Annotated in this window: 49 protein-coding genes and 2 tRNA genes; 23 read left to right on the top strand and 28 right to left on the bottom strand. The window is 66.7% G+C overall.

Features of this window, described 5'->3' with window-relative positions:
- Positions 1–67: 67 nt before the first annotated feature.
- On the top strand, positions 68–1273 hold the full coding sequence (locus CRP55_RS32950) for a GAF domain-containing sensor histidine kinase (RefSeq protein WP_097325295.1): 1206 nt from the start codon (positions 68–70) through the stop codon (positions 1271–1273).
- Here the strand turns inward: CRP55_RS32950 and CRP55_RS32945 are convergent.
- The 5 genes from CRP55_RS32945 to CRP55_RS32920 all read right to left on the bottom strand — a co-directional run bounded on the left by CRP55_RS32945 (position 1259) and on the right by CRP55_RS32920 (position 7001).
- On the bottom strand, positions 1259–1906 hold the full coding sequence (locus tag CRP55_RS32945; RefSeq protein ID WP_097325293.1) for a GNAT family N-acetyltransferase: 648 nt from the start codon (positions 1904–1906) through the stop codon (positions 1259–1261). The two genes, CRP55_RS32950 and CRP55_RS32945, sit on opposite strands and share 15 nt — an antisense overlap.
- 26 nt (positions 1907–1932) lie before the next feature.
- The gene (locus CRP55_RS55085) at positions 1933–2853 is read right to left on the bottom strand and encodes a C40 family peptidase (protein WP_245923533.1); all 921 of its coding nucleotides are present in this window, start codon (positions 2851–2853) and stop codon (positions 1933–1935) included.
- 546 nt (positions 2854–3399) lie between these two features.
- A complete protein-coding gene (locus CRP55_RS32930) occupies positions 3400–4014 on the bottom strand; it encodes a DUF4352 domain-containing protein (protein ID WP_179855431.1) in 615 nt (204 codons plus the stop codon).
- A gap of 145 nt (positions 4015–4159) precedes the next feature.
- Entirely contained in the window at positions 4160–5122 is a 963-nt protein-coding gene (locus CRP55_RS32925; RefSeq protein ID WP_097325288.1) for an NAD(P)H-quinone oxidoreductase, read from the bottom strand.
- A 34-nt stretch (positions 5123–5156) separates the two neighbouring features.
- A complete protein-coding gene (locus tag CRP55_RS32920; RefSeq protein WP_097325285.1) occupies positions 5157–7001 on the bottom strand; it encodes a ricin-type beta-trefoil lectin domain protein in 1845 nt (614 codons plus the stop codon).
- 218 nt (positions 7002–7219) lie between these two features.
- Here CRP55_RS32920 and CRP55_RS32915 point away from each other — a divergent pair.
- The 7 genes from CRP55_RS32915 (at position 7220) to CRP55_RS32885 (ending at position 12229) form a co-directional block, all read left to right on the top strand.
- A tRNA-Ser gene (locus tag CRP55_RS32915) sits at positions 7220–7304 on the top strand.
- Between the two features lie 319 nt (positions 7305–7623).
- The gene (locus tag CRP55_RS32910; RefSeq protein WP_097325283.1) at positions 7624–7914 is read left to right on the top strand and encodes a hypothetical protein; all 291 of its coding nucleotides are present in this window, start codon (positions 7624–7626) and stop codon (positions 7912–7914) included.
- 40 nt (positions 7915–7954) lie between these two features.
- Entirely contained in the window at positions 7955–8293 is a 339-nt protein-coding gene (locus CRP55_RS32905; RefSeq protein ID WP_097325282.1) for a type VII secretion target, read from the top strand.
- A gap of 2 nt (positions 8294–8295) precedes the next feature.
- On the top strand, positions 8296–9036 hold the full coding sequence (locus tag CRP55_RS32900; protein WP_097325281.1) for a hypothetical protein: 741 nt from the start codon (positions 8296–8298) through the stop codon (positions 9034–9036).
- Positions 9033–9302 carry a hypothetical protein gene (locus CRP55_RS32895; RefSeq protein ID WP_097325279.1) on the top strand — a complete coding sequence of 90 codons (270 nt, stop codon included), beginning with the start codon at positions 9033–9035 and terminating at the stop codon, positions 9300–9302. The genes CRP55_RS32900 and CRP55_RS32895 overlap by 4 nt, the downstream gene beginning before the upstream one ends.
- A gap of 268 nt (positions 9303–9570) precedes the next feature.
- Entirely contained in the window at positions 9571–11451 is a 1881-nt protein-coding gene (locus CRP55_RS32890) for a glycosyltransferase family 4 protein (RefSeq protein ID WP_097325277.1), read from the top strand.
- Positions 11452–11473: 22 nt separating this feature from the next.
- A complete protein-coding gene (locus CRP55_RS32885) occupies positions 11474–12229 on the top strand; it encodes a hypothetical protein (RefSeq protein ID WP_097325276.1) in 756 nt (251 codons plus the stop codon).
- Between the two features lie 323 nt (positions 12230–12552).
- On the opposite strand, the gene CRP55_RS32880 is transcribed toward CRP55_RS32885, so the two are convergent.
- The 3 genes from CRP55_RS32880 to CRP55_RS32870 all read right to left on the bottom strand — a co-directional run bounded on the left by CRP55_RS32880 (position 12553) and on the right by CRP55_RS32870 (position 16244).
- Positions 12553–13941, bottom strand: coding sequence for a tyrosine-type recombinase/integrase (locus CRP55_RS32880; RefSeq protein WP_097325274.1), 1389 nt, complete (start codon positions 13939–13941; stop codon positions 12553–12555).
- Positions 13938–14126 carry a helix-turn-helix transcriptional regulator gene (locus CRP55_RS32875; RefSeq protein WP_218854757.1) on the bottom strand — a complete coding sequence of 63 codons (189 nt, stop codon included), beginning with the start codon at positions 14124–14126 and terminating at the stop codon, positions 13938–13940. The genes CRP55_RS32880 and CRP55_RS32875 overlap by 4 nt, the downstream gene beginning before the upstream one ends.
- A 168-nt stretch (positions 14127–14294) precedes the next feature.
- Positions 14295–16244, bottom strand: a complete 1950-nt coding sequence (locus CRP55_RS32870; RefSeq protein ID WP_097325271.1) for a YfjI family protein — start codon at positions 16242–16244, stop codon at positions 14295–14297.
- Between the two features lie 36 nt (positions 16245–16280).
- On the opposite strand from CRP55_RS32870, the gene CRP55_RS56095 reads away from it, so the two are divergent.
- On the top strand, positions 16281–16598 hold the full coding sequence (locus CRP55_RS56095; protein ID WP_179855430.1) for a hypothetical protein: 318 nt from the start codon (positions 16281–16283) through the stop codon (positions 16596–16598).
- A 23-nt stretch (positions 16599–16621) separates the two neighbouring features.
- On the opposite strand, the gene CRP55_RS32860 is transcribed toward CRP55_RS56095, so the two are convergent.
- From CRP55_RS32860 to CRP55_RS32845, 4 genes are all read right to left on the bottom strand, one after another.
- Positions 16622–16894, bottom strand: coding sequence for a hypothetical protein (locus tag CRP55_RS32860; protein WP_097325267.1), 273 nt, complete (start codon positions 16892–16894; stop codon positions 16622–16624).
- A gap of 135 nt (positions 16895–17029) precedes the next feature.
- The gene (locus CRP55_RS32855; protein WP_097325265.1) at positions 17030–19174 is read right to left on the bottom strand and encodes a cell division protein FtsK; all 2145 of its coding nucleotides are present in this window, start codon (positions 19172–19174) and stop codon (positions 17030–17032) included.
- A gap of 96 nt (positions 19175–19270) precedes the next feature.
- Complete coding sequence (locus CRP55_RS32850; RefSeq protein ID WP_097325263.1) at positions 19271–19978, bottom strand: DUF2637 domain-containing protein; 708 nt, start codon at positions 19976–19978, stop codon at positions 19271–19273.
- Positions 19978–20223, bottom strand: coding sequence for a DUF6284 family protein (locus CRP55_RS32845; protein ID WP_097325261.1), 246 nt, complete (start codon positions 20221–20223; stop codon positions 19978–19980). The genes CRP55_RS32850 and CRP55_RS32845 overlap by 1 nt, the downstream gene beginning before the upstream one ends.
- A gap of 421 nt (positions 20224–20644) precedes the next feature.
- Here CRP55_RS32845 and CRP55_RS32840 point away from each other — a divergent pair, with 421 nt between their 5' ends.
- Together CRP55_RS32840 and CRP55_RS32835 are read left to right on the top strand one after the other, a co-directional pair.
- Positions 20645–21511 (top strand): winged helix-turn-helix domain-containing protein, encoded by an 867-nt coding sequence (locus CRP55_RS32840; RefSeq protein ID WP_097325259.1) that lies wholly within the window; start codon positions 20645–20647, stop codon positions 21509–21511.
- Entirely contained in the window at positions 21508–22203 is a 696-nt protein-coding gene (locus tag CRP55_RS32835) for an HAD family hydrolase (RefSeq protein WP_097325258.1), read from the top strand. The genes CRP55_RS32840 and CRP55_RS32835 overlap by 4 nt, the downstream gene beginning before the upstream one ends.
- 11 nt (positions 22204–22214) lie before the next feature.
- Here CRP55_RS32835 and CRP55_RS32830 read toward each other — a convergent pair whose 3' ends face one another.
- The 5 genes from CRP55_RS32830 to CRP55_RS52360 form a co-directional block, all read right to left on the bottom strand.
- Positions 22215–22481: a FadR/GntR family transcriptional regulator gene (locus CRP55_RS32830; protein WP_097325256.1), complete on the bottom strand. Its 267-nt coding sequence runs from the start codon at positions 22479–22481 to the stop codon at positions 22215–22217.
- Between the two features lie 248 nt (positions 22482–22729).
- Entirely contained in the window at positions 22730–22930 is a 201-nt protein-coding gene (locus tag CRP55_RS32825) for a hypothetical protein (RefSeq protein ID WP_097325254.1), read from the bottom strand.
- Positions 22927–24168 carry an IS256 family transposase gene (locus CRP55_RS32820; RefSeq protein WP_097325252.1) on the bottom strand — a complete coding sequence of 414 codons (1242 nt, stop codon included), beginning with the start codon at positions 24166–24168 and terminating at the stop codon, positions 22927–22929. Before CRP55_RS32820 ends, CRP55_RS32825 begins: the two co-directional genes overlap by 4 nt.
- 139 nt (positions 24169–24307) lie before the next feature.
- A complete protein-coding gene (locus tag CRP55_RS32815) occupies positions 24308–24781 on the bottom strand; it encodes a hypothetical protein (RefSeq protein WP_097325250.1) in 474 nt (157 codons plus the stop codon).
- A gap of 230 nt (positions 24782–25011) precedes the next feature.
- On the bottom strand, positions 25012–26994 hold the full coding sequence (locus tag CRP55_RS52360; RefSeq protein ID WP_143235072.1) for a P-loop ATPase, Sll1717 family: 1983 nt from the start codon (positions 26992–26994) through the stop codon (positions 25012–25014).
- A gap of 589 nt (positions 26995–27583) precedes the next feature.
- Here CRP55_RS52360 and CRP55_RS32810 point away from each other — a divergent pair.
- On the top strand, positions 27584–28576 hold the full coding sequence (locus CRP55_RS32810; protein WP_179855429.1) for an HNH endonuclease: 993 nt from the start codon (positions 27584–27586) through the stop codon (positions 28574–28576).
- 73 nt (positions 28577–28649) lie between these two features.
- Positions 28650–28730 (top strand) — tRNA-Ser (locus CRP55_RS53375).
- 50 nt (positions 28731–28780) lie between these two features.
- Here CRP55_RS53375 and CRP55_RS32805 read toward each other — a convergent pair.
- Together CRP55_RS32805 and CRP55_RS32800 are read right to left on the bottom strand one after the other, a co-directional pair.
- Positions 28781–30007 carry an integrase core domain-containing protein gene (locus CRP55_RS32805; RefSeq protein ID WP_097325248.1) on the bottom strand — a complete coding sequence of 409 codons (1227 nt, stop codon included), beginning with the start codon at positions 30005–30007 and terminating at the stop codon, positions 28781–28783.
- 255 nt (positions 30008–30262) lie between these two features.
- Positions 30263–30493: a winged helix-turn-helix domain-containing protein gene (locus CRP55_RS32800; protein ID WP_097325246.1), complete on the bottom strand. Its 231-nt coding sequence runs from the start codon at positions 30491–30493 to the stop codon at positions 30263–30265.
- Positions 30494–30810: 317 nt separating this feature from the next.
- Here CRP55_RS32800 and CRP55_RS32795 point away from each other — a divergent pair, with 317 nt between their 5' ends.
- The gene (locus tag CRP55_RS32795; protein WP_097325244.1) at positions 30811–33516 is read left to right on the top strand and encodes an ATP-binding protein; all 2706 of its coding nucleotides are present in this window, start codon (positions 30811–30813) and stop codon (positions 33514–33516) included.
- Here CRP55_RS32795 and CRP55_RS32790 read toward each other — a convergent pair.
- On the bottom strand, positions 33502–34980 hold the full coding sequence (locus CRP55_RS32790) for a cryptochrome/photolyase family protein (RefSeq protein ID WP_097325242.1): 1479 nt from the start codon (positions 34978–34980) through the stop codon (positions 33502–33504). The two genes, CRP55_RS32795 and CRP55_RS32790, sit on opposite strands and share 15 nt — an antisense overlap.
- Positions 34981–35071: 91 nt before the next feature.
- Here CRP55_RS32790 and CRP55_RS32785 point away from each other — a divergent pair, with 91 nt between their 5' ends.
- The 4 genes from CRP55_RS32785 (at position 35072) to CRP55_RS32770 (ending at position 38998) form a co-directional block, all read left to right on the top strand.
- Positions 35072–36550, top strand: coding sequence for a SulP family inorganic anion transporter (locus CRP55_RS32785; protein WP_097325240.1), 1479 nt, complete (start codon positions 35072–35074; stop codon positions 36548–36550).
- Positions 36550–36942 (top strand): MerR family transcriptional regulator, encoded by a 393-nt coding sequence (locus tag CRP55_RS32780; protein WP_097325239.1) that lies wholly within the window; start codon positions 36550–36552, stop codon positions 36940–36942. The genes CRP55_RS32785 and CRP55_RS32780 overlap by 1 nt, the downstream gene beginning before the upstream one ends.
- A gap of 2 nt (positions 36943–36944) precedes the next feature.
- Positions 36945–38114, top strand: coding sequence for a L,D-transpeptidase (locus CRP55_RS32775; protein ID WP_097325237.1), 1170 nt, complete (start codon positions 36945–36947; stop codon positions 38112–38114).
- 239 nt (positions 38115–38353) lie between these two features.
- The gene (locus CRP55_RS32770) at positions 38354–38998 is read left to right on the top strand and encodes a hypothetical protein (RefSeq protein WP_143235068.1); all 645 of its coding nucleotides are present in this window, start codon (positions 38354–38356) and stop codon (positions 38996–38998) included.
- Between the two features lie 833 nt (positions 38999–39831).
- On the opposite strand, the gene CRP55_RS32765 is transcribed toward CRP55_RS32770, so the two are convergent.
- On the bottom strand, positions 39832–40767 hold the full coding sequence (locus tag CRP55_RS32765; protein WP_143235067.1) for a hypothetical protein: 936 nt from the start codon (positions 40765–40767) through the stop codon (positions 39832–39834).
- 247 nt (positions 40768–41014) lie between these two features.
- A complete protein-coding gene (locus tag CRP55_RS32760; RefSeq protein ID WP_143235065.1) occupies positions 41015–41293 on the bottom strand; it encodes a hypothetical protein in 279 nt (92 codons plus the stop codon).
- A 140-nt stretch (positions 41294–41433) separates the two neighbouring features.
- On the opposite strand from CRP55_RS32760, the gene CRP55_RS32755 reads away from it, so the two are divergent.
- The 3 genes from CRP55_RS32755 to CRP55_RS32745 are packed head-to-tail and all read left to right on the top strand — an operon-like array spanning position 41434 to position 46234.
- Complete coding sequence (locus CRP55_RS32755) at positions 41434–41847, top strand: hypothetical protein (protein WP_097325231.1); 414 nt, start codon at positions 41434–41436, stop codon at positions 41845–41847.
- Between the two features lie 57 nt (positions 41848–41904).
- Positions 41905–45342: an NACHT domain-containing protein gene (locus CRP55_RS32750; protein ID WP_179855428.1), complete on the top strand. Its 3438-nt coding sequence runs from the start codon at positions 41905–41907 to the stop codon at positions 45340–45342.
- Positions 45317–46234: an alpha/beta fold hydrolase gene (locus tag CRP55_RS32745; RefSeq protein WP_097325228.1), complete on the top strand. Its 918-nt coding sequence runs from the start codon at positions 45317–45319 to the stop codon at positions 46232–46234. The genes CRP55_RS32750 and CRP55_RS32745 overlap by 26 nt, the downstream gene beginning before the upstream one ends.
- On the opposite strand, the gene fxsT is transcribed toward CRP55_RS32745, so the two are convergent.
- The 6 genes from fxsT to CRP55_RS32720 all read right to left on the bottom strand — a co-directional run bounded on the left by fxsT (position 46212) and on the right by CRP55_RS32720 (position 55749).
- Positions 46212–50153 (bottom strand): FxSxx-COOH system tetratricopeptide repeat protein, encoded by a 3942-nt coding sequence (fxsT, locus tag CRP55_RS32740; protein ID WP_097325226.1) that lies wholly within the window; start codon positions 50151–50153, stop codon positions 46212–46214. The two genes, CRP55_RS32745 and fxsT, sit on opposite strands and share 23 nt — an antisense overlap.
- Positions 50154–50157: 4 nt before the next feature.
- Positions 50158–51318 carry a TIR-like protein FxsC gene (locus tag CRP55_RS32735; RefSeq protein WP_097325225.1) on the bottom strand — a complete coding sequence of 387 codons (1161 nt, stop codon included), beginning with the start codon at positions 51316–51318 and terminating at the stop codon, positions 50158–50160.
- Between the two features lie 88 nt (positions 51319–51406).
- Entirely contained in the window at positions 51407–52201 is a 795-nt protein-coding gene (locus CRP55_RS32730) for an AAC(3) family N-acetyltransferase (RefSeq protein WP_245923532.1), read from the bottom strand.
- Positions 52198–54489, bottom strand: a complete 2292-nt coding sequence (locus tag CRP55_RS32725) for an FxsB family cyclophane-forming radical SAM/SPASM peptide maturase (protein WP_097325223.1) — start codon at positions 54487–54489, stop codon at positions 52198–52200. The genes CRP55_RS32730 and CRP55_RS32725 overlap by 4 nt, the downstream gene beginning before the upstream one ends.
- A gap of 4 nt (positions 54490–54493) precedes the next feature.
- Positions 54494–54667, bottom strand: coding sequence for a hypothetical protein (locus tag CRP55_RS53370; protein WP_179855427.1), 174 nt, complete (start codon positions 54665–54667; stop codon positions 54494–54496).
- A 356-nt stretch (positions 54668–55023) separates the two neighbouring features.
- Complete coding sequence (locus CRP55_RS32720) at positions 55024–55749, bottom strand: MarR family transcriptional regulator (RefSeq protein ID WP_097325221.1); 726 nt, start codon at positions 55747–55749, stop codon at positions 55024–55026.
- A gap of 205 nt (positions 55750–55954) precedes the next feature.
- On the opposite strand from CRP55_RS32720, the gene CRP55_RS32715 reads away from it, so the two are divergent.
- Together CRP55_RS32715 and CRP55_RS32710 are read left to right on the top strand one after the other, a co-directional pair.
- Positions 55955–56617, top strand: coding sequence for a DUF4097 family beta strand repeat-containing protein (locus CRP55_RS32715; protein ID WP_097325220.1), 663 nt, complete (start codon positions 55955–55957; stop codon positions 56615–56617).
- Positions 56618–56764: 147 nt separating this feature from the next.
- Positions 56765–57096: ATP-binding cassette domain-containing protein (locus CRP55_RS32710; protein ID WP_143235062.1), on the top strand; the 332-nt coding region annotated here is incomplete at its 3' end.

Below are 57096 nucleotides of genomic sequence, written 5' to 3'. Positions count from 1 at the left end.
TCGCTCGAGCAGATGCCGACTGCTTTATCCGGCCTTATCCGGGCATCCCAGGTGAGACGATCAGGCCATGAGAGCGCCGCTGCCCGCCAACGAACCGGCCCGGCTGGCTGCGCTGCACGACGCACAGGTGCTCGACACGCCTCCCGAGGAGGACTTCGACGACATCGCCCTGCTCGCGTCGGAGATCTGCGGGACACCGATGGGACTGGTCAGCCTGGTCGACCGGGACCGGCAGTGGTTCAAGGCCAAGGTCGGCCTCGACCTGGACGAGACCGACCGGGACCTGTCGTTCTGCTCACACACCATCCACGGGCACGACCTGCTCGAGGTGCCCGACGCCACCGTCGATCCGCGGTTCGCCGACAACCCGGTGGTGCTCCAGGAGGCCGGCGGGGTGCGGTTCTACGCGGGGGCGCCGGTGGTGCTCGACGGCACGTACTCGGTCGGCACGGTCTGCGTCGTCGACCACGTGCCCCGCACGCTCACCTCGTCGCAGCGGCGCGCCCTGCGCAGCCTGGCCAAGCACGCCGCGGTCCAGCTCGAGCTGCGCCGCTACGCCCGGCACGCCGGCGAGATCGCCGACCGGACGCGCCAGCTCGACCGGATGAAGGACTCATTCCTGGCCACGGTCAGCCACGAGCTGCGGACACCTCTGTCCACCATTCGCGGCTATCTGGAGATGCTGCTCGAGGACGATTTCGACCCCGACACGTCCCGCCGCTTCCTGTCGGTCATGTCGCGCAACTCCGACCGGCTGCTGCGGCTCATCGACGAGCTGCTGCTGGTCGCGCGGCTCACCGACGAGCGGATGCAGCTCGACCTGGCCGAGATCGACCTGGCCGACCTGGCGCACCAGGCGGTGGCGGCGTGCCGGCCCCTCGCCGATCACCGCGAGGTCAAGCTGCGCGACCGGACCGAGGGGGCGGTGCCGGCACGGGGCGACGCCAAGCGGATCGCCCAGGCGCTCAACCACCTCATGGTCAACGCCATCAAGTTCACCGACCCCGGTGGCGAGATCACCATCGACTCCACCGCCGACGACGAGCCCGAGCTGATCATCACCGACAACGGGGTGGGCATCGCGGCCGACGAGCTGCCGCACGTCTTCGACCGCTTCTACCGCTGCCAGGCGGCCGAGGTGATGGCGGCCCAGGGCCCGGGCCTCGGCCTGGCCATCGTCAAGTCGATCATCGACGCCCATCACGGCAGCGTGCACCTGGAGAGCGAACCGGGCGTCGGCACCACGGTCCGGCTGACGCTACCCCGGTCCTAGGAACATCTCCCGGCAAAGATCAAGACCTTCCATGTGTACGGGGATGGATCGCGCCGCCTCCCACGAAGCCCGGTCGAGGCGCAGCCGCCGGCCGGTCGTGACCCGGTCGCGGATGGCGTGCCGGGCGATGCCGTCGTCGGCGTAACCCAGCTTGCGCGAGACCGCGTACGACGCGTGGTTGTCGGCGAAGGCCTCGGAGGTCGCGAACTCGGCGCCGAGCCCGGCGAAGGCCAGCTCGAGCACGGCGGCCCGCATCTCGGTGCCGTAGCCCCGGCCGTGATGAGCGCGGCCCAGCCACGACCCGGTGCCGACCTCGCGGAGCACGGCGAAGTCGTCGGCGCCGATGCCCTGCGTGCCGACGACCCGGCCGTCGGCGATCGCCACCAGGCCGAGCTCCCACCTGCCCGGGCTCCAGTCGGCCCGCAGCCGCCAGTTCCACTGAAGGACGCTGCGGGCGACCTCGGCCGGTGGCGCGTCGGTCCAGGCGGCGGCGAAAGGCTGTACCGCCGGGTCGTGCACACCATCGGCGGCGAGCCGGGCCAGCTCGCCGAGATGGTCCTCGCCGGGAAAACGTAATTCCAGCCGGGGAGTGCGCAGAACCAGCCGATACAGCGGCCAAAGGTCGCTCAGCATGGGCTGATTCTGCGAGCCCTCCGTCCCTATTTCAAGCGCTCGACGTGCAGGCCCGAATAGAGCTTGCGGTAGACGACTCCGGTACGGGAGTTGCCCGCGTCGATCATCATGCCCCGGCCCATGTAGATGCCCACATGCCCCGGGCCGACGACCAGGTCGCCGGGCCGGGCCTCGCCGGTCGAGATGCTGCGGGCCCGGGCCGCCTGCGCGCCGGACGAGTGCGGCAGGTGGATGCCGGCCAGGGCGTACGCCCGCTTGGTGAAGCCCGAGCAGTCGAAGCCGAACGGGCCGGTGCCGCCGTGAACGTAGCGCTTGCCCACCTGGGAGCGGGCGAAGGCGATGACGGCCGTCATGCCGCCGCCGAGGGGGACGACGCGCGGGGCCCTCCGGGCTGTCGTGTGGCGGGTGATCACCGCCCGGGTGACCGCCCGCATGCGTACGGCCCGCTTGTGAGCCCGTTCCCGGGCCTTCGCGCGGGCCATTCGCTCGGCCCGCTCGGCCCGCGCGGCGGCCTTGACGGCGGCTTTGCGAGCGGCCAGGACCCGGAGGGCGGCCTTGCGGACGGCCGCTTGGCGCATGGCCACTTCCCGCATGGCCACTTCCCGGGCGGCGACCGGCAGCGCCTTCGCCATGCCGGCCAGAGCCTGCGGAACCATCTGCAGCGGCGCGGGGCCTCCCGCGCTCAGCAGTTGCCGGCCTCCGCGCGGCATTCCCGGCCCTTCCCCTACGCCCAGCAGTCTGGGGCCTTCGCCCAGCATTCCCAGGTCTTCACGCAGCAACTGCGGGCCTTCGCGGAGCGGGTGGGTGCCCTCGCGGAGCACTTCACGGGCCTCGGCGGCGGCTTCGGCGGCCGGGCCGCGCAGGGCCTCCCGTTCGTCGGCCACGGTCAGGGCGACCGCGGTCCGGACTGCCTCGTGGCGGACCTCCTCGTAAGCTTCGGGGCTCATCTCCGGCAGGGGGGTGCCGCCGGCGAGCGTGTGGAGAGCGAGCGGGGCCGCGGCGAGCCGGCGTTCCCCGGCTGTGCGGCGCTCGTGGGTCCTTGAGGCACGTTCGGAGGCGGCTACGCGCGCGGCTTCCGTCTCCGCGAATGCGGCGGCGGTCTGGTCGGAACCAGCGTGCTCGGCGGGCGGTGCGGCCTCGGCAACGTGCTCAGCAGGGTCTAGGGCCGGTGAGATGACGGCCAGCGCTAACGCGCCGGCGGTCAAGGCCCGGCTCGGGGACGGACGATGCAGTGTTGCCTCCGAAATCGGCCCGGGGCACTCGCGCGAATCCCTGTCGACGTGGCATTACCGCATGCCGCGCCGGACACCGTGCGTTAGACGCACGGCAATGGGAACCCGGACATCTCGCTAATTCCGTCGATCATGCCAACACACATCAGGAATGTTTCGCGGCTGATTTCACACAATCACCCTCGCCCAATCGGGGAAAGAAAGGACTTTTGAGGTGTCGATCGACTGAATTAGATTTCCGAAATATGCCCGTGATCTGCTTCAACTGACCGGGACGCGAGCCCCGGTGCTGTCCATGGCGGTGTGCAGCACCAGCTCGGACAACTGCACGCCGGCCGGAACGTCGAAGGGCAGGACGCCCTTCACCGTGGCGCCGGGCGCGATCTCCTCGAGGAGCGTGGGCTGGGGCTCGTTCAAGAAGACCAGCGCCTGATCGGCCACGGGGTGCTCGGCGCCCTGGGAGTCGATCGCCCGCTGGGCGCCCGGATCGAGCAGTTCGGCCTCGGCTCCCGAGTTGTGCACGGCCACGTCGACCAGGCAGAACTGGCCGGCGGCGCGCTGCGGAAGCTCCTGCGGGCCGACCGAGGGCACCCCGCAGCGGCTACCGGTGACGGTGAGCTGGAAATGGCCTTCGAAGGCGCGCGGCGGCTCCGGCGCGGGCGCCGGCTCGTCACGGGTCGCGGCAAATGCCGCCGTTCCGAGCGCGATCACGGCGACCGCGGCCCCCACGAGCCACGGCCATCGGCGTCTTCCGCCCGGCCCAGCTCCAGCCGGCGGATGATCCGCCGCCACCGGCATCGTTCCGGCCGGCTTGCTTGTGGCCGGCTCTGTTCCCGCCGGGGCCAATCGGGCGGGGCGCAGCGGCGTGTCGGTCATGAGACCTCCCGGGTCGAGTGCGGCCCTCATGCTGTGCCGCCCACGGCCCGTGACGACGTCACCACGCCGCAAATCCGGACCAACCTGTCATAAAGACGCCGGATCAGTCACTCGAAGGTGGTAATTTCGCCCCTGAGACGTTTGATCATGGAAGCAGCAGGATCTTGCCCAGGTGGTCGCTCGACTCCATCAGGCTGTGCGCCTCGGCCGCCTCGGCGAGCGGCATCGTCGTGTGGATGATCGGCTTGATCGCCCCGGCCTCGACCAGCGGCCAGACGTCGCGGGCCACCGCCGACACGATGCGGGCCTTGTCGGCGAGCGGCCGGGCCCGCAGCGACGTCGACGAGATCGAGCCGCGCTTGGCCATCAGCAGGCCGAGGTCGAGCTCGGCCTTGCGGCCGCCCTGCATGCCGATGACCGTGATCCGGCCGTTCGGCGCGAGGGCCTCGACGTTGCGCGCGAGATATTTCGCCCCGACGATGTCGAGCACCACGTCGACGCCGGCGCCATCGGTGAAGTCCTTTGTGGCGGACACGAAATCGTCGGTCGTGTAGTCGATGCACAGGTCGGCGCCGAGCTCGCGCAGCCGGTCGTGCTTGCTCGCGCGGGCGGTGGTGATCACCGTGGCGCCCAGCGCGTGGCCGAGCTGGATGGCGAACGTGCCGATGCCGCTGCCGCCGCCGTGCACGAGGAAGGTCTTGCCCTTGCGCAGCCGGTCGCGGTCGACCGAGTTGGACCAGACCGTGCAGCTGACCTCGGGCAGCGCGGCCGCCTCGTGCAGCGAGAGACCGGTCGGGACGGGCAGCAGCTGCCCGGCCGGCACGGCCACCCGCTGCGCGTAGCCACCCCCGGAGAGCAGCGCGCTCACCCGCTCGCCGACGTGATGGCCGCTCACGCCCGGGCCGATCGCGCTGATCACGCCGGCGCACTCGAGACCCGGATAGGCCGAAGCGCCGGGCGGTGGCGGATAAAAGCCCTGGCGCTGGGAGACGTCGGCCCGGTTGACACCGGCGGCGGTGACGTCGACAACGACCTCGCCCTCCGCCGGCACCGGGTCGGGCACCTCACGGAGGGCGAGCTTCTTGTCCTCGATCACGATCGCGTGCATGCCCCTATCGTGCCCGAGGGGTACGACAGAAAACTCAGAGTGACCATTTCTGGTTCGCGGCGCCCGTACAGGCCCAAATTTGAAGTTTTGTGCCGTTGACCGTGCTGTTGTCCTTGACGTCGAGGCACTTGCCCGAGGCGGTGTTGACGATGTCTCCGCCCGAGGTGACCGTCCACTTCTGACTCGCGACGCTGCCGATGCAGTCCCAGAGGTGAACGGCGGCGCCGTCGGCGGTCGAGTTGTTGGCTACGTCGAGGCACTTGCCGAGCCCGGTGATCGTGCCGTCGGCGTTGCGGGTCCACTGCTGGTTGGTGTTGCCGGCGGTGCAGTCCCACATCTGCGGCTGGTTGCCGTTGGCCGTGGAGCTGCCGGTCACGTCCAGGCACTTCCCGCCCAGACCCTTGATCGTTCCGCCGGTGCTTCCGCTTCCGGACTGCGTCCCGCTCCACGTGAAGGTGGCCGAGGTGCGCGCCGGAAGACTGTAGACAAAGGACTGCCCGCCCCAGTTCACCTTGACGCTCTGCGTGCTGCCGCTGGTGTTGTAGGCGATCAGCGCCTTCGAGCCGTCCGAATTGCGGAAGGCGACATTCGGGACGGTGCCGTTGGCCGAGGAGTCGATCCGCACGGCACCGGGCCGGACGAACTTGGTCAGGTGACCCATCGTGTAGTACTCGATGGTGTAGTCGACCTGCCCGCGCCGGGCGTCGTTGCGGTGCACGGTGACCAGGCCGGTGCAGGTGCCGCAGCCGCCGTTGTGCGGCCCCATGTTCTCGTCCACGGCCATCGACCACTTCGTCCAGCTACGGCCCCAGTTGCGGAAGTAGTCGATCAGGTCACCCATGTCCTCGGCGTGCTGGTTGCTCACCCAGGTGCCACCCGAATGCTCGGTCATGTACGCGTTGACCTGCGGATACTGGTTGTGCACGGCGGTCGCGGTGGACGGGTTGCCGCCGTAGTCGTGCCAGGCCACACCACCGAAGTTCGGGTGGTTGCGGATGGCGGTGTCGGCGAGCAGAGGAGCCACCCACGTGTCGTAGGTGTCGAAGTTCCAGTCGCCGACGAGAAGCTTGGTGTTCAGCCCGGCCCCCTGAAGCGCCGGAAGCAGGTTGGTCTTGGAGAAGTACTGGAGGCCGGCCGCGTTCCACTGCATCGACGGATAGCCGGCGCAGCAGGTCGGCTCGTTCTGCGCGGTGACATAGCGGATCGGCACACCCTGCGACTGATAGCCCTGGATGTACTTCACGAAATACTGCGCGTAGGCCGGGTAGTACTGCGACTGCAACCAGCCTTGGCTGTACGCGTTGTTGTCCTTCATCCACGGCGGCGCCGACCAGGGCGACGCCATGACGAACATCGACGGGTTGAGCCCGACGGCCTGCTTGGTCAAGGCCATCACGTCGGCGTCACGACTCAGCGAGAAGTCGTTCAGGTCGCAGCACGTCGTGTCGTACGAGAAATTGTTCTGGGCCAGATCGGACGACCCGATGACGTTGCGCAGGGCGCTGACCCCGATGCCGGCGGTCGGGCTGAAAAGCTTGGTCATGACGTCGTTCTGGGTGGCCGCGGAGAGGGCGCCGCTGCCCCGGATGTCGAAGGCGGCGGTGTCGGTGAAAGAAGCTCCGGCCCCTTCGAACTGCTGGTAGGTGGTGTTCTCGTTGACGGTGATGGTCTGGTTGGCGGTGCCGGAGCTGCTGCCGAAGGCAACCGCGGCCTGCTGCTGAAGCCCACGCGAGACGACACGGCCGCCGCTGTCGCTGGTGGTGGTCAGATAGACATTGACGGCTTCACCCGCGGCGTAGGACGCCTGGGGCGCGATCAGCACGGCCGCCGACGCGGCCAGGGCCGCCGAGGCGGCCCATCCGATCTTCCTGCTGGACATGGTCGGGGACTCCCTTGCCGGAGGTGGGGGCCAAGGCCGGGAAAAGTAAAGACAGTGAACGATAAACATCCACGTCGATGCCGTGTCAACCGTCACGCCCACGTCAGGGAGCAGGGTTTCCCCAGTTCAGAGCCATTTTCACAACCTTGATACAAGTTGCTTCGCGAGTGCCTGCCGACACGGCTCACCCCGTCTGGCAAACTGAGACAGCAACATCGGGAGGGCTCGCCTAGTGGCCGATGGCGCCGGTCTTGAAAACCGGTATGGGGAAACTCATCGTGGGTTCGAATCCCACGCCCTCCGCTCGATCCTGAGCAGCAAGAACCCCCGCCGACCTGCGCGAACGCAGGGCGGACGGGGGTTCGGCATTCGTCGGCTGAGTCTCATTCGATCTCATCGCGGACCAGTCAATCTCGCTCATCGCGACCATGGTGCGACCACGAGAACCGCGGGTGGCGGAGCTCTCGACGGGAGGGCCTCTAGTCGAGGCGCGACGTCATAGGTAGGCGCGGAGCAAGTAGGCGCTCAGCCACTTTCCATCGAATATTACCGTTTTTACTCTGGGGCGCTCACAGAGTTAGGGACAGGCGAGATCTATGACGCGAAGGGAAGACGGCGCTTAATGATCGATGCGACTCGTCAGTTGCGCTGGTACAGCGGTCTAGGCCTGCTCTTCCTCGCGTTCATTCCAGTTCTCAGCTTCACGTTGCTCGCGACTGACCCCGGCGCAGCGGACAACGAGTTGATCCCCGTGTTCATCGGTGGCCCGGTCAACCTGGCCGGCGCGGCGTTCGTCATCCGCTCCATGACGTCGCGCGAGCCAGCAGCGTCTTCTCGCATGCTCGCCATCGGCGGTGCCCTGATCCTCTTGGGCGACGTGCTGTTGATAGGCATTCGCGCAGCCATCACATGACGCGCTCTCGTGCATCGGCCTCGATTTAAGGAGACCTTCCATGACGTCGTTCCAGGTGGAGCCGTCAGACCTCGACTCCTATGCCAGCCAGTTGGCTCGGGCAGCCAGTGACGCGCGAGAGTGTTCGTCCTACTTCAACCGACAGGTACCGGATCTAGAGCCGGTCACCGGCGGAATCATCAACCCGCTCGTTTACGAGCACCGCCGCGTCCGAGCCCAACTGGCTTCGATGCTGGACCGGCTCGTCACGCTGCTCGACGCCTCCGATGCCGGCGTCCGCGAAGCGGCGGCTCAGTACCGAACTTCCGACCGTACGACCGCGGGTCGCTTGGACGACAGCTATCCCGTTGTGCAGCGGCCGATCCTTCGGACCAGCTAGCCATGGCGTTCAATGACGTAGCCGACCCGACCCGGCAGCTCACCGACCCGGCCGAACGCACAGAGAGCATCCTCGGCCAACCGTTCTCCAACCCGGCATCGGCGCTGGACTGGCTCAGCCCGTCGCACATCCTCAACGAGTTCATTAAGCAGGCCTGCGGCTACGACATCGTCGGTGAAGCCGCCAACGTCGTCGCCGGCGACTGGGAAGTGGTCTGGCAGTGCGCAGGCGCCTACCGCAACCTCGCCAACGCCATGCAGGACATCGGCGTCAACGTCTCCTACGGCAACGTCGCGCTCGACGCGACCTGGCACGGCAACGCCGCCGACGCGGCCTTCATGTACTTCGCTGAGCTGAGTTCCAAGGTCAGCGGTCAGCAGATCCCGTTGAACGAGCTCGCCGCGCAGTACGAGACGGCCGCCGAAGGCACGTACCGCATCGCCGAGACGGTCTCCGGGATTATGAAGGACATGCTCGACTCCGCCATGATCGGAGTCGCGGCAGCGTCCGCCGGCACCGCGACCATCGAGACCGGCATCGGCTTCGTCACGGGTTGGGGCGTCGCGGCGTACGAGGCCTACAAGATCGCCGAGATGGCCGACAACGCCCGCAAGCTCATCGCGACGGCAAGCGCGCTCATCGGCGGAGCAGTCGCCACAATCCAGTCCCTCGCCGCTGACACTGGCACGCTGTCGCAGCATCCGCTGCCCGACCGTGCCTACACACACCCTGGACCAGCATGAGTCAACACGACAAGCCGCCAGCAGAAGAACCCGTCCTTGGCCCGATCCTGAGGCACCTCCAGCGCAACAGCGAAGACGAGCGTATCCGCGAGCTGGCCGCAGGTGTCCTCAACGGCGAGGTCAGCCTGCGCGAGGCACTCACAGCCGACGCCTACGCCGACGCCCTTCGCCCAGGGCTGGTCAACTTCACTAGGTGGCGCCAACAGCAAGGCGATGACACCTTGGTGGAGCTGATCGAACAGAACCGGGCACAGATCGAGGGGTAGCCATGTTTGCTGCTGGAGATCAGGTACTTGGACGCTCTTAACTTCGACGCTACCTTGTCGCTTCCCCCGTGCCGGGATGTTCCCGGAAGAGCGTCAATCTTCGCATCTTGACGGCCACGTGCAGCGATGACTTAGGGAGCCTGTTCCTCGCCTACGGCAATCCGGGAGAAGACGGATGTGAGGCGTTCCAATTAGGGAGCGTCGGACTGTTTCGACCGATGACACTTCGACCTACAAAACCTTATGGCGATCCAGCTATGCTTCTCCCATGACGGACCCATTGCCGATCATTGCCACGACCGACGACGAAGAGTCGCTTGCAAGCGACATACGCCAGTTGAGGGCAGGCTTGCAGCGGAGATCGGAGTTCTTGGAATCGGAGATCGCAACCGCGCTCGGCGCTCAGATCGAAAGCCGGAACTCCCGATCCGCTCAATTCAGAGCGGATGTGGTGGTGGACAGGGGTCATCAGTTACCCCCATTGGCCGTCGAGATTAAGCTTTGGCAGTACAGACTACTTGCGAAAAATTTGTCGAATCGAATTATCGAGCTTCTAGGGCAGTCTGTGGAGATGAGGCGCGAGCTTCCATATGGTGCCCAGCTTGCACTAGCAATCGTCATTGTCGGCGACCGTGGGACCGATTGGAATGAGCAGCGACTCGACCGAGATAGTGTACTTAATCGCGCAACCGTCAGGCTCGCGTCGCTGCTTTCGGAGCGGCGTGACGATGCAGGATATGATCGCATTATAGTCGGCCTTTCTGCCGTGCGGGGATCTCAATGGTGGGCGCTCGAGGCTAGATTCGGCGGCCCGACATTGCTGCCAGACTTCGCTGCGGCAATCTCTCACTTGGAACGGCCGCCCGCCGAAGAAGTGCAGCGTAGTGATGCAAATAAAAGTCGAGAGGGGTTACCGCCGCGTATCTTGCTCGTTGCGGATGAATGGAACTCGCGGAAAGGCGGCATATCGACGTTCAACAGAGAGCTGGCGGTTGCCTTCGCGGACGTCGGCTGCGAAGTTCACGTTGCAGTTCCTGAAGCCGATTCTACTGAAAGGGATGCGGCTTTGGAAAAGCGTGTAACCCTTGTGGTGCCTCCTTCCATCCCGGGTGTCAAAGGAAACGAAATACTTTTGACCCGGCCGCGTTTTGAGGACGACGAGTATGAGCCCGACATTGTTGTCGGTCATGGCAGGATTCTCGGACCGTACGCTTACGCACTTCAGAATAACTTCTTTCGTGTCGCTCGAAGAGTGCATTTTGTGCATACAGATGCAGAGATGCTTGAGTCGGCCAAAGAGCAGGCCGGCGGTCCTTCGCGCATGTTAACTGTCGAGGATCGGCAAAGAACCGAGGTCGAACTGGCGGTCTCTGCCAGTTTAGTTGCGGGAGTCGGTCCGCTTCTGGCTGAGTCAATTACTCATGCGATGCGGGGGTGGCCGGCGCCTCGGCCGGAAGTAGTAAACTTTCTCCCTGGTTTGCGGGATTGGGGCGATGTGGTCGATCCCACCGATGTGCCGCCCAGGCGGCAGGTGCTCCTGATCGCACGAGCAGAGGATATAGAATCCAAGGGAATCGATATTGCAGTCGAGGCGATGCTTGATGCGATTAATAGGTTTCCTGCTAACGCAGTTGATTCGCCACTCTTGATTGTCAGAGGTGTTCCAGATGCCAAAGCGGATGCGGTGAAACGTCGTTTGGACGCGATTGCCTCACCGCACGTGCAGATACTTCTTCGTCCCTATAGGTCGGACGAGAATACAATTAAGCTCGATCTCTGGCAGTCCCGCGTCGTGATTATGCCGTCTCGGCACGAAGGTTTTGGCCTTGCGGCGTACGAGGCAATCGCTGCTGGCGTCCCTGTATTGATTAGTCAAGATAGCGGACTGGCTCGGCTGCTAATAGAGAAGGTTCCGGACGGAGAGCGGGTAATACCGAGAGAGATTCTCCCAGTTCGTGGAGACACTGCAGTAAACGCAGAGATCTGGGGGCAGGCGCTGTATGAGACGCTGAGCGATCCTTCGTCGGCGTTTCTACGCGCTGCTCACGTCCGTAACGAAGTTCTCGCCAACATAACCTGGAATGACTCGGTTCAGAAACTGCTCTGTGGGGTCGGATACCATACGCTCCACGACTGCGCGTCGCTGTAATAGGCGCCTGAATGGAGATCGCATGTCCGACCTCGCCATAAACTTGCTCGCTAGCGCGATCGCCGGCTTCACAGTGTGGGTCTCCCAACTTCTCTTAAGGCGCCGCAAACGGGCACGCGTGGAGGGGTTCTTCGGTCTCCAGGCGGGATCAAGCGCGCTGCTTATTGTCTCCAAACAGGCCCGCTCAGAATGGGCCAACTCCATCGAGAAGTCCGACGTCTCGGCCATGGTCGAGCTTGCCGTCTTGCTGAAGTCTTGCGACGTCACTCCTCGCTTCTACATGCACCACGAGGACGTGCCCGGGATTGGCGACGAGGTCGAGTTCTGCATTGGCGGCCCGATGTCCAACCTGCGGACTGCTGCTCACTTGCGATGGCACATGCCCGGCGTCACTCAGAGCACCTTCGAGGAAGATCCGGAAGGGCTCACGATTAGGGTCGGAGGGAAGGATTTCCGGCGGGTGCGCGGTGAATCTGAGTACGCCCTCATAGCCCGTATCGTCATCGATGGAGCGAAGCGACCGATCTTTCTTATCCTAGGTCAGACAGCGTTAGCTAATGAAGCCGCGGCGCGGTATCTGGTACGGAAGAAGACCGCCCTTTCTCGCGCGTACGGCAACGAGAGAAGCTTCTGCTTCGTGCTCGGAATGTACGGCAGGGAAGTATACGGTCCGCACTTCGTGCGACTCGTCGAAGACATCACTGGATCGGCGTTCAATGTACCCCCAACGTTAGAGGGGCACGCGGGAGCGAAGGCGCCGGACGATTCGCGAGGCTAGGTCGTCGGCAAGGCCCGTCCTGCGGCTGGGTCCATCTCGGACGAGGTTTACCCAAGCTTACCCGGCTTCGCCGTTGTGAACGGTGCGCTGACCCACGACTCGTAAGCTGATCCGAAGCGAGGGAACGGGAAGTATCGACGAAGGAAGGCCCGGAAGACCTTATATGTCATTGTGTCGGACGCTTGAACAAGCCGTGTAGCTGAGGGATTCTGTGTCCTACTAATAGCGGGCGAACGCTACATAGCACCTCCGGCGGGAGCTTATAGAAGAACCCTTTCAGCGCTCACCGGAGGCACTCCTTTCGCAACCAAGCTGAAGTCATGTTATGTTATGCCGGTCTCACCTAGTGCCACTTCAATTCGTCGGCGCGCAGCCTCATCTTGGCCATCGATGCACTTTGCGTAGACCTTAAGCAGCACGTTGACGCTGTGTCCCGCCCACTCGGCGACCTGAGTAGCAGGCACACCCTCGTTAAGCCAAAGAGAGACGGCGGCATGGCGCAGGTCGTACGGTCGTTTAGCCAACGGCGACTTGGACTGCGCCGCGGAGAGACCATCCCGCCTCGCGTGTCTCCAGACACGCGAGTACGTCTCTTTTGACACGGAACCATGGCCGTGCCCTTGGGTGACGAACAGTCGACCGTCGGGCGCGTGCCCGTAGGCGGCGATATGCCAGCGAAGCGCCCTCACGAGTGGTGGCGCGGCGGGTACCGGACGGACGGCCGTTTTCGCCCGGTGTTTCAGTTCCCGGTCTTCACGCACTGCCTCGCTGTCGTCGCCCCAGCCCTGCCCGACGTGCTGAGTTGAGCCGGCCAGTCGGAGCATTCCCCAGCCCTCCTCTGGTAGATCACAATCCTCGATGCGCAGATGCAGAGCCTCAGCCGGCCGCATCGCCGCGTAGTAGAGGCAGGCGAAGAACGCGACCAGGCGCTGATGCTTGTCCGCCACCACGGCAAGCAGGTCGAGCGCCTGCTGGGGGTTGATTACTGAGCGACGGTCCACCTCCTCGACGGACTTCGGAGTTACCCACTGGACATGGTCCATCGGATGCGCGGGGACGAGCCGCAGCTCTACCGCATACCGAAGTGCGCCGTAGAAGACGGCCCGCTTCCGGGCGATTGTGGTTGCCGCGGCCTGCTTGCCGTCGAGCCTCAGCGAGAGCAAATCGAGGGCCTTGCGGATCAGTGCAGCATCCTCTAGGTCGTTGAGGGTGACCGTGTTGGCCGCTACCCAACGTATGGTTGACGCGAGGGCGTCTGGCGGTGGTCCGGCGTCACGACGTGCCTTGTTGAACGACCAGGTGTAGAGCGCCTTCCGGATCCGGTCATCGGGCGGAGCGCCGCGTGTGTTCTTGAGCAGCGCCAACGTTACGTTGGAGAGCGCCTCGGCGATGCTCATTCGGTGCTTTCCGGCTGCGCGTGGCCACTTCATATCAACGAAGGCAACGGCGTGGTCGTACCAGGAACGGGTCTTGAGTGCCCGCGCCATCGGCTCGGGAAGACCGGTCTCCTCGTCGAAGGCGATGCCTTCCCGCTGCGCAGTTATCAGCTTCGAACGATGGCTCTCCGCGAGCGCCTTGGTTTCGAAGCGATCACTGAAGACCTTCCCCGCCACGACCCATCGCACTCGGTACGTGGTCTTCGGCTTGCCGGTCTTCCGATCCTTGCCGCGGTGCTCCTGGATGCTCCAGACCTTGACGTCATAGGTGCTCATGCGGCCTGCGGCTCCTCTCGGTCGGACAGCCAGGACTCGAACTCGGTGCGTCGGATGCGGATCTGGCGGTTGGGCATCTTGTAGTGGCGCGGTGCGAGACCGATCGCCTTCCATCGGAAGAACGTCGATCGAGGTACGGCCATCTGCTCTAGGAATTCATCGAGGGTGAGAAAGTCGCTGGCCACGGGTTCCGGCCCTCCCTGGCGGTGACAGGCGGTGGCACGCTGATCGCCCTTGTGGAGCCGATCGAGCGAGGGGACATGCGATTCGATGAGCCGCTGACGGAACCGACAGAACTGACAGAACCTCGGTGGGCTTCGAGTTGTGTCAGTTCTGTCGGTTGCGTCAGGCGTCTACGAGGCTTTGCGTGCGTTGAGCGGATGCACGGTCGCGGCGGGGCGATGGACCTCGGGATGGACGAGGTAGCTCGGCGAGGGCGGTCGCCCGCCGGCGCGTTTCGGCGCGGGTGGGTCGAGCTGCCTGAGGTAGCCGTGTGCCTCTAGCACGGCCAAGGCCGGATCTAGGTCCGCGACGGTCTTGATCTGAGCGCACTGAACGGCCCGGAACGCCTCGCGCTTGGTGAACGCGCTCGTTGCGGTCCGCTCTATCCACGCGAGCACGAGCCGGCCGTTGCGCGTGGCGATGTCGGCGCCCATGTCGTCGAACGCAGCCAACGCGTGAGCGGCGTAGTACTCGCCGATCAGGGCGGCCCGGTCGATGGTGTTGGCGTGGATGTTGCCGCTCCACCCAATGCCGGGTCGCTCGGCGAGGTGAAGAAGGCCGGCGATGCGGACTACGGCGCCGGCGTACTTGCTGCCCCAGTCCACGATGTGTGACCACGCCCCGCCGGGAGCGAGCCGTGGTTCCACTAAGCGCTCGATCTCCAACACCCGCTCGTTGGCGTCGGGAGCAAGTACGATGACAGTCGGATCGGTCCACTCGGCGAGTGAGAGAACTAGGGCGTGAAGTCCGCCGTGATAGGCCGCAGCGACCTGCGTGGGGATGGGATCGGCGCCGATCTTTCGGCGGCCCACGGTGTTCTCTGGTAGGGCGAACAAGATCCGAGCAAGCAACCCGAGTCCGCGGAAGCCGGGCATGCCGGCGATGTCTCGCAGAATCTCCGGCTGAACCGCGAGGCCCATGGTTAGGGCCGGCTTGTCGACGTGTTCGGCCTCGCGGGACCGTCGGTCTACCCGCATAAGGTCGCCGGCGTGGCCTTTGAGGAAGACCTCCAGGTTCGGCGTGCCGGAGTAGCGGCCAGCGATGGTTGCGAAGATTCCTCCTTCCGGCGAGAGCACAGCAAGCCGGCCGCCCTGCTCAGCCAGTAGTGACGCCGCGGTCTCGCTCGTGATGTCGTCGGCGACGAGCCGGGGTTTGGCTGGGACTGTGATTGCTTCCGCGTTCATCGCGGCTGCGGTGGCTTCCGCAATGAGCGTGTCCCGTCCAGCCGCGTCAGCGCTTGCGGCTGCCAGAGCGGCTTTCTCAGCAGCCTTGGTGGCGACCTTGGCGGACAACTCAGCCTCGATGATCGCGGGCGCTGTTCGCTCGATCATCGCCTTCTCGGCCGAGAGGATCGGCCCGACCATGGCAGCGAAGACCGCGGACTTCCGCGAGCCGGGCGGCAGTACGACGACCGTGTAGAGGTTCGTTGGCTCTCGCCACGATCCGCGTACCTCCACCTCGGCCCGGCCGCCGGCCGCCGTCGACAGGCACGCCAACGCGAGACTGCCCGCCAGGTCGATCGGGGTTTGAGTGAACTCCGCGACCGCGAGCACCTGGTCCGCCAGCCAGCCGGGCAACACCTCGGCAGGGAACGGTGGAAGGTGTCGCCCTCGACCGAGCGGAACCAGCGCAGGCCACTCGCCAAGTGAAGACGCGCCCTCCAACATTGCGCGGCCGGTCGCAACCACGTCCGCTGTGTCGGCGCCGGACGTGGCGAGCCGGGCGAGCTGGGCGCCGAGGTCAGCGACCTGGCGCCGCTTCCCCAGGTCGGCGACGATGTTCGCGTAGTGAGCTGCGTTCGCCGTCGTGGGCACGTCGGCGATAAGGGTGTGGAGGTAGGGCGCTCCGCCGACCTTGCCGAGCTCGCCAGTGTCGGCGAGGTGAGCGGCGACGGTGATCGTGTCCGTCGGGGTGCCAGCGGCATGCATGCCGCACATCGCCGCCCACAGCACCCTGTGGGCCGGGCGGCCGAAGTCCCCAGAACTCAGCAAGCCGGCGAGATTTCCCATCAGAGCGGGAGCGAGCAAGGCGGCGCCGATGACGGCTTGCTCGGCCGCCAGGTCGTACCCGGCTGGCTTCATACGTCAACTCCTCTCGGAGCGGTTGATGCGGAATACGTGCTACTCGGTGCGTCGGCCGATCGCCCGGCGCTGTTGGCGGCCGGACACGCCAGCCAGCCGGGGCGCGACTCGGGCCAGGAGCTCACGCATGAGGCCGAGCGCGGCAGCGAGTTGTCCGCGCGCTACGAGGTCGTGGGCATGCAGCGGAATTCGCGCCCGGATCTCGATGTACTCCCGGTCGACGGCGCGAACCCGCGTGAGCCAGGCCCTTCCACCGATGCCGTCGGCAGTGATGTCCGGAGACCGGTGCTCGTTGATGCCGCATCGGTGGTCGCGAGCGCACCAATCGGTGTGTGGCGTTTCGGCGCGGCGTAGCCGGCCCATGGTTCGGGCCCCCATCAGCGGGTGCCCTTGTCGTGCAGGTCGCGAAGGTCGTTGATGACCCGGCGACCGACTCGAAGTCGTCGTCCTTCGCCGTCGCAGCGCCGGCACAGGCCGAACGCGCGGCCGATCGGGGATCGACGCTTGCCGGTTCCCTTGCAGCGACGGCAATCGCCGAACGGCCAGAACCAGCAGCCGATGGAGTAACAGACGGTAGCGATCACGAGCGCGAGGCAGAGAAGGCCGGTTAGCCCGGCGGTAGAGGTCGCGGTCGCGGCGAGGGTGGGCACAGAAAGCCTCCCTGGAGGGATTTTCGAGTGGCGAGGGGAAGCGGGGCGACCCGCGACCAGCGCACATATGTACTGACCAGGCCGGTCGCGGGTCTGGTCGCGTCAACGCGACCGGTCGCGGCTCCTCCGCGACCTTTAAGCGGCCTTGCGTCGCTGGATTGCCGCATCGATGTCGTCAGCCTTGGCACCTTTGAGCGCCTTACCGGCTCGCTTGACATCAACGCTGCGTACACCGAAGGAGCGGACCTGAGCCGAGACCGACTCCGCGGTCACGTCTGCGTAGAACTCGCGGAGTCGGTCGCCGAGACGGGCGGCGATGTCCTCCCACTGGAGACCGCGCTCTGTCGGTTCGAACATCGTCCGGACGTCGGCGAGAACGTCTCGGGCGACTCGGGTGACGTCTTCGCCCGCGGCCATGCCGGACAAGGTGCCGGCCGCCTCGCGCAGTTTGCGAGCTTCGGTCAGGATCTTCGCCGCATCATCGCCGTCGGCAAGGTGCGTCCGTACCGTGGGCGTCTCGTCCCACGCGCCGCGCAAGATGCCAACACCCTTATAGCTCGGCAGCAAGGTTGAGGAGTCGAACCCCTCCGAGTAGGCGCCGTTGCCTAGAACCAGGTCGCTGACCTGCCACGAGCCCGTGCGAAGACTGAACCGCACCTGGTGGTTGTCGCGGAAGCTGGTGAACTGCTGCGCGACGTGGCCTGCCGCGATGCCGCTCGGTCGCTGAGTCGCGTCCACGAAGATCACTCCGGCAGCCGGAGCAACCTTGACCAGGTAGACCAGCAATGTCGCGATCTCCTTGGAGATCTCCCCGAGGTCGAAGTACTCCTGGAACTCGTCCATCAGCACGACCCGAACAGGCATCGCGTATTTCGGATCGCGGGCGATCTGGCGAGTGAGTTTGCCTTCGGGACAGATGTCGACGGGAAGCTTGGACAGCCGCTCGTAGCGGTCTTGCACATCGGCTTTGATCTCGCGGAGAGCTTCCACCACGATCTCGGCTGGATCACCGTCACGCGTCATGGCCAAGCCGAAGGCATACCGGTCTGCGACGAGGGCGAACTTGCGCCAGTCAGGCTTGCCGCTGCCGTCGAATACCGTCAGCTTCACGTACGGATCGAGAGCGGCATACAAGCCGAGGAGCCGCGCGGCGAATGTCTTGCCCTGACGAGGCTGCGCACCGATCAGAAACGACGTCCACAGCAGATTGACCGACACCTTGTTGCCGCGCTCGTCCAGGCCGAACGGGGCCGGCTGCCAGATGTCGGTCGGCTTGCACCGCAGCAGCGGCGTACGCCCGGCGCCGACCGACAGTGGATCACGGTCGGCAACCCACAGTGTGTGCCGCCGGTGCGAACTGGGATCGCGAGTGATGAAGACTTGGGAGAGCGCCACATCCAGGCCGGAGGCGATCGCACCGCGCGCCTTTACCGCGTCATCGAACGTCTTGCCGTACGGCAGATCGATCGACACCTGCGACCCTGTGCCGGACGCGTCGCGGGCCATGGTCGAGCCGAAGGCGATCTGCTGATGTGGCTTGTCCGGATGGCCGAGGCCGCCGGCGTAATACGCCCGAAGGATGATGTCGGGGTTGATCTGCCGGAACCGTCCGGCGACCGTCGCCGGGGTGACGATCGGCCGGTCCTGCGGACGACCGATGTGCGCTAGGAACGCAATCGCCACAGCCGCGACGACTGCAAGCGCCCACGACGGAGCGGTCACCCACAGCGCCGGACCACCGATCGAGACGGCTAGCGCTTCGGCCGCCAGGACGAGGAAGCGCCACATGCGGGTGGCCTTGGCCTCTCGATGCAGCTTGAGCCACATCGCCGGATCGTTCGCGTCGGCCGCGGCCTGCCGCAGGCGGTATTGCTCCGCCACCCACCACCAGGTGAGCTGCCGGCCGGCCAGCCGGAACAGCCCAACGAATGCCCAGAATGCGGCGAGGACGGCGTACTTCGGCGCGCGTACGGAGTGGAAGCCAAACCGATACGCCGTTACCGCCGTTGTCTGCCGGATGCTGTGCTTGATGTTCGGCCACGTCGACCAGCCGACAGGCACGATCGGGATGCGGTCGGCTGATCGACCTCTACGAGGCTCGTCGACGGGCATGCCGCCGGGCGCCGGCTGGTCATCGAGGGCGACTTCGAAGTGAGTACCCGCCTGCGCAGTCGAGTCGCGGCGGGTGCGAGCTTCATCCAGCTGGACTACTTCGGCGACGTCTTCTTCTGCCGCCTTCCAGTCGAACTTGTCGTCAGGTGGGGGATTCTGCGGGACCATCAGGTTCTCTCCCGTGGGATCAGAGACGGTCTTGCGGAGTGAGGGCCGGCGGCACGGCGCTTGCTTGCAGGCTTGGGGCCGTGCCGCCGGGCGAAGTCAGGCAGCAGTGAGATGCGGCTTTTCCGCAGGCTGCGTGCTAGTTGGTGACGCGTCGGTGACGCGCAGAGCGGCGAGGTGGCGCCGCGCGGTCGACGGGGAAACACCCGCCTTGGCGGCGATCTTTGCCACGGGCGCACCGGGCAACTTGGCGGCGGCTTTGGCTACCTTGTCCGCCGATACCGGACGCGGCGTGACCCGCTTGGCTGACGTCTTCTTGGCCGCCGGAACGGGAGCGATCTCCTCGGCGACTTCGATGACGGTGGGCGCTGGCACGGGGGCTGCCGCGACCTTAGCCGCAGCTTCAGCCAGCGATCGGATGCGTCCGCCGATCTCTACGAGACTGATCGAGGCGACCACGATGAGTCCGTCGACGCTGAACGGCAGCAGGTACGGCGAAGCGTCGGTCTCGCCGTAGCGGGTCGCAACGCCGGCCATGTGCCAGTAGGAAACCCACGCCGCGATGCCGGCGATGACTGCGGTAGCAGCGAGCCGCGCATACGAGGCCGTACCGCGACGAACTGGAACACGGGAGATCAGCTCAACCGTCAGTAGCAGGGCAAGAGGTGACCACGCCGAGATTGCCTGACTGATCGGATTGTCCTGAGCGTGCAGAACGTTTCCGGCAAGCGATGCGGCGATTCCGAGAGCGAAGACGGCACGTATGGCCCATCCGATGCGCTTAAGGCGTTTCAAGTCCTCGTGCATCAGGCGACCGCCTTCCGGGCGATCGGGTGTGCGGCGATCTCGACGGCAACTCGCGTGACGTGTGCTTCGGCCCGGCGCAGTCGGCGCCAGTCCAAGGCGGTCGGCCCGCCGCGGTGGGAGGCGTTGACCATAGCGATCTCGGCGTCGAGTACGTCCAGTTCCGCAGCGATCAGGGGCCATTCGGCCTCGATCGCGTCCAGCTCAGCATCGGTCGGACCTTCGATGTTCGGGTGAAGCTCTCTCACGGGATGTCCTCCGGAGACGGAGGCCGGCACTCAAGCGTTGCCGACCTGTGAAAACAGGGACGAAGGGCGAAGGGCAGATGGGCCGCGCCAGGGGCGCGACCCCGTGAGCTGCGGAGCACGGCGTGCAGCGCTACCCGGCGCCGCACGTTGAGCCAGCGGGCGGACAGGTCTGGCGGCCGAACATGTCGGCCGAACACCCCGGCAACCCCGCAGGTCACGTCTTCAGTTCTCAATGAGCGACGAGGACTCAGCGGTGTCACGGCGTACGGCAACCAGGTGCCGCCGTTCCGGTCCTTGCTGACCTCTTGCCTCGCTTGCCTAGACAAGTTGGCTGAGATCAACGTAGGGCGGCTTGCCTAGACAAGTCAAGAGCAATTAGCGGAACTTCCCCAACTTGCCTAGGCAGGGATAGGGTGGACCTGTGACTGAGAACCTTGATTTCCTCGGCCAACTCGATCCGGACGACCCGAAACAGGCCTCGCAGCAGATCGCCACCAAGCTGCGCGCGGCCATCCTGACCCGTCGTCTTCAACCGGGCGACAAACTTCCCTCGCAGCCGGATCTAGCGGCTCGCTACGGCGTCGCACGGGAGACCGTGAGGCGAGCGCTAGAGCTCCTTCGCGCCGAACGGCTGATCGTCACTAGGCAAGGCAGCGGCGCCTACGTGCGCGCGCAGACTCAACGAGCGGTAGAACTCCGGCCGCATATCGAAGCAGCGTTTGAGCGACCCCATGTCTCGATCGACTTTGCGGGCTTCTCCGGCGAGACACTTAGGGACGCGCTCGCCGAAGTTCTCGACAAAGTTCGAGCCGGCCGGCTCTCTCCGGAGACCATCGCCGTGCGAGTCCTGATCTCCGACATGACAACGCCCGTAGCGCTGCCAGCGCGCGCCGAAACGCAAGCCGACGATCCCGCTGTCAGAGAGCGCGCAGAGCGGATCACCCGCCGAGCGGCAGACGGCATCATCGACCAGGTTGCCGAGCTGGGCGACCTCGGCCTAGTGCGGTCCGCCACGGTTGACGTTCGGATGCACCGAGCATCGCCGCTGTTCAAGCTGTACGTCCTCAACGGCGAAGAGGTCTTCTACGGCTTCTATCCGGTCGTCGAGCGAACCGTTTCGATCAAGGGTGAGCCCATGGCCATCTACGACCTGATGGGCAAGGACGTGCCGCTGTTTCACTACGCCATCACTGACGACGATGCCTCTCACGGCACTCAGTTCGTCGAAGCATCCCGCCAGTGGTTCGACTCGATGTGGTCGACGATCGCCTACCGGTACGACGGATGAGCGCCGTCCTCGGTCGGCTTCTAGCCGAAGTAGACGCGGTACTCCTCGATTTCGACGGCCCGGTGTGCAGCATCTTCGCTGGCTACCCCGCGCCGAAGATCGCGGCAGAGTTGGTTGTAGTCCTGCAACAGATGAGCGCCAGCATGCCGCCTGCCCTAACCGATGAACAGGACCCGCTCGAGGTGCTGCGGTGGGCAGGGTCGACGGGAAACCAAGCAACCACACAGGCAGTTGAGGATGCGCTCTGCGCGGCCGAGCTCCGAGCCGTCGAGAGCGCGGCGCCTACCCGGTACGGACGAGAGGTGATCGTCGCTGCGCGCCAAGCGGGCCTACCCGTCGCGGTCGTCAGCAACAACTCGGCCGGCGCGGTGACTGCTTACCTCGCTCGGCATCGGCTCGCAGCGTACGTCTCGCCAGTGATCGGCAGGGCTTACGCCGATCCAATGCGGATGAAGCCCAACCCAGAACCGATCCTGCGTGCGACCCAACTCCTCGGCATCTCGCCGGCGAGGTCGGTGCTTGTGGGGGATTCGCTCTCGGACATCGAGGGCTCGCGGGCGGCCGGCGTCCGGTCGGTGGGCTACGCCAACCGACCGACCAAGGCAGATCCCTTCCGAGGTGCGGGCGCAGACGTCGTGATCGACAGCATGGGGCAGCTTGCCGAAGCGTTGATCGCCAACACCGACAGCTGAGCCGGCCGAGCCTACGACTCGCCGGGCGTATCGCGGACGTAGACGCCGACACCCGCAAGCGTCTCCGTGATGCCCTTGACCCTGAGAATCTGCATCGCGCGGTCGATCACCGGCGCCGTCACGTCGTAGTGAGCAGTCAGCTCACGACGGCTCGGCAGACGCGATCCAGGCGGAAACTCTCCTGCCTCGATCCGGCTTTGCAGGTCATCAGCGATCTCTTCGTATCGATAACGCGGCGGCACGATTGTTCTCCTCGGTTGGCTCCCCGAGTAGATCACCAATGACTAGCCATTGACTAGCCAACGCTAGCTATGGCAGGTTGGCAGTAGGTCACCTCGGTTGGCGCTAAGGAGACCCGACAGCGCGGCGGACGGATACAGGTTCGCCCGTGGTCCAGATGAAGGCCCGGAGCAGTCATAGTGCTCCGGGCCTTCACCTTGGCGCACTCTACGCGCCCCTGCGAGTTCGTCGCTGCTAGGTCAAGCCCCTGGAAGTGGTGTAACGGCTGATTTTCGAGTTGTGCTGGTTAGAAGGGTTGTTCGCTGGGCTGGCCGGTGACGGGCTCGCCGGTTTCGGGTCGCCATTGGTCGATGTCGTCGGGCCAGGGCGCGGGCCGGCCGTGCTCGTCCCACCAGCCGGTTTCGATGTTGTCGGTGTGCAGGGCGGCGTTGCGCCTGGCGCGTTCGGCCGGGTCGGGGATGGCGGGGTCGCCGGTCGGGTGGGTCATGCTGCGGTCTCCAGTTCGGGCAGGTCGGCCGTGGTGGCGGTGGCTGCTGGGGTCTTGCGGGCGCGTTCGAGGACGTCGAGGGCGAAGTAGCGGCGGCCTTCGGTCCATTCGTCGTGTTGTTCAGCCAGGACGGCGCCGACCAGGCGGATGACGGCGTCGCGGTCGGGGAAGATCCCGACGACGTCGGTGCGGCGGCGGATCTCCTTGTTCAAGCGTTCGTTCGGGTTGTTCGACCAGATTTGACGCCAGATCTGCTGCGGGAACGTGGTGAAGGCGAGCAGGTCGGCGCGGGCGTCATCGAGGTGCGCGGCGACCTTCGGCAGTGACCTGCCGGTCGGGTCGAGAAGCTTGTCGAACTGGGCGTGGACCGAGGCCGGGTCGGGCTGGTCATAGACCGAATGCAGCATCGTCTTGACCGCCGGCCACGCCGACTTCGGGGTCACGGCCATCAGGTTCGCCGCGAAGTGCGTGCGACATCTCTGCCACGAGGCGCCGGGCAGGTTCGCCGTGATCGCGTCGACCAGGCCGGCGTGCGCATCCGAGGTGACCAGCAGGGTGCCGGTCAGGCCGCGGGCGACCAGATCGGCGAAGAACGCGTTCCACGCCTGTTTCGTCTCGCTGGTGGCGACCTTGACACCCAACACCTCACGGTGCCCGTCGGCGTTCACGCCGGTCGCGACGAGCACGACCGCGTTGACGACCCGGCCCTGTTCCCGGACTTTCATGGTCAGGGCGTCAGCGGCGACGAACGTGAACGGCCCCGACTCGTCGAGCGGGCGGGTGCGGAACGCGTGGACCTGTTCGTCGAGGTCGGCGGCCATCCGCGAGACCTGCGACTTCGACAACGACGTGATCCCCAACGTTTGCACGAGCTTGTCCATCCGCCGGGTCGAGACGCCGAGCAGGTAGCAGGTCGCGACCACGCTGACCAGGGCGGCCTCGGCCCGCTTACGGCGCTCCAGCAGCCAGTCCGGGAAGTACGAACCCGACCGCAGCTTCGGGATCGCCACGTCGATGGTGCCGGTGCGCGTGTCGAGCTCGCGGTGGCGATAGCCGTTGCGCGAGTTGACCCGCTCCGGTGACACGGCCCCGTACTCGGCGCCGCAGATCGCGTCGGCCTCGGCCGACAACAGCGAGTTGATGACCGTGGACAGCAGATGACGCATCAGATCCGGTGACGCGTCCGTCAGCGCCTGGCCGAGCAGCCCGGCAGGGTCGATGATGTGTGGTGCGGCCATCGTGGTTGATCCCTTTCGAGAGTTCCGTGAGACGTTCACTCGAAAGATCACGCGATGGCCGCGCTCTATACCGGACGCTCTGTCCGACGATCACGCCAACCGCGTTACACCACTATCAGGGACTCCACTCGCTGCGCCGCTACGCGCAAGCATCAAGCCGGACATAGTCTCCACACCATCGCGGAGCACTGACCTCCGCTACCTGCCATCCGCCGTCCTTGCGCGTCACGAAGCGCCATGGATGCTCTTCACTCCTGTAGGAGAGGGCCGTGCCGTTGGCGTGCCACCAGATAGCGGAGACGTGCACGATGACGTCGGCGCGGTCGTTGTCGATCGGTCCCACTGTCACGCTGCCAAAGTCGAGCTTTGCCGGCGGTGGGATCGTGCTGTCCATGGCGCTGCGATAGCTACGCCACGCTGCCAGAAGATGTTGCTGCTCATCATCCAGCAGTATCGGAAGCAACCCCTCTTCCGCGTTATAGCCAAGCGCCATGAGATAGGAGTTGACTGCGGCGTCCGGAGAGGAAGCTCCGCGGCTTGCCTCAACCGTCTGACGCAGCGCCCATACGGCGGGGATGCCGATGACCGTTCCGCCGAGGCAGAACAACAGCATCGGGAGAAGTGCGAACGTAACCCACCGACGTTGCACTGACCAGCCGTTAAATCTCTGAGAGGCCCGGTGTTCCCAAACCAGGTAGCCTCTCCGGAGGCCGGTGACGCGGCCAGCCCACCGGCGTACGTTCGCGATCATGCACCGAACATAGTGAAGAAAGTCGATGGAAGGAACTGGCTTCCTGCCAACAGGGGCGCGACAGCACGGCAATGCCGACGCGCTGGAATGGACTACGATATTTTTCGCACGGTAGCGTCGTATCGATCTTGAATGTGTGCTTCTCGTAGCTTTCCGGCTTTGGCCTGGCGAATGAACGTCTTAAGATCCCGAATTCCCAAGGGTAGGACAACTGCACCTCGGTCACGCGAGATTCTCTCAATATGACGCATGTATGACGTCTGTACCTCGCCTCGGAAGGCTATGATACCGAATTTGCCGATGGTGTCATTTAAGTAGTAAGAGATCTGTTGGAAATCGTCCGAGTGCAGGTTTTCGTAGTTTTTGCATTCCCACACTACCTGCGTCGCGCTATATCGTTGCCGAATGATAGACCAGAATCCCGTGTGCGCTCGAATCGCAGCAATCCAATCGCGTATAGCCTCACCGTTGACGGTTCTAGACCTTGCCTCGACGTTGTCAAGCGCTCTAAAGAAGCAAAGCCGCAATAGATCACCAATGGCATTCTCAAATTGTGTGGCGCCGGGATGGCCGAGTGGAATTGAGGTTAGCCTCAGCTCCAGATCTTCGAGGTGTTCGATGTAGTCCGTGGGCGACAGGCCACCAGGAAGCTCCTCGACTATGCCAACTCGGCCGAGCTTCGTGGAGTCCGGAAGCTCTCGCACAAGCGAATCCTGCAAGTCAAGCGCATCCCAGTAACACCGGTGAACGACAATCGTTGCGTCCGAGTCAACCGCAGGGGGACTCGTATCTTGTGGCCCGAGCGCACGGAACTTGACGGGGCGCCCTGCCTTCTCGATACCGACGAAACCGATGTTATATAGCAGGCGCACGAAAAGCTCTGGTGCTTGATGGTCGAATATCCAGCTGGCACATAGCCTCTTGACCTCAGTGTCGTTCAGCAGTCCCCGTATTAGGGCCTCGATTCCGCTGACCGTAAATCTTCGACCTAGCCCGTAAAAGCGAGTAAGAACCAGTGCAATCTGCGGGAAGTTTTCTGCGTACTCATCGCCAAGGTCCTTGAGTCGATTGTCGGAGAATTTGCGACGAGCACCTTCGACGTCCTCCAAGCGTATGATTTCGTTCCCGCGCTCTTTGGCCGAGTCGATGGCGTGAGACACGTAGATTAGTACGTCGCGGGGTCTGTCGTGGCAGAATTCGAGGATCTCTTTGCGCGCTATCGGCCCGTCCTCGAAGAACGCCTCCCATGTGGGGCCGCCGAGCGCAGGCTTCGCTACTAGTGCTCGCCGAAGCCTTCGTTCGACCAGCTCGACCAGTTGACGTTGGTTCCAGCCAAGCCCGGAAATCGATGTCTCTAGCCTGGAGGATTCAGAATCGCGTGCGCGTACTCGCTCAAATATATTCTCCCTGAGGAATACCAAGACGCGTCCCCATGGAATTTGGGTAGAGACCTCTAGGCTCGCGTGGAGGAATGCTGTTAGGTAGGTGAGCGCTTGGTCGGATGCATCCCAGAAGTCATCGATACTGTCGACCAGCAGTGTGTATTTCCCGCCGCTCTGTAGCACCTTCATTTCTTCGATGAGGTTCTTGGTTGCCTTATTTTCCGATATGAGCGCCTCATCGTTTTCTTCTCTAACCGCGTGCGCAATTCCTTTGAGCGCCAACACGGTTCGTGTGTCGAAGTCGTCCGAGCAGGGTCCCGACAGTTCTGCGGCGCAACGACTCGGTACGGTTGCGAAGGTTGGGTGAGCTTCACGCCACATAAGTAGCAGTTCGCCCAACAGAACTCTTTTGAAAACCGATACAAGTGCGCGGAAGGGGCCCTTCTTGGGATTCGCAAATAGTTCGAGGTCGAACATGCCCGACGTGGGCGAGAATATCTCAGGAACGATCGCGCGAGCGTGAGGAAGATTCTGTTCGCAGAAGGTCCTGAGCGCAGTTTTTCCGGTGCCGCGTCTTCCTACATAGAAATACTTGCCACTATAGTGATCGATCGCCGAATCGAACGGTGGTGTGTGCACATAGACTTCGGGATCAGTGGGAACAAGGTCGTTCTCGGCGAACGATGCTCCCACGTAAAGCTTGTTGATCGTCCCCCGGGGAATACTGCGCGTGCTCGTTTGTCGGGGCGACGGCACGTCAGCGGGTTGTGCAACCTTTGTCCGTCTGTTGGCTTTTCGCGCCATTCCTGCCCCCTCGTCATCCGTGACCGAAGCAGCCTGACAGGTCGGTTGCTGATTTGGGATCGGCGGTTTGGCCTAGTTGGTCTGCCGCTCTCAGCCCAGGCCACCGCAGATTAGGGCCGAAATGGCCGAACAGGGTTGTTTGGTGGTCTAGCGAACTTACTGTGCTCTTAGGTGTTAAGCGAGGAGGAGCGCAGTGCCAAGACAAGACTTACAAGATCAGTACGCTGACGTCAAAGCTTCCGCTCAAAGCGACGTGCAGCGGGCGGCAACGGCAATCGACAAGGGCGTTACCACCGATGACTGGCAGGACGCGATCGACGTGCTCACAGACTTGGGCGCAACCGTCGCGAAGGCACAAGATCTCCAAGCACAGTTAGAGGCTCTTGGCTAGAGGGTCGGGCTGCCGCGACGGCGGGCGGTCGATCATCGCAGAGAAGCGAGACTGATGCTTGTCATACCTGAGCCCTAGAGTGCGGCTATGTCGCTGGCGAGCTTGACCCGATCAGACGTCCTTGCCGCCGTTGCCGAGTTTGACCGACTCGGGCGAGATGAGTTCCTGGAGAGGCACGGTTTCGGTACCGCCCGGACCTACTTCCTGGAGCTGAACGGCTCCCGGTACGACTCCAAGGCCATCGCCGGCTACGCGCACGGGGTGCGAACCGGTGACTATCTACGCTCGGGGGACTTCACTGGCGGAGACGCCACCGTCGTCCGACGTCTGCAAGCTCTCGGTTTTGTGGTGCGCACGCATCGCAATCCACCGTGGACACGCGATGAAGTCGTGCTGGCTTGCGATCTTGTCCGCGATAACGATTGGCGTTGGCTCGACTCTGAGGACGAGCGGGTGGGTGAGCTGTCTGAGCTGCTCCAGTTCAACCCTGCACACCCTCTAGAGACACGCGGGTCGGACTTCAGGAACCGCAACGGTGTGGCGCGCAAGACGGCCGACATCGCGACTCAGCATCCCGAGTACACCGGGAAGCCGACGAAGGGCGGTCAGCACGACCGTGTGGTGATCGAAGCCTTTGTCAGCCGACCTGCGGCGATGGCGGCCGAGGCGAAGGCCATTCGGATGGCGATGCTCGCTGAGGCCAACGATGCCGTGAGCCTTGTGGATCTAGACTTAGATGGTCTAAGCGCCGACGAGGGAGCGGTTCTTGAACGGCGCCACCTTCGTCGCGAGCGCGATCCTCGGCTGCGGCGCAAGGTCATCGAGGCATACAAGCGGCAGCACGGGAAGATCGCGTGTGAGGCATGCGGGTTCGACTTCCAGCGGACGTATGGCATTCGCGGCGCTGACTTCATTGAGGTCCACCACCGGACGCCTCTTCATGTCAGTGGTCCGGTCAAGACGCGGGCTGATGACCTCGTCCTACTTTGTTCAAACTGCCATCGGATGATCCACCGGACCTCACCCTGGCTCACCGTCGACGATCTGATGGCGCTTGTGACAACGAATGTGGTCCGGTAGGCGGCCCGTGGACTGCGGTCCTCCCACAGCTGCGACCATGGCGCGACCACGTCATACATACATCGTGGATATCGGCAGGTCAGGGCCGGGGAATCGCCGGTCTTGAAAACCGGTATGGGGAAACTCATCGTGGGTTCGAATCCCACGCCCTCCGCATTGTGATGTCTCAGGACATCGGAAACCCCTGAACCTGCGGTTGCAGGTTCAGGGGTTTCTTGTTGTCGGGGTGCGTCCGGGTGGTCGGCCGGTGGGCTGGTAGCGCTTGGTGGGGTCGAGGACGAGTTCGCGCAGGAGTTCGCCGGTGGCGGCGTTGATGATGCGGATGTCGCGGTCCTGGGCGAGTACGAGGACGTGGGTTCCGGTGTGGGTTCGTCCGACGCCGATGGAGTAGAGCTGCCCGTTGTGACGCAGGGTGATTTTCCCGGCTTTGTCGATGCGGTCGCGGCGCAGCCGATCGTGGGTTGTCTTCTGATCTGGCCGCCGTGGAGCGGCTTTGGGCCGGGCTTGGTAGGTGGTGGCTGGGGTGGCGTGCCGGGGCAGGGATCGGTGTGGCCGGCGGTGGTTGTACTCGTCGGTGAACGCGTCGATCAGGGTTTGCAGCGCGGCGATCGTGACGGGTTGGGTGGCTTGGCCGCGGAGCCACTTCTTCAGGGTTTGCTGGAAGCGTTCGACTTTGCCGCAGGTGGTGGGGTGGTTCGGGCGGGAGTTCTTCTGGGTGACGCCCAGGCGGTGCAGGTCGTGTTCGAAGCCGTTGCGGCCGCGGGTGCTGCGCAGGCTGCCGCCGGACAGGCGGGTGGTGAAGACCATGCCATTGTCGGTCAGCGTGGAAGCCGGAATCTCATGTGCCGTAACGGCTTTGCCGAAGACGCGCCGGACGATCGGGCCGGTGACCCTGGGGTGAGCGGTGACCGTGAGGGCGTAGCGGGAGTGGTCGTCGAGGAAGGTCAGGATTTCGGCGTCGGGTCCGGGCCTGCCGTCGGGGTGGGTGAGGCGGTAGTGAGTGAAGTCGGCTTGCCAACATTCGTTGGGCTGCTCTGCGGCGAAGCGGATGTAGGAGCTTTTCGGCCGTTTCGCCGGCTCGGGGACGACCAAGCCTTGGGCGGCCAGGTGCCGGGCGATGGTGGCCCGCGAGACGGTGATCCGGTGGTGGTGTTGCAGATGCCAGCCGATGGTGTCGGGCCCGGCGTCCAGGCCCCGCTCGGTGAGATGTTTGCGGGTCGCGACGATCAGCTCGACGGCCTCGGGGCTGGTTGCGGTCGGTGACGATCGGGGCCGGCGGGATCGTGGCTCGAACGCGACGTTGCCCTCGGCCCGGTAGGGGGCGATCAACTTAGACACCCAGCCTTTGGACACGCCGTAGGCGCGGGCGGTCTCGGCCTGGCTACGGCCCTCGACGATGACGGCGGTGATCACGAGACGGGCTTTGGACACCCTGCGACGATCACTGGCATCCAGAGTTGCCGATGTCCTGGCACACCGTTTCCGATGTCTTGAGACATGGGTTTCCTATGTCCTGAGCCAGAACACCACGCCCTCCGCAGTTCAGGCGCGAACGGAAGCGGCAGCGCGGAGCGCCTTGTCCGGGTCGCCTTTCACGCTTCCGTTCTGGCGGCGTCCAGCCACAGCGGCGTACTCCTGAAAGCCGCTCCGGACGTTGCCGGTCGCGCGCCTGGAGTGGGCGGAGCCTTACTCTCCCCCGTCGTCTTCGCGGACGTAGACACCGACGCCGGAGAGTGTCTCGGTGATTCCCTTGACGCGAAGGATGAGCATCGCGCGGTCGATGACCGGCTCGGTGACCTCGTATTGCTCGATCAACTGACGTCGGCTCGGCAGGCGGGATCCGGGAGGAAACTCCCCAGCCTCGATCCGCTTCTCGAGGTCAGTGGCGATCTCTTCGTATCGGTAGCGCGGTGGCACGGCTTCTCCTCGGTTGGCACCCCGAGTAGACCACCAACGACTAGCCCTTGACTACCCAATGCTGGTTATGGGAGGTTGGCACTGGGCAACCTCGGTTGGCGCTAAGGCAGCCCAAAGATAGCGGGGTCCGGACCAGCAACCATCCGCCCGTGGTCAAGATGAAAGCCCGGAGCAAAGGTAGTGCTCCGGGCTTTCACCTCCGGACTTTACGCGCCACCCAACACCGTTTGCGGCTCACGTCCTGGAGTTCTCGGAGCGTCGTGTTCGTCGTCCGGTGTAACTGCCGCGGGTAGGCTTCCTGGTCGCTGGGAGGAAAGTTGCGGGACGACACAACAGGGCTGCTCGGGCGACGCCGGGAGCGGGACGCTCTCGATGGGCTGCTGCGGGATGTGAGCGACGGGCGCAGCCGGGTGCTGGCTCTCCATGGCGAGGCCGGCGTGGGCAAGAGCGCTCTGCTCGACTATCTCGTGGAGCGGGCCGGGCATTTCCGCGTTGTGCGGGCGGCGGGGGTCGAGCTCGAGTCGGATATCGCCTACTCGGCCTTGCAGCAGCTCTGTGCGCCTCTTCTGCCGCATCTCGACCGGCTTCCCGAGGTGCAGCGGACGGCCTTGTCGACTGCTTTCGGGCTGACCGCGGGGCCGCCGCCGGAGATCCTGCTGCTTGGCATGGCCGTTCTCGGGCTCTTTGCCGAGGCGGCCTCCGAGAAGCCTCTTGTCTGTGTCGTCGACGACGTGCAATGGCTTGATCGGCATTCGGGGCTTGTGCTGGCCTTTGTCGCCCGGCGGCTCGATGCCGAATCGGTCGCGCTTGTGCTGGCGTCTCGCACTCCTTGGAACAAGGATCTTCCCGAGCTGCGGATCGACGGGCTCGGGGATGCCGACGCCCATGCTCTGCTCGGCTCCGTTCTGGTGGGGTCGGTTGATTCGCGCGTACGGGATCGAATCGTGGCCGAGACGCATGGCAATCCGCTGGCGCTTCTGGAGCTTCCTAAAGACCTTTCGCCGGCCGAGTTGGCGTTCGGGTTCGGTGGGCACAGCACCTCGCTCGCCGGGCGGGTCGAGGAAGGCTTCCGGCGGCGCATCGGTGGGCTCCCGGGCGAGACCCAGCGGTTGATGCTGGCCGCGGCTGTCGAGCCTGTGGGGGACGTACCCCTGCTGTGGCGTGCTCTTGATTTGCTCGGTGTCGGCCCGGATGCGGCGGGGCCCGCGGCATCCGAGGGGCTTCTGGAGGTGGGCAGCCGGGTTCGTTTCCGTCATCCGCTGGTGCGGTCGGCGAGCTGGCGGTCGGCCGAGCCGGGTGAGCTTCGGCAGGTGCACGCCGCGTTGGCCCAGGTCACCGACCCTCAGCTCGATCCCGATCGGCGGGCCTGGCATCGGGCGCACGCCGCGGTCGGGCCCGACGAGGAGGTGGCCGGCGAGCTCGAACGCTCCGCCGACCGCGCTCTGGCCCGCGGTGGACGGTCGGCCGCCGCCTCCTTCCTCGAACGGGCTGCCATTCTCACCCCGGACCCGAAGAAGCGTTCGGCCCGTACGATCGCCGCCGCCCGGGCCCGTCTCGATGCCGGCGCCACCTCCGACGTGCCCGACCTGCTGGCCGCGGCCGAGCTCGGTCCGCTCGGGCCGCTGCAGCGGGCCGACCTGGAACGGGTTCGCGCCAAGGTCGCCTTCGCGGTCAACCCGGGCAGCGCCTCCGGTCCGTTGCACGCCGCGGCCGGGCGGCTGGCCGACCTCGATGCCGCCGCGGCCCGGCAGACCTATCTCGAAGCGCTCGGGTCGGCCGTGCACGCCGGGCGGCTCGGTGGCGCTGACGCCCTGAGGAGCACCGCCGAGGCGGCCCGCGGTCTTCCGGCCGGGGACGATCCGGCCGGTCTCTTCCTCACCGGCCTCATCACCTGGAGTCTCGACGGCTATGCGCCGGCCGTGCCCCGGTTCGCCGCTGCCCTCGAGGCCGTGACCAGCGATGATGACATGGAGCTGCTCTGGCTGGCCGCCATGGTCGCGCTGGAGATCTACGACGACGCCGCGTGGGACCGGCTCGCCCGGCAGGGGCTCGACTACGCGCGCCGGCTCGGTGCGCTGCCGATCCTGCTCACCGCGTTGTCGTACCGGACCTCGTCCTTGATCTTCTCGGGTCGTTTCGCCGACGCACAGGGACTGGCCGACGAGTCGATCACGGTCGCCGAGTCGACCGGGCGGCAGGGGCCGCTCGCGAACACGATCTTCATGGCCGCACATCGGGGCCGTGAGGCGCAGGCGCTGGAGCTGATCGCGACCGCCGAACGCGAGGTCACCGAGCTCGGCGTGGGGCGGCTGCTCGGCATCACCGGCTACGCGAAGGCGGTGCTCCACAACGGTCTCGGCAACTTCGAGGCGGCTTTGCGGGCGGCCCGGTTCAGCGCCGAATATCCGGACCTTTCGTCCTACGGATGGTCGCTGAGCGAGCTGGTCGAGGCCGCGAGCCGGGCCGGTGATCTCGACACCGCGATGGAGGCCCGCGACCGGCTGGCCGAGCGGACGTCCGCCGCCGGCACACCGTGGGCGCTGGGGGCGCGAGAGCTGGCCGATGCCCTGACCAGTTCGGCTCCGGAGCAGCATTACCGAGCGGCCATCGAGCATCTGGGCGGCGGCCGCCTCGGTCTTCTTCAGGCAAGGGCGCGCTTGCTGTACGGCGAGTGGCTGCGCCGGGCCAACCGTCGCGGTGACGCCCGGGTCGTGCTGCGGGCGGCCCACGACGCGTTCGCCACCATGGGGGCCGAGGCGTTCGAGGATCGTGCCGGACGCGAGCTGGTCGCCACGGGCGAAACCGTCCGGAAGCGGTCCACCGGTGTACGGGATGATCTGACGCCGCAGGAGGCGCAGATAGCGCGACGGGCCATCGACGGCCTGACCAACCCGGAGATCGCCGCCGCGCTTTTCCTCAGCCCGCGCACCGTCGAGTGGCACCTCCGCAAGATCTTCAACAAGCTCGGCATCACGTCGCGGCGCGAGCTGGCCGCGGCCCTGGGGGATTCAGGGCGCCCGTGACCCGCGGGCTTTCTCCTGTTCCAGCAGGGCATCGAGATCATGGAGGCGGTGCAGGCCTCGCAGCGGCTGCCGCATCCGGTGATTGCCGGCCAGGGCCTGTTCGTGACGGGCGAGAAAACTCCAATATCCGGCGGTGTACGGGCACGCGTCGTCGCCTGAGCGCACTTTGGGGTCGTACCGGCAGCCGCCGCAGTAGTCGCTCATCCGGTTCACATAGGACCCGCCGGCCGCGTACGGCTTCGTGCTCATTCGCCCGCCATCGGCGAATTGGCTCATGCCGACCACGTTCGCGGTCATGACCCACTCGTAGCCGTCGACGAAGCAGCGGTGGAACCAGTCGGCGACCACTCCCGGCCGCCAGCCGCGCTGCATCGCGTAGTTGCCGAGCACCATCAGCCGCGGGATGTGATGCACCCAGCCGCGGTCGCGGACACCGGCCAGCACGTCGGACAGGCAGCGGGCCTCGACCGCGTCCGCATCCAGCTCGGCGAACCATTTCGGCAGCTCACGCCGCGCGTGCAGCTCGTTGACGGCCCGATAGCCGGGCTCGAAATACCAGTAGAGATGCCAGATGAAGTCGCGCCAGCCGAGGATCTGCCGGACGAAGCCCTCGACACTGGCCAGCGGCGCGGCCCCGCTGCGGTACGCCTGATCGGCGCGCTCGATCACTTCGAGGGGGTCGAGCAGCCCGAGGTTGATCGCCGGACTGAGCATGCTGTGCGCCATCTGAAAGTCCCCGGCCAGCATCGCGTCCTCGTGCGGCCCGAACACCGGCAGCCGGTGCTCGACGAAATGCCGCAGCCGGGCCAGCGCCTCCCGCCGCGTCACCGGGAACATTCGCGGTCCGTCATTCCCGACAAAAGTGATGCCGTCCTCGCGCTCCCAGCGATCGAGATCGGCCCGCACTTCCTCGTCGATCTCGTCCTCGACGATCGGGGGCGGCGCCGGCACACCCAGCCGCTCGGCCCCGCGCGGCGGCGGTTCCCGGTTGTCGGCATCCAGGTTCCATCGGCCTCCGGCCGGTTCAGACCCTTCCATCAGTACGTCGTGACGCTGCCGCGCATACCGGTAGAAGTCTTCGAGCCGCAGGTGGTCACGGCCGCCCGCCCACGTCACGAAGTCACCGGGCGCGGTGACGAAACCCCGCGGCGGCAGCATTTCGACGTTCGGCAGGCGCGTGACCAGCCCGCGCGCCGCCCGCGAGGTCGGATGGCACACGGTGATCGGCTCTGGCCGAGCTCGGCCTGGGTTGCTCACCGCTTCGGCATAAGTCTCGGCCTTGACCAGCCGAACATCGCCCTCGCGGGCCCGGTGCCGCAGGGCGGAAAGCACCAGATGTGCCTTCTGGCGATGGAAGACCCGGCGCCGGAACACCGCCTTCGACTCGACGAGCAGCACCGGCTGATCGGGGGCGTCCAGGAAGTGCGGCCCAAGCTGATCGGCGAACACCCAGCGACGCTCCATACCTGCATGCTGCCGCACTTCGGGCCGGCGCGTGATCATCGCCACGAGACGGGCAACTCTCCCCTCACGTGAGGGTAGGGTTCGGCATCTTATGTCTGTGCTCCTTTCTCGTCCGGCCTGGCTGGCATCGCCCCGGGTGTTCCGTACCGAAGTGCTGGCTGGTCTCGTCGTTGCGCTGGCGCTGATTCCCGAGGCGATCTCGTTCTCGATCCTGGCCGGGGTCGATCCGAAAATCGGGCTTTTCGCCTCCTTCACGATGGCGGTGACGATCGCCTTCACGGGTGGGCGGCCGGCCATGATCTCGGCCGCGACCGGGGCGATCGCGCTGGTCGTGGGGCCGCTGGCCAAGGAGCACGGGCTCGGGTTCCTGGTGGCCGCGGTCGTACTGGGAGGGGTCATCCAGATCGTTCTGGCTCTGATCGGCGTGGCCAAGCTGATGCGGTTCATCCCGCGCAGCGTCATGGTCGGCTTCGTCAACGCGCTCGCGATCCTGATCTTCTCGGCCCAGCTGCCGCACCTGACGGGCGTGCCGTGGCTGGTCTATCCGCTGGTGGCGGTCGCCCTGGCGATCATCTGGTTCCTGCCGAAGCTGACCACCGCCGTGCCGGCGCCGCTGGTCGCCATCGTCGTTCTGACCGTTTTCACCCTCATCGCACACGTGACCGTGCCGACCGTCGGCGACGAGGGCAAACTCCCGGACAGCCTGCCCGTGCTCGGTCTGCCCGACGTGCCGTTCACCTTCGACACCTTGAAGATCATTGCGCCGTACGCCCTGGGCATCGCTCTTGTGGGTTTGATGGAGTCCCTGATGACGGCGAAACTCGTCGACGACATCACCGACACCCGCTCCGACAAGACCCGGGAATCGTGGGGCCAGGGCGTGGCGAACATCGTCACCGGCTTCTTCGGCGGCATGGGCGGCTGCGCGATGATCGGCCAGACGATGATCAACGTGAAGACGTCCGGCGCCCGCACCCGGCTGTCGACGTTCCTGGCCGGCGTGTTCCTGCTGATCCTGGTCGTGGCGCTGGGCGACGTGGTCGCCCTGATCCCGATGGCCGCCCTGGTCGCCGTGATGATCATCGTGTCGGTGGGCACCTTCGACTGGCACAGCATCGCCCCGGCCACCCTCAAGCGCATGCCGGCCGGCGAGATCATCGTCATGCTGGTGACCGTCGCGGGCACCCTGGCCACCCACAACCTGGCCGTCGGCGTCATCCTCGGTGTGCTCACGGCCATGGTGGTCTTCGCCCGCCGGGTGGCACACTTCGCGACCGTGACCAGCGTTCTCGATCCCGAGGGTGGGACGCGCGTGTACCGCGTACACGGGGAACTGTTCTTCGCCTCGAGCAACGACCTCGTGCACCAGTTCGACTACGCGGGCGACCCGGACAAGGTCGTGATCGACATGAGCGCCGCCCACATCTGGGACGCGTCGTCGGTGGCCGCGCTGGACGCCATCACCACGAAATACGCGGCCCGCGGCAAGCAGGCGGAGATCATCGGCCTGAACGAGGCCAGCACGAGATTCCACGACAACCTCAGCGGCAAACTGGGCGCGGGGCACTGATGTCGCTCGTGCAGATCGGCGAGGCGGCCGAGCGGGTCGGCCTGAGCATCCGCACGATCCGCCACTACGAGGAAGCCGGCCTGGTCATCCCGTCGGCCCGCAGCGAGGGCGGATTCCGTCTGTACACGGAGCCCGACCTCGACCGGCTGCGCGTCATCAAGCGCATGAAACCGCTCGGTTTCACCCTGGAGGAGATGCGCGATCTGCTGAACATCATCGAAGCCCTGGAATCCGCGACCGGCGACGCGCGAACGACACTGCTCGATCGGCTGGGCGCGTTCCACACGGCGGCCGAGGACAGGGTTCGCAGATTGCGCGAGCAACTGGAGATGGCCGAGGGATTCGCCCACCAGATGCTGACAACATTCCAGGCCGCAGCCGCATCTAGGTAGGTGTGGTTCAACGACGCAAGTTCCTCCTCGGTGCCGTGGGCGCGGCCGGCCTGGCCGGCTGCACCCGTTCCCCTTCCCGGGCCGCTGCTGTCTGGGAGCAGCCCACGGCGGCCCCGCTGCACGTGACCGCACCCACCGGCCAGGTCTCCCCGGCCGATCCGGTCGTCGTGGCGGTCGACGGCGGCAAGATCCAGTCGGTCACCGGCCTGGCCGGCGCGGTCGACGCCGACGGGGTGACCTGGCGATCCACCGGACCCCTGGCCTACGACAAGACGTACAAGGTGACCGCTCATCTGCTCGACAGCCTGGGCGCCCAGGTCTCGAAGACGTCGACTTTCACCACGGTCAAACCACGGGCGCTGGCCGCGGTCACCTTCCAGGCCAACGGCATGGCGGCCCTGGAAACCGGCGGCACGTACGGCATAGGCCAGCCGGTGATCGTGGCCTTCAGCAAGGCGGTCAAGGACAGGGCGGCCGCCGAGAAGGCCATCACGGTCGAGACGACCCCGCACGTGACCGGCAAGTTCTTCTGGGTCGACAACAAGATCGTGCATTGGCGCCCCGCGAAATACTGGGCAAAAGGCACCACGGTCAAGGTCAGCGTCAACACCTTGGGTGTCAACCTCGGCAACGGCTTGTACGGCAAGGCGAACGCCACCACCCACTTCACGATCGGCCGTTCCCTGATCGCGATCAGCGACAACAGCACCCACCACACGAGGGTCTACATCGACGGCAAACTGACCCGGGACATGAAATGCAGCAACGGCCAGGGCGGCTACACGAAAATAGCCAACGGCGACCAGATCCACTTCTGGACCCAGAACGGCCCCCACGTGGTGCTGTCCAAAGAGCGCACCCACAGCATGAGCTCGGCCAGCTACGGCTTGAGCGATGAGAACAACCCGTTCTACTACGAGCCCGAAGACGTGGAGTTCTGCACCCGAATCTCCTATTCGGGCGAGTTCCTGCACGCCGCCCCCTGGAACACTCAGCTGGGCCGGGCCAACACCTCACACGGCTGCATCAACTTGAGCACGGCCGACGCCCAGTGGGTCTACAAGAACTTCATGGTCGGCGACGTGGTCGAGGTCGTGCACAGCCCGAAGGAGTTGCCAGCCTGGGACGGCCTGGGCGACTGGACGGTCTCGTACGACAAGTACGGCACCTGATCCGTAGATGCGGGGCCGGCTGCCGTAACGGCCCGACGTCCCATGATGCGGTCGGCTTCCAGCCAAATTAAGTCCGGCATATCCGACTTGATTACCGGCAGTGCTGCCGGAGCCGGTCGCCCGGTCCGCTGACCTGCATGATCATGACGACGCCGTCCATATGACCGGTATACCCGATTCGCTGTGACGGTTCCCGGGGGATTGCCCGCCTGATCTCACGGCACCTACCGTCGGCGATCGTGGAACCTGAACCAACGCCGCGCGAACGCGCCACCGCCCGCCTGATGCGCCAGTACCAGCAGGCGGGGCCAGGCTTCGACGGCATTCACCAGATGCTTCTGCAGCACTTGCGCGACAACCGGCGCGCCGAGGCGAGGGCCGCCGACTCGACCGGGCTCGCCCGCGCCGTCTTCGACCTGGGCTACACCGACTACCAGCGACCGCACATCTCCTGGCCCAACTTCGTGATCGACGCGAGCGTGCTGTGCTCCCACGCCCGCCTGGACAGCTCCACCGTCGGTGCCGCCCTCGTCGAGGCGGTCGCCGACGAAGCCTGCCGGGTGATCGTGTCCCCGGCGGCGTACCTGCAGGTGGCGCCCGATCTCAGCGGTGAGCAGGACCAGCGTCTCTACCGGCTGCTGCGCCGCATGGATCCCGCGCATGCCGCGCCGTCAGACGACAACGAGGACCCGCAGCCGATCTTCGATCTGCCGGCGCTGGCGTTCCGCGAGGCCGACATCATCGCCCGCCTCAAGACCGGTGAGCGCCCGGACATCGTGCACACCGCCTTGCTGGCACTGCGGCACCGATGCGTGCTCGGAACCCTGGATCCGGCCGCCTATCACCGAATCGGATACCTGCGCACGCTGGACCTCGCGGCCTGAGTCCAGAAGCTGCTGCGGATGCAGCGAGGGCCCAAGCACAAGCCGCGGCAGTGGCCGAAACCGGAAGTAGCGTGACTACCCGATTCGAAGAAAGCAGTATTTTTCTTTGGGAGTGGATGCAGCTTGAGAGAGGCATCAGGTCCAAGGCGCGGTCAGACCAACTCAGCCGACCTGCGAGTCTTGCAACTATTCTCCGCGCATATTCCGAGGTAGCACACCTACGGGACGAGGATCTAGCCGAACTGCGGCGCCTTCTCCAGATCCGAAACAAGATCGTTCACGCCCCGGAAAGTCTGGACGCTGAGGAAATCGCGCGGGCACTCCCCGCCCTTCGCACGCAACAGGCAAAGCTAAGCGAGCATTCTTAGCGGGGAAGCCGCACCGGAACTAGGCCACGTATCCCTGGAGATTCGTGGCATCTATTTGCGCCTGCTGCAGGGCTGAGATCCCGGCGCCAAGGCGAGGCCCGCAGCGCCGGGATGTGGGTGCGGTCTGGCCATTTGGAGCAGGACCGGACCGCTCCGTTACCGTTTCGCGAGCACCTTGTGAAGGAACGTAGCGACAGCAAGGCCTACCGTTAAACCCTCGGCTGGGCCAGTTGCAGTCCCTAACGCGAAACCACAACCCACTCCGGCGACTGCGATGACGCCCCAGCGCACGGGTAGATGTAGATCTCCGTCTGGCGGTTCAGGGCGGTCTTCAGCGGGGCGACGGCGGAGATTTAGTCTGGACATGGTTCGGCAGATCCTCGTTTCGTCAGACGCGGCGAGCTGGGGTTGTGTTGAGCCGGGCCTCTGAGCGGTGCCCGCCGTTCAGAGGCCACCTAATAGTCATCAAGCGTCTAGCTTCGGGAGCCCAGTCCAGGACTGCTCGAAGCCTGCTGGGACAGGAACTATGGGGACCGCATCGACCAAGCCTTGCAGGGCCGGCGTCGCGTCAGACGTGACGGCTGCAGCGGACTTCGCACTCGCCGCGCTGCGCTTCCGATGCCTGAACGGGCGTTGAAGCGTGTAGCGGTTTTCGGCGGTCCATCCGACTGGTGCGTTCGGGGCCTTCCGGGTCACCCGCTGCTGCGTCATTAGGTTGTAGCGTTCCAACTCCGCGAAACCTCGCTCTGCCGTGTCTGCTGACCAGCCGTACCACTCGTCGACGCGGTGGGCTGGCAGCGCCGTCGACTTGAACTCCGCAGATAGGACGAGAAGCATGGCGGTCGCCGGCAGGCTCAGCCGCTGGTCCCACTCGTCGTACCAGTAGCCGAATGGCAGGTTGATGTACGGATCGAGGTTCGCCCTACCGGGGCGGGTGTAGGGCTCACCGCTTCCGTCTTCCTTAAGCAAGGTCACGGTGATCTCCGAGCTTCGCGGACGCACGCGCTTCCACTCCAGCAGCTTGCGCTCCTGGAGACGGTTGAGAATCCTGACGACTGCAGTGAGCGCGGAACTGCTGGAGGCCCGATCGGTGGCGCCAAAGGCGCGAGCCCAGATATTGCTATCAAGGGTGTACGACCACCCAACGCCTTCAAGGTCGCCACTTGTGATCGCGACGAGGTACAGGTAAGCATCCAAAGCACGGATGTCTCCCCGTCGGACGAAGGCGGCGAGCGGACCCACCCGAGGGGTGCTGCCGGGGGGCCGCTGAATGAAAGCGCGTCTCAGAGGGGCAGATTTGCGCTTCGACTTCTTCAAGTAGAAGCGCCTGGTCTCGTAGGCCGACGCCGCTTCGGGCGGGACATGCGGGCTGAGCAGAACCGGACGTGTCATGCCGAACATCAGGCCACATCTGACCACGCGCTGCAAGTCACTAGGCCTGACTGATCGCGACACGGCAGCGGGTACATGTAATGCCGGTGATGACCGCTAATGAAAGGCCTACTGTAATGCCGATGCAACGTCCAAGGAGGGATCGCGACGATGCAGCGCCGCCCTCTGGGAAACCGTCGTCCAGCGGCAGTCGGTCGGGGGAAAGTTCGACACCAAATCAGCTTCTCGGGCCCGAAGCGGTTCAGTAGCCGTGGTGTCACTCTAAGCGAACAACGTCCCCGGGGTGGGGCCGCGCGCCCGGGATGAACGTGATGTGCTGCTCGACCGCTCGCTGTGGCGGTCCGGTGTACTCGTGCAGGGTGAATTGTCGATGGTCGTCGGTGGGTCGGACGGTGACGGCAATGCCGCTTCCCTCCTCGAACCGCAGCGTGAAGATCGGGTCGAGTGCACACAGGAACGCGAATCCTTCCTGGTCCGCTTCGTCGGCGAGGCGGCCGTGGGCGTGCCAGCCGGCACCAGCAGCGGAGATCGTCATTGACACCTCGACGGTGCTACGGGTCGCCTCGGTGAGCAATCCCGGCCACCCCCATGCGGCGGCTTCGGGCACCCTGTCGGTCGGGGCGGCGCGTAACGTGCGTGAGGCCGAGGCCCTGAGCGCTACGACGAGGAGCATTCGTGGACGTGGATGAGAGCCTTCGTCGCTTTGGTCTGGAGCCCTCTGGCGATGACCTCGATGTGATCCGGGGCGTGCTGCGTGAGCAGGCGCAGCTCATGCAGGATGAGCAGGACACCGAGCTGATGCGGCTGTGCTGTGTTCAGCTGTTCAATGCCGGCCGCCTCGATGACGTGCTGACCGTCTGGCTGGCCAAGGAATCCAGCTGGGATGCCCACTGCGCTCTCGAAGTTCAACTGCTGTGCGGTGCGGGCCTCGATGCCACCAAGGCTCACCTGGCCGCCGACGGCTCCGAGCTGGCCGCGGAAGCGCTGGGCTACCTGGGTGAATGTGAGGCTGCCGGGGACTTTGAAGGCTTCTCCGTCGACCGGCAGGCGCAGGCGTGGGGACAGTATTACCGCGGCGACGAAGGATGATCACCCAGAGGGGTTGGTCGATGGCTTTCCGTTATGGAAGTCCGTATGCTCCGGGGAATGGCGCGCCGATCTAGCCTCAGCTATCGGGAAGCGATGCGCCAGCTGGCTCCGGGCAATGCGCGGCTGTCGCAGATCGACAAGGTGCTGTCGGCGGGGCTTCTCACCGGTGGGGCCCTCTCCCAAGGGGCCACCCTCGCCCTTCTGGGGCCGAAGAACGCGCTCCTTCAGGCCGTCCGCGACTTCACCGGTAATCCCGCCGGGCGGATTCGGACCTCGGGTGGCAAGTCCTACTACGAGTTGCTCGAGGCCAGTCACACCGTGCTCGCCCTGTCGGCCTTCTTCGACGCCTTTCGGGATGAGGTGGGGCCGGGGTTCGACCGGCTGGAGCTGACCGACGCCGAGAAGGGCGCGGTGGCCGCGCGGGACGGGCGGGGGCGGTCGCTGTCCGATGAGATCGATGACGGGGGTTTCCCGCTGCCCTCTTCCGTGCAAGGGCTGGGCGAGTCCCGTACGGATGTCGAAAACGCCTATGTCGCCCTCTACGACGCCACCATCGTGTTCTGTGAAGGGCTTGCCGCCTGGCCTGAGGTACGGCGCGGGCTCGATCATTCCTCGCTGCGCACGCGGGTGGTCGAGCGGAGCATGCGGTACTACGACGACCGGTTCGATCGGCTGGCGGCCGATCTTCCCGAGTTCGGGTTCCGGACGTTGCGGCAGGCGCTCGAGCATGGCGTCATCGACAACCGTGAGATGACCGCAAAGGTGGTCAACCGGCTGGACGCTCTCGAGGATCTCTTCGAAAATCTGGCCGCGCTCCACGGTCCTGTGCCGTCGGCCGTGACCGATCCGCTCCGGGATTCGCTCGATCGGCTGGCCGCCTCCATGACCGTGGTGTTCAAGCAGCCGTTGTTGCGGATCAAGGGCATCGACTTCCACCTGGGCATTCCGACCGTGGAGAAGGGTTTCATCAGCCCGGATTTCCGGATCGCGGAGTACGACCGCTATGCCAAGCCGGAGCAGGAGGACTGGTGGAAGGAGCAGCGCTGGAGCGCTGACCTGGTCGGTTTTCTCAGTGACTATCTGACCGACCCGGAGAGCCTGCACCGGCCGCTTCTCATTCTGGGCCAGCCGGGTGCCGGCAAGACGCTGCTCACCCGGGTCATCGCGGCGCGGCTGCCGGCGGCCCGGTTCACGGCCATTGTGGTGCCGCTGCGGTTGATGACCGGGGACAAAAATCCGGCCGAGCAGATCGAGTCGGCCATCGAGCAGATCATGGATGACCGGATCCGGTGGAAGGATCTGCGGGAGGCGTCGAAGCGTACGACCGTGGTCGTGGTCTTCGACGGTTTCGACGAGCTTGTGCAGGCCACCGGCACGGCGCATTCGCAGTACATCGAGCGGGTGGCCGAGTTTCAGGAGCGGCAGTGGGAGCTCGGGTTCTCGATGATCCCGATCATCACGTCACGCATGCTGGTCATGGATCGGGCCAGTCTTCCGTACGGAACCGTGCTGGTCCGTCTTGAGGATCTTGCCGATCAGCAGATCGGCGACTGGGTCCGGGCGGTCAACAAGGAGAACGAGAAACAGGCCGGCTTTCGGCCGTTGGTGGCACGGGACCTTTTGTCGTACGGGGAACTGGTGCGCCAGCCGCTGCTGCTGACCCTGCTGGCGATCTACTACAACGAGCACAGCGTCGATCAGCGGCCGGACTACGACATCTCGCAGTCCGACCTGTTCACCGGGCTGCTCACCGCCTTCATCCGGCGGCAGGTGGCCGAGAAGTCGCCGCGGGCGCCGTCGACGGAGGAACGGGCGGCCCAGGAGGAGCAGCTCCGCCACGATCTGGCGATCACGGCCTTCGCGATGTTCAACCGCAACCGTGAGGTGGTCAACCGGGCTCACCTGCGCGCCGACCTGGCCTGTTTCGGGGCCTCGGCCGACGCCGCGGCCCCGCCCGGTGATCAGCTGGGGCCGGAGCAGCTGGTCACGACGGCGTTCTTCGTGGTCTACGGGCCCGACGACCTTCAGGGCGAGGACACCCGGCGGACGTACGAGTTCCTGCACGCGACCTTCGGCGATTTCCTCATCGCCGATCACGTCCTGAACTCGCTGCGCGACCTGGCTGAGCTCCGCCGGTTCCTGCGGGCCGGATCCGGGGCCCAGCTCGGCACCGGGCGGTTCCGGGCCCTGCTGTCGCATCAGCCGCTGGTCAAGCGGGACGCCGTGATGATGTTCGCCAAGGAGCTCAGCGCCAAGCTGAGCCCGCAGATGCGGGCCGCCGTCGTCGAGACCGTGGTGGCCCTGCTGGCCGAGGCCCGGCAGCGTCACGACATCGCGGGCATCGACCGCTACGAGCCGTCGCGGTACGACCCGGTGCGCCTGCTCGCCGCCTACACCGCCAACCTGGTCAGCCTGGCCGCGCTGGTCGCCGGCGAGCGGGGCGTGCTGCACACCGACCTGATGGATGAGAGCACCTGGACCTCGACCGTGCGGCTGTGGCGGGCCGGGCTCGACGAGAAGGGCCAGCTCGCGATGATCAGCTGGCTGGGGCGGGACAGCGAGGGGCGGATCACCGCGGTGCGCCGGGAGCAGCTCGGCAACGGCCTGAACGTGGCGGCCGAGGAGGCCCGGCTGGTCGGCGACATCACCGCGTACGGGCAGTTGCAGGCGGGCGCGCGCACGTGGCGCGGCCACCAGCCGGAGAGCTTCGAGAGCGGCCGTTTCCACGCCGACATGGTCGAGCTGGCCACCCGGCGCTGGCCGGTGCCCTCGCTCAACACCCTGACCCTGTACGACGAGCGCGGCTACCGGCGGCTGCTGGAGCGCGCCCGGGAACGGCCCGAGGCGGTGTCCAGCACGACGGCCGCCCTGCTGCTCGAGTGTCTGGCCGAGGACGGCCGGCAGCTGCCGGCCGACCTGGTGTGCGCGCTGACCCGGGTGGCGCTGAGCCGGCTGCCCATGTCGGTCACGGCGCCGGCCGAGCTGATCGTCTCGTGCCCGTACCTGATGGATGAGTTTCCCGATCTGCTCCGCTCGGTGGGCGCCCCGGAGGGCCACGCCGTCCTGCACGCGCTGATCCTGCGCACGGGGTTGAGCCGGCTGCCGGAGCGGTACGCGCAGCAGGTCAGCGCCGTCGTGGCCGATGTGGAGAGCCGGCTGGCCGAGCTGCCGGTGGAGGAGGCGATGGTCTCGGCCGAGATGGTCGAGCAGTTCGCCGACGCCGGTGTCGGCAACCGCACCGCGCTGTGGCTGCTCATCGCCCTCAGCGGCTTCCCCGACCAGGCCTGGCAGAAGATCCCGCCGGCGGCCATGACGCGCCTGCTGTCACAGCGGCGGCCGGACGAGTTCCTGGACGAGGCCCGCCTGAGCCGCATCCTCACCGACTATCTGCGCGCACACGGCCGGGCGCCCGGCGACGACACCCTCGCCGGCGCCCTGGCGGAGCTGACGGCATTCGAGGAGGCCCGGGTTGTCCCACCCGCAGACACGACATGAGCACGTCGTCCGTACGGGAGGGAGGGTCCTCGCCGTCGACGCGGTCGGTGCGGGGAACGGGCGGCCGGTGTTCCTGCTGCACGGCACCCCCGGCAGCCGCAGCGGTCCCCGCCCGCGGCCGAGCGTGCTCTACCGCCAGGGTGTCCGCCTGATCTCGTACGACCGGCCCGGATACGGCGGCTCGAGCCGGTCGGCCGGCCGCAGCGTGGCCGACGCGGCCGGTGACGTGGCGGCGATCGCCGACCACCTCGGGATCGGCGAGTTCTCGGTGGTGGGGCGCTCCGGCGGTGGTCCGCACGCGCTGGCCTGCGCCGCCCTGCTGCCCGACCGGGTGCTGCGGGCCGCCGTGCTGGTCGGCATGGCGCCGTCCGACGCGGCCGGGCTGGACTGGTTCGGCGGGATGACCGACGCCAACGTCCGCGACTTCCGCAGTGCCGGGCACGACGACGCGCTGCTGGTGCAGGAGCTGCGGCGGCGCGCGGCCAAGGTCATCGACGATCCGGGGTCGCTGCTCGAGTTCCTCATCGAGCAGATGACCGAGGCCGACAAGAAGGCCGTGGCCGGCGTGCCGATCCGGCGGCAGCTGCTCGACGCCTACGCCGAGGCGCTGCGTGAGGGCCCGGACGGATGGATCGACGACGTACTGGCCCTGCGCTCGGACTGGGGTTTCGCCCTGACCGAGATCAAGATGCCGGTGCGGTTGTGGCACGGCGCCGACGACAACTTCACGCCGGCCAGCCACACGCGCTGGCTGGCCGGGCAGATCCAGAGCTCCGAGGTGCAGGTGCAGCGGCACACCGCGCACTTCGGCGCGGTGGCCGTGCTGCCGGAGATCCTGGCCTGGCTGACCCGGCCCGACCACCCGCAGATCAGATCGGATGCGGGTCGATGATGCGCCGCTGGAACTTGCTCTCGCGGATGGCGGCCACCGCGAGGTGGCCCTCGCCGAGCCGCCGGGCCAGGCGCCGTGCGGTCGCGTCGAGCTGCTGACTGCGCCGGCCCGGCTCGAGCCGCTCCTGGAGCAGCAGCAGGTTGGCCCGGCAGCGCAGGGCGTTCGGGTGGTCCTCGCCCAGCACCCGGTTGAGCCCGTCCGAGGCGCGCTGCAACAGGCGCAGCGCCTCCTGGTCGGCCGCGGCGCGGCCCTCGGGCGGGCCGGCCTGCTCGGCGATGGAGATGGCCAGGTTCATCCAGCCCGAGAGGGCGTACGGATGGTCGCTGCCCAGCGCCTCCGACAGCAGCTCGGCCGCGTCCGCCGCCAGCTCCCGCGCCCGGTCGAGATCGCCCGCGTAACGGGCCACCATGGCCAGGTTGAGCTGGCAGACCAGGGTGAGCGGGTGCCGCGGCCCGAGGTTGCGCAGGTAGATCTGCTGCACCTCGGTCAGCTCCTCGCCGGCCAGCTGGTGCTGGTCGACCTGGAGCAGGTTGATCGAGAGGCTGAGCCGGCACGTCAGCGTCTCGGGGTTGTCCGGGCCGAACCGGTCGGTCAGCGTCTTGAGGGCGGCGCCGAGCAGCTCACCGGCCTCGACCGGCTGGCCGGCCGCGCGCAGGGAGACGGCGAGATTGGTCTGCGTACGCAGGGTCATCAGGTCTTCCGGGCCGCGCGTGCGCAGCAGGTCGCGGTAGACGCCGCGGAGCCGGGCGATGGACTGCTCGTAGTCGCCGGCGTCGCGCATGTCGATGCCGACGTAGGCCGACGAGATCAGCGTGTCCGGGTGTTCGGCGTGCCGGAGCAGGCGCCGGCCGGCCAGCACCATCTCGTCGTTCTTGCGGGCCTCCCGGAAGTCGCCCATCAGCCGCTGGGTGCTGGCCAGGTTGTTGAGCGCCTTGAGCGACCGCCAGTGGACCTCGCCGAAGTTCTTCTTCCAGGCGGCGAAGGTGGTCGCGTCCAGGGCCAGGGCCTCGCTGTACTGGCCCAGGCCGCGCAGGTCGCGGGCGAGGCCGCCGGCCGTCATCAGCGTGTGCGGATGGTCGTTGCCGAGCAGCTCCCGCTGCTGCTGGAGCACCTGCGCGTCGAGCGCGTGCGACTCCTTGAGCAGGCCCAGGAAGCTCAGGATGTTGCCCAGGTTGAACTGCAGGTGCAGCAGCTGGCGCCGCAGGTCGGCCGCCGCCTGCTCGTCGGTCTCCTCGCGCAGCATCTCCTCCCAGGTCGTCGCCACCTCCTCGCCGAGGCGCCGGCCGGCCTCGAGCTCGCCGCGCAGCTGGAGGTACCGGACCCGGTCGATCATCAGCTCGCGCACCTTGGGCACCCGGCTGAACGGCGCCTTCGACACCTCCAGGTGTGGCCAGATCATGCGGAACTTGGGCCAGTCCTCCGGGTCGTCGACCTCGTCGCTGGGCCGGGCCGCAGCCAGCACCAGATGCACCTGGCGGCGGGCTTCCTCGCGCTCGTCCTCGGTCATCCGGGAGCGGACCGCGTGCTGCAGCAGGCGGTGCATGACGACGAAGCCGCCGCGGCCGGTCTCGCCGCTGGACGGGTTGTCGGCCCGCAGGTCGACCCGGACCAGGGCGAGCCGGTGCGCCTGCTGCACGAGCTGCTGGCGGATCAGGCGCTCGGTGGTCACCTGCGAGTGATAGGGGACCAGGGCCTCGGCGAAGGCGTCGCTGTAGACCAGGTCGGTGGCGATCTCCGGGGAGAACATGGAGCAGAGCTGGAGCACCCGGTAGGCGGCCGGATAGGTGTCGCGCAGGTGGCTGAGCGACAGCTCCCAGGTCGCCTCGACCGACTCGTTCTTGTGCGGCTCCATCACCGCGCCCGCACCGGACTGGACGATCTCGGAGAGATACTGCTCGACCGAGGCGCCGGTGTCGGCCAGCCAGGCCGCGGCGGCCGCGATGGCGATCGGCAGGTCGCCCAGCAGGCCCGCGATCCGGTCGGCCTGCTCCTCCTCGATGGTCGGCACGCGCTGGATCAGGTGCTGCTTGCTCTCCTCGCGCTTGAACACGTCGACCTGCACCGCGGTGGCCCGCTCGGCCCACTGCAGGTTGCGCGAGGTGATCAGCACGTGGCCCTTGCCCTCGGGCACGTACGGCAGGACGCCGTCGACCTCGTCCGCGTTGTCCATGATCAGCAGCCAGCGGAGGTCGGTGTGCCGCAGCCGGTCGAGCACAGCCCGCGCGTTGTCGCGGTTGGAGTCGGACGGGGCCAGGCCGAGCGAGGGGGCCAGGTCGCCCAGCGCCGACTCGAGGAACGACACCTGGTCGGCGTCGATCCACCACACGACGTCGTAGGCGGCACGGTAGCGGTGGGCGTACTCCAGCGCCAGCTGGCTCTTGCCGATGCCGCCCATCCCCTGCAACGCCACTGGGCCCGGGCTGGCCAGCACGACCATCGGGCTGCTGCGCAGGTGGGTACGGAGTTGGCGCAGATCCTCCTCGCGGCCGGTGAACCGGGTGTTGCGGCCCGGTACCTCGAACACGGAGTTGTCGGCGCCCGGGAATCGGGGGCTGGTCGGCAGCTCCACATCGGAGGGCGCGCCCTCCCGGCCGATCAGGCGCAGGATGCGCGCGGCCGCCGCCTCGGCCTCGAGCCCGGTGATCGAGGCGCTCTGTGAGGCCGGCACGTGGGCGAGGCGGCGGACGTCGGCCACGTAGACGACCAGGGGCACCTGGTCGGGAGAGCGGTCGGCGGCGCTGGTGATGGCCTCGTCGGTGGCGTTCGACTCGGAAACGATCAACAGCTCGCGGGCCGCTCCGGAGACGTCGGCGTCCGGGAACCACGGGTCGACCACCTTGACGTCGGCCGCCACCAGCAGGTGGCCGATCCACTCGGCCCACACCCGGTCGTACGACGAATGGCGCAGCACGACCTCGTTCTCGACCGAGGCGGGCGTACGGGCGAACCGCGCGTTGATCCGCTCGCGCAGGGCGGTGGCCATCGGCGGCAGCGACAGCACGTCGCCCTCGGTGATCTCGCCGGCCAGCACCTCGTACGCCGAGAGCAGCGAGCCGTTGGACCCGGGCTGGTCGGCGAAGGTCGCCAGCAGCTCCTCATAGCCGTAAAAGGCCTGGTAGGGCACCTGCATCCGGGCCCAGTAGCGGTCCCGCCCGGCCTCGTCGAGGCCGCTCGGCAGGCCGGTGAAGCGCTGCCGCGCCACCGCCCGGCCGGTGTCCGCCTTGACCTTCTCGGCCGGGTCGATCCGCATCGGCACCGGGAGCACCCGGATCCGCCGCTTGTCGTAGCGGTGCTCGACGAGCTGGGCCACCTTGGCCGCGCCGACGATGCCCTGCTCGCTGAGCGTGAAGCAGGTGACCAGGATGTCCGGCAGGTGGATGGTGCAGATGTCGGAGACGTCGGAGAACCCCGTACGGCTGTCGATCAGGACGTAGTCGTAGTGCTTCTTCATGTCGGCCCGGAGCGCGTCGAAGAACTGGCCGCCGCCCTTGCGCTCGTAGAAGTCGTCCCAGTTCATCCCGGCCAGGTAGCCGGCGTAGTCGTTGTTCTGCTGCCCGGCCGAGAGGAAGTCGAGGGTGCCGCCCCGGGGGAAGTGCTGCCAGTTCAGCGAGAACGAATACTTGTGCACCCTCGCGTACTGCTCGTGCCAGCGCTCACCGTCCTTGTCGGACTGGGTGGCGGTGGACAGCTCGTAGTCCTCGATCAGGTCGATGACGCCGAACATGCTGTCGAGCGCGTCGCGGTCGATGAACGGGGCGAAGAACCGGGCCAGGCCGGGCGACTCGAGATCCCAGTCGACGGCGAGGACCCGCTTGCCGTTCGCGGCCAGGATCCAGGCGACGTTGGCCAGCGCCATGGTGCGGCCGGTGCCGCCCTTGTAGGAGTAGAAGGTGACGACTTTCCCGTCCCGCTGCGCCATCTGATCACTCCGTGCTGGGTGGAATGCTGTCCCATAGCCGTGGTCTCCGAGTCGGCCGGCCGGGCGGTGGATAGGCCGGGTGTTCGTCGAGATAGCGGCGCCGCATGCGGTGAGCCAGACCGTTGATGCCGGAGCGCCACTCGTCGTACGCGGTGACCTTGAGCAGCCCCGCGTGGGTCGGGAAGTATTCGGCGGCCCGGTCGAGCTGCTCGCCGGCCGGTCCGTCGGCGATCAGCACCACGCCGACCCAGCTGCGCAGGCAGCTCACCGCCTCGCGGATCACCCCGGTGCCGGCCGTGCCGAGCACCCGGGTGTCGATCACGATGATGCCCGGGCAGTGCTCGAACAGGTCCCCGGCCGGCACGAAGTCGTGCACCCGGGCCGGCATGCGCAAACGCTCCACGGCCAGCACGATGTCGTCGACCACGGGCGGCTGGCCCGGAAACGGCCGCCATTGGCTGCGCAGCGACTCATAGCCGTTGACCAGCGCGGCGTCGCCGGCCGAGGGCGCCCAGTCGGAGGTGATCAGCACCGTCCGGAAGGGAATGTCGACCGGCGGCGGCGCGGTCACGGCCGACGGGATCGAGGGCGAGGAGACCTGCAGGGGCGAGCCGGCGGCGGTCTCGACGATGTGCCGGGCCATCCGCCGCACGATCTTCTGATACTCGCCTTGGTAGATCAGCAGCCGGCACAGCGCGCTCATGCCGCTTTCCGCGTACGCCTCGACGTCGCGGGCGATGAGCAGGGCGCGCTCCTGCTCGGCGCGATGCGCCCGCAACGGCGACGGGGTCCACAGCACCGGCAGGATGTTCGCGCCGTCGGGCGCCCGGCCGGCGCGCACCACGCGCTGCCGGAACCAGTCGCGCTCGCGCCGCGACTCGAGCCGGTTCAGATATTCCGGCGTGTACAGCGGGACGAGGACGTCGGCCTCGGTGAGGGCTCGCTGGCGATGCGCCTGGCGGTCCTCGGACGGCGGCACCACGAAGTCGGCGAAGCCGGGCCGGCGGACGCGGCGGCCGGGCTGCTCGTCGATGGCCGCGTTGAGGTCGACGAAGAAGCGGCGCACCCAGTGGTCGCCCAGGAGCCGGTCGTCCGGCGACGGTATCGGGGCATAGCTGAGATAGAAGTACCGGGCGTCGGCCGAGGAACCTCTATCGAGAGTCATCTCGGTGTGATCACTAACTGCTCCCCGAACGGCGCACTCCGTAACGTTCACATCAGACTAGAGGAGGTAATCAGACGGAGACCAGGTTCTACCGCGCCGGATTACGATCCATCCACCCGACCGCGAACCGAACCATCGCCCGGACGGGTAGCAGCCGCGCCGGTGCCTGCCCGATCGTGCCCTTCCGGGTGAACGGCTGATCGTCGAGGCTGAGGCCGATGCGGGTGAACGGCGCGGCGTCCAGATGCGGCGCGCGGAACTCGCGGCGGACGCGGTGGCCGTGGTCGAGCTCGTAACAGCGATAGGGGCGGACCATCGGCGGGCGGCGCAGCCTGTACTCGGCCAGGTGCAGCGCCGTGCACGACTCGTAGCCCACGCCGAGCAGCAACGTCTTGGCGTTCGCCCGCTCCAGGGCGGCCAGCGGCGACCGCTCGCCGAGGTGGCTGTCGAGGTCGTGCACACGCATGAGCTCGCGGGCCCGGCGGCCCCACGCGCTGAACGAGGTCTGCGGATGTCCACTGCGGATGGCGCCCGGGCGGCGGCGAACGTACTCGGCGAAGGCCCCGACGCCGTACGAGGGCGTGCGGCGCACGTCGAAGCCCGGCATCCGCTCCTCGTAGGCCCGGCGCTCCTCGTCGGTCATCCCGTCCGTCGCGGCCCGGTAGGCGTCGCTGCTCACCGAGTTGTCCGGGGTCTGCGCGGGCACGACGAGGGTCCCGCCCGGTCCCACCGCCGCGCGCAGGGCGCAGGCCAGGGCGGCCGCGCCGCCGATGATCCGCCCGACGCTGCGCAGCGAGCAGTGCACGAGCACGACGTCGCCGACCGCCAGGCCCAGGGCCCGGAGCTCGGCGATCAGCGAACGCTGGCGGGTCGCGGTGGTCATGGCGCCCAGGTGCTCACCATGCCGGAGACCTGTCGCAGCAGCCGCGAGCCGACGGGCGTCAGCGCGTCGGTGCGCTCGAGGGCCTGGATGGCCTCGGTCGTCCAGGCCCGGTACTGCTCGAAGACGGCCGCGGCGCCGTCGACCCGCCGATCGCTGCGGACCCGCCACATGCCGGCCACGGCCGCGTGGGCGTAGATGCCGTGCAGCACGGCCTCGGCCGGGCGCGGGTCGGGCCGCCAGCCAACGGTGATCTTGTTGGGCTTGGTGACGTCGACCAGGTTGCAGATGTCGAGCAGCGCGTTCATCTTGCTGTGCTGGAACTCGTGCACCAGCAGGACGGCCAGGGAGGCCGGATCGGTTTCGGTCACGGCGACGCTGCCGAAGGCCTGCCGGGCGGTCGAGGCCTCGCTCACGCCGTCGCCGGTCAGGCGCAGCGGCACTATCGCCCGCAGGCCGACGCGCAGCTCCTCGGCGTGGCCGGGCGCCTCGTCCCGCAGGATCCGCCAGGCCTCGGCGAAGGCGACGGCCCAGCGCTGAGCGGCGTCGTCGTCGAGCCGGCCGGAGGCCGGGAGCTTGTGGCAGTCGCGATGGGGATCGAGGTCTTCGAGCAGGACGGCGAGACCATCGGTGACCAGCCACCGGTTCGGCAGCCAGGACGTCTCGTCGTCGAGCCGGACGACAGTGTCACCCACGCTGAGCGAGCCGTCGCCGACGTGGAGCTCGGCGATCGAGTCGGCGACGCCCGGCAGCAGGATCGTGCCGAGCGTCGGCAGGTGGACGCGGCCGTCGCGCACCGGGACGAAGGTCTGCGCGGGCACGCCGGCCGCGAAGGCGGCGGCCGCGGCGATCGAACCCAGGTATCCCGGGCCCTGCCACGTGCCGGTGCCCGCGCCGGAGAGCAGTTCAACGGCCCAGGACCGGATGTACGGATGAGCCAGCACCCCGGCCACGGCGTCCGGATGCGCATGATCAAGATCGGTCAGCACGGCCCAGTTGTCGGCGGACGGGCCGGTCGCCTCGAGCCCGCCCGCGACCTTGACGAGCAGGCCGCGGACGATGGCGTTCTGCGCCTCGTCGAGCCGTCGCACGGCCCCGCCGTCGCCGGCCGAGACCGCTATCCGGTCGAGCACGGCCTGCGGCAGCAGCGTGGGATCGGCGTCCGCGGGCGCCGGCGGAGGGTTGTCGTTCACGCACATGATCAGTTCTTTCAGGTCGGCGCAGTAGACGCTCGGGTTGTCGAAGCTCCCGGCGCGGTAGCGATGCGCGAACAGGCCGCCCCCGCACTGGCCGACCACGGGACACTGGCGGCAGGTGGGGCTGAGCCCGTCGAGGCCGGAGCGGCGGCGGGTCAGCTCGGGCGTGGCTGCCACGTCGTCGGCGGTGTGGGTGAAGACCGTCATGCCGGTCGCGGCGGCGCCGTCGAAGGCCGTCTTGAGCGAGTCGGCCTGCTCCCACTCGCCGTCGGTCTCGATCACCGCGAGGTCGACCGGATCGAGGCCGACCCACTCACTGCCGCTGGGCCGCCCCTCGCCCAGCGCCAGCAACGAGTCGAACAGGCGGATCGCGACCGGGCGGCCATCGGTGATCCAGCGTCGATAGACGGCCGAGAGCCAGGTGGCGTACGGGGCCGGAGCGCTGCCCGGGCGCAGCGGCGGCGCCTCCCAGGTCGCGTGCGGCAGGAGGAAGTCGATCCGCGGCGGGGCCTGGGCCAGGAGCGCCTCGTAGACCCGGATCGGGTCGGAACGCACGTCCACAGTGCACAGCAGGCCCGAGTAGAGCCGCCGGAAAGCGGGGCGGCGCAACAACTCCAGCGCCCGCAGCACCTGGTCGTAGCTGCTGGCGCCGTTGCGGTAGCGGCGGTGCAGGTCGTTGGCATCGCGGTCGCCGTCGATCGAGACGCCGACCCGGACGTCGAACTCGGCCAGCAGCTGGGCGAAGCGCTCGGTCAGCAGCACGCCGTTCGTCTGCATGCCGAGCCGCAGCCCGGTCACCGGGCCCACGATGTCGCGCAACTCGGTGAGCACCTCACGCATGCGCGCGGGCCCGAGCAGAAGGGGCTCGCCGCCGTGCAGGATGACCGAGACGTCGGCGAGGTCGTGGTTGCGGGCGTGCTCGGCTATGCGGTGGGCGGCGGCGCGCAGGACGGTGCCGTCGATGCGCGCGGGCCGTCGCCGCCAGCTCTGATCGGCATGCTCGAAGACGTAGCAGTGGTCACACGCAAGATCACATCGCGAGTGGACCTTGAGTACGAACTCCGTCAATGTCCCATCGGGCTGCCGGGCGGGCATGGGCTCAGATGAACGAGGAGAACTTCGCCGCGGGGATCCGGGTCTGGTCGAGGTGCGCCGCCATGATCCGGTTGACGATCGGCGACACGTCGTCGTCCGACAGGTCGTCGAGGTGCTCGGTGTTCAATTTGCCCAGCGGGAGCCGGGGCTTCTCCGCGTGCACAGCTAAGGTCGTCATCGATCTTCCTTTGGGCTTCTGTGGAGAGCGACAGACCGCCTCGCCGACGGCCTACCGTAGTGCCTGCGGCGGCCGACCGCCAACGGGCTAAGGGACGGACTTTGCGCGCGAAAAGACGACCCGGGTCGATGCCTGGACGTCTTCGCGCTTGCTGTCCCAGCCTCGGCGGACGCACCCGGGAAAGGGTTGCCCTGTCGCCAGACTAGTCTTGTCGCGTATGGCCAGGGGCCATTAAAGTAAGTTCGTTTTGGCGTGTTTTGTGGCCCCGCGCTGCCAGCCGGTACGGACAACGCCGAGCGGGGTGCCGAGGCCGCTGCCGACCCCACCAACGGGTGACAGTCGGAAATCCGATTCGTTCAGTCGGACGGCGTCTCCGGGGCCTTCGTGTAGAGGATCCCGCGGGCCTGTTCCGCGGCCCGGATGATGCTCTCGGCGACGAAATCCATGAAGCGGGCGATGTTCTCGAGCCGGACCGCGGCCGGGGTGCCGGGGATCAGGACGGCGACGCCCTGCCGCGCGGTCTCGGCCAGATCGGCGTTCTGCCGGGCGCTGGCGATCATCGAGTTGAACCAGACGTCGTTGTCGACGCGGTAGCGCTCGCGGCGGCGCTCGTCGCGCTCCCGCCGGATCAGCTCGAGGTCCTCGAGCAGGCCGACCGACTTGGAGATGGACGCCGGGCTCACCTGGAGGCGCTGGACCAGCTCGGCCGCGGTGAGGCTGCCCTCGTCGGTGGTGAACAGGCAGGTCAGAATGCGTGCCGTCATCTTGGGCAGGCCCTGCTGCATGAACAGGGTCGTGAAGGTCTCCTGATATTCGAGCACGGCTGCGGCGTCGCGCCCGTGCGCCTGCGGCACCGCGGGCCCGTCGGGGGTGGTCTGCCGGCGCCGGTGGGCGCGGCGCTCGGTGGCGCGGTGGGCCAGGTCGGAGCGATAGGCGGTGGGCCCGCCGTTGCGCATCACCTCGCGCGTCACGGTGGAGGTGGGGCGGTCGAGGCGGCGGGCGATCTCGGCGTACGCCAGCCCGTCGGACAGGCCCAGCGCGATCTGCTGGCGTTCCTGCTGGGTGAGCCTGCCTCCGGGCATGCCGATCTCCCTTCCTCGGTGCGGCCAGCATAGCGTTCATCGCGCTCAATGCAACGCTGCTGTTGCATTGAAATCCCAACCGTTGCAACGAAATAGCGCTCTTGAGCTGCTGTTATCTCTGAGCAATGCAACAACATTGTTGCCCGATTCATGAACGCAACGTAGCGTTTCGCACATCGGAAACGACCGTTGCAAGGAGAGAACGATGCAGACCTTCACCACCCCCGCCCCGATCGCCGCCGTCCTCGACATCCCCGCCGGACGCGTCCAGTTCATCGCCTCCGACCGGTCCGACACCGTCGTCGAGGTCCGGCCGGTCGACGCCGGCAAGGGCCGCGACGTGAAGACCGCGGAGCAGACCAAGGTCGAGTACGCCGACGGCGTCCTGCGGATCGAGGCCACGGCGACGAACCAGATCCTCGGCAGCTCCGGATACATCGAGGTGATCGTCCAGCTGCCCGCCGGCTCGCGGGTCGAGGCCAAGGCGGCCGCCGCCGAGCTCCGGGGCGTCGGCCGGCTCGGCGAGGTCGTCTTCGCCGGCGCCCAGGGCGAGATCAAGCTCGACGAGGCGGCGAGCGCGCGCCTCACGACCTCGGCCGGTGACGTCGCGATCAGCCGCCTGACCGGTCCGGCCGAGATCGAGACGGCCAAGGGCGACATCAAGATCGCCGAGGCCGTACGGGGTTCCGTCGTGCTCCGCACGCAGGCCGGGTCGATCTCGATTGCGGCCGCTCAGGGTGTCTCGGCCGCGCTCGACGCCGGCACCGGGTACGGCCGTGTCGTCAACGACCTGAAGAACGACGGCGCGGCCACCCTCGACATCCACGCCACCACCGCCTACGGCGACATCGTCGCCCGCAGCCTCTGAACCTCATCGCCGGCCGCGGCCTCTCACCCTCATCGCCGGCCGCGGCCTCTCACCCTCATCGCCGGTCGCGGCCTTCTCACCCTCATCGCGGGTCGCGGCCTTTGACCCTCATCGCCGATCGCAGCTCTGACCTCTGAGAGGACCACCATGACCAACCTGGCCATCGCAGTGAACGGGCTGCGGAAGTCGTACGGCGACAAAGTCGTGCTCGACGGCGTCGACCTGGCCGTACCCGAAGGAACCATCTTCTCCCTGCTCGGCCCGAACGGGGCCGGCAAGACCACCGCGGTGCAAATCCTGTCGACCCTGATCTCACCCGGCGGGGGCGAGGTCCGGGTCGGCGGTCACGACCTGGCCACCGACCCGCAGGGCATCCGGGCCGCGATCGGGGTGACGGGGCAGTTCTCGGCCGTCGACGGTCTGATCACCGGCGAGGAGAACATGCTCCTGATGGCCGACCTGCACCACCTGACCCGCGA

Origin of the sequence: Paractinoplanes atraurantiacus (genome assembly GCF_900215205.1) — a bacterium.
In the GTDB taxonomy this organism is placed as follows: Bacteria; Actinomycetota; Actinomycetes; order Mycobacteriales; family Micromonosporaceae; genus Actinoplanes; species Actinoplanes atraurantiacus.
This window is presented reverse-complemented; position numbering and strand designations above follow the sequence as displayed.

What these genes read in the sequence shown, in the direction of transcription:
- CRP55_RS32950 (WP_097325295.1), top strand. Translation starts at nt 68, where the DNA reads ATGAGAGCGCCGCTGCCCGCCAACGAACCGGCCCGGCTGGCTGCGCTG.
- CRP55_RS32945 (WP_097325293.1), bottom strand. Translation starts at nt 1,906, where the DNA reads ATGCTGAGCGACCTTTGGCCGCTGTATCGGCTGGTTCTGCGCACTCCC.
- CRP55_RS55085 (WP_245923533.1), bottom strand. Translation starts at nt 2,853, where the DNA reads ATGAGCCCCGAAGCTTACGAGGAGGTCCGCCACGAGGCAGTCCGGACC.
- CRP55_RS32930 (WP_179855431.1), bottom strand. Translation starts at nt 4,014, where the DNA reads ATGACCGACACGCCGCTGCGCCCCGCCCGATTGGCCCCGGCGGGAACA.
- CRP55_RS32925 (WP_097325288.1), bottom strand. Translation starts at nt 5,122, where the DNA reads ATGCACGCGATCGTGATCGAGGACAAGAAGCTCGCCCTCCGTGAGGTG.
- CRP55_RS32920 (WP_097325285.1), bottom strand. Translation starts at nt 7,001, where the DNA reads ATGTCCAGCAGGAAGATCGGATGGGCCGCCTCGGCGGCCCTGGCCGCG.
- CRP55_RS32910 (WP_097325283.1), top strand. Translation starts at nt 7,624, where the DNA reads ATGATCGATGCGACTCGTCAGTTGCGCTGGTACAGCGGTCTAGGCCTG.
- CRP55_RS32905 (WP_097325282.1), top strand. Translation starts at nt 7,955, where the DNA reads ATGACGTCGTTCCAGGTGGAGCCGTCAGACCTCGACTCCTATGCCAGC.
- CRP55_RS32900 (WP_097325281.1), top strand. Translation starts at nt 8,296, where the DNA reads ATGGCGTTCAATGACGTAGCCGACCCGACCCGGCAGCTCACCGACCCG.
- CRP55_RS32895 (WP_097325279.1), top strand. Translation starts at nt 9,033, where the DNA reads ATGAGTCAACACGACAAGCCGCCAGCAGAAGAACCCGTCCTTGGCCCG.
- CRP55_RS32890 (WP_097325277.1), top strand. Translation starts at nt 9,571, where the DNA reads ATGACGGACCCATTGCCGATCATTGCCACGACCGACGACGAAGAGTCG.
- CRP55_RS32885 (WP_097325276.1), top strand. Translation starts at nt 11,474, where the DNA reads ATGTCCGACCTCGCCATAAACTTGCTCGCTAGCGCGATCGCCGGCTTC.
- CRP55_RS32880 (WP_097325274.1), bottom strand. Translation starts at nt 13,941, where the DNA reads ATGAGCACCTATGACGTCAAGGTCTGGAGCATCCAGGAGCACCGCGGC.
- CRP55_RS32870 (WP_097325271.1), bottom strand. Translation starts at nt 16,244, where the DNA reads ATGAAGCCAGCCGGGTACGACCTGGCGGCCGAGCAAGCCGTCATCGGC.
- CRP55_RS32855 (WP_097325265.1), bottom strand. Translation starts at nt 19,174, where the DNA reads ATGGTCCCGCAGAATCCCCCACCTGACGACAAGTTCGACTGGAAGGCG.
- CRP55_RS32850 (WP_097325263.1), bottom strand. Translation starts at nt 19,978, where the DNA reads ATGCACGAGGACTTGAAACGCCTTAAGCGCATCGGATGGGCCATACGT.
- CRP55_RS32835 (WP_097325258.1), top strand. Translation starts at nt 21,508, where the DNA reads ATGAGCGCCGTCCTCGGTCGGCTTCTAGCCGAAGTAGACGCGGTACTC.
- CRP55_RS32825 (WP_097325254.1), bottom strand. Translation starts at nt 22,930, where the DNA reads ATGACCCACCCGACCGGCGACCCCGCCATCCCCGACCCGGCCGAACGC.
- CRP55_RS32820 (WP_097325252.1), bottom strand. Translation starts at nt 24,168, where the DNA reads ATGGCCGCACCACACATCATCGACCCTGCCGGGCTGCTCGGCCAGGCG.
- CRP55_RS32815 (WP_097325250.1), bottom strand. Translation starts at nt 24,781, where the DNA reads ATGCTGTTGTTCTGCCTCGGCGGAACGGTCATCGGCATCCCCGCCGTA.
- CRP55_RS32810 (WP_179855429.1), top strand. Translation starts at nt 27,584, where the DNA reads ATGTCGCTGGCGAGCTTGACCCGATCAGACGTCCTTGCCGCCGTTGCC.
- CRP55_RS32790 (WP_097325242.1), bottom strand. Translation starts at nt 34,980, where the DNA reads ATGGAGCGTCGCTGGGTGTTCGCCGATCAGCTTGGGCCGCACTTCCTG.
- CRP55_RS32785 (WP_097325240.1), top strand. Translation starts at nt 35,072, where the DNA reads ATGTCTGTGCTCCTTTCTCGTCCGGCCTGGCTGGCATCGCCCCGGGTG.
- CRP55_RS32780 (WP_097325239.1), top strand. Translation starts at nt 36,550, where the DNA reads ATGTCGCTCGTGCAGATCGGCGAGGCGGCCGAGCGGGTCGGCCTGAGC.
- CRP55_RS32765 (WP_143235067.1), bottom strand. Translation starts at nt 40,767, where the DNA reads ATGTTCGGCATGACACGTCCGGTTCTGCTCAGCCCGCATGTCCCGCCC.
- CRP55_RS32760 (WP_143235065.1), bottom strand. Translation starts at nt 41,293, where the DNA reads ATGACGATCTCCGCTGCTGGTGCCGGCTGGCACGCCCACGGCCGCCTC.
- CRP55_RS32750 (WP_179855428.1), top strand. Translation starts at nt 41,905, where the DNA reads ATGGCGCGCCGATCTAGCCTCAGCTATCGGGAAGCGATGCGCCAGCTG.
- fxsT (WP_097325226.1), bottom strand. Translation starts at nt 50,153, where the DNA reads ATGGCGCAGCGGGACGGGAAAGTCGTCACCTTCTACTCCTACAAGGGC.
- CRP55_RS32735 (WP_097325225.1), bottom strand. Translation starts at nt 51,318, where the DNA reads ATGACTCTCGATAGAGGTTCCTCGGCCGACGCCCGGTACTTCTATCTC.
- CRP55_RS32730 (WP_245923532.1), bottom strand. Translation starts at nt 52,201, where the DNA reads ATGACCACCGCGACCCGCCAGCGTTCGCTGATCGCCGAGCTCCGGGCC.
- CRP55_RS32725 (WP_097325223.1), bottom strand. Translation starts at nt 54,489, where the DNA reads ATGCCCGCCCGGCAGCCCGATGGGACATTGACGGAGTTCGTACTCAAG.
- CRP55_RS53370 (WP_179855427.1), bottom strand. Translation starts at nt 54,667, where the DNA reads ATGACGACCTTAGCTGTGCACGCGGAGAAGCCCCGGCTCCCGCTGGGC.
- CRP55_RS32720 (WP_097325221.1), bottom strand. Translation starts at nt 55,749, where the DNA reads ATGCCCGGAGGCAGGCTCACCCAGCAGGAACGCCAGCAGATCGCGCTG.
- CRP55_RS32715 (WP_097325220.1), top strand. Translation starts at nt 55,955, where the DNA reads ATGCAGACCTTCACCACCCCCGCCCCGATCGCCGCCGTCCTCGACATC.